52 protein-coding genes and 1 tRNA gene (1 of these 53 only partly in view) are annotated in these 55,690 nt (G+C 60.3%); 24 read left to right on the top strand and 29 right to left on the bottom strand.

The window, feature by feature from the left end:
• Positions 1–12: 12 nt before the first annotated feature.
• The gene (locus JZX88_RS21655; RefSeq protein ID WP_371741220.1) at positions 13–870 is read right to left on the bottom strand and encodes a MipA/OmpV family protein; all 858 of its coding nucleotides are present in this window, start codon (positions 868–870) and stop codon (positions 13–15) included.
• 322 nt (positions 871–1,192) lie between these two features.
• Between JZX88_RS21655 and JZX88_RS21650 the strand changes: the two genes are divergently transcribed.
• Positions 1,193–4,162 (top strand): bifunctional [glutamine synthetase] adenylyltransferase/[glutamine synthetase]-adenylyl-L-tyrosine phosphorylase, encoded by a 2,970-nt coding sequence (locus JZX88_RS21650; RefSeq protein WP_206914661.1) that lies wholly within the window; start codon positions 1,193–1,195, stop codon positions 4,160–4,162.
• Between the two features lie 224 nt (positions 4,163–4,386).
• On the opposite strand, the gene JZX88_RS21645 is transcribed toward JZX88_RS21650, so the two are convergent.
• The 3 genes from JZX88_RS21645 to pepN form a co-directional block, all read right to left on the bottom strand.
• The gene (locus JZX88_RS21645) at positions 4,387–6,723 is read right to left on the bottom strand and encodes a PAS domain-containing sensor histidine kinase (protein WP_206914660.1); all 2,337 of its coding nucleotides are present in this window, start codon (positions 6,721–6,723) and stop codon (positions 4,387–4,389) included.
• Positions 6,724–6,962: 239 nt separating this feature from the next.
• On the bottom strand, positions 6,963–7,283 hold the full coding sequence (locus JZX88_RS21640) for a carboxymuconolactone decarboxylase family protein (RefSeq protein WP_206914659.1): 321 nt from the start codon (positions 7,281–7,283) through the stop codon (positions 6,963–6,965).
• 135 nt (positions 7,284–7,418) lie between these two features.
• Positions 7,419–10,067: an aminopeptidase N gene (gene pepN / locus JZX88_RS21635; RefSeq protein WP_206914658.1), complete on the bottom strand. Its 2,649-nt coding sequence runs from the start codon at positions 10,065–10,067 to the stop codon at positions 7,419–7,421.
• 503 nt (positions 10,068–10,570) lie between these two features.
• Between pepN and JZX88_RS21630 the strand changes: the two genes are divergently transcribed.
• A complete protein-coding gene (locus JZX88_RS21630) occupies positions 10,571–11,509 on the top strand; it encodes a DMT family transporter (RefSeq protein WP_206914657.1) in 939 nt (312 codons plus the stop codon).
• 379 nt (positions 11,510–11,888) lie between these two features.
• Here JZX88_RS21630 and JZX88_RS21625 read toward each other — a convergent pair whose 3' ends face one another.
• The 3 genes from JZX88_RS21625 to JZX88_RS21615 form a co-directional block, all read right to left on the bottom strand.
• A complete protein-coding gene (locus JZX88_RS21625; RefSeq protein WP_003509784.1) occupies positions 11,889–12,080 on the bottom strand; it encodes a hypothetical protein in 192 nt (63 codons plus the stop codon).
• Positions 12,081–12,231: 151 nt separating this feature from the next.
• Positions 12,232–13,140, bottom strand: coding sequence for a uracil-DNA glycosylase family protein (locus JZX88_RS21620; RefSeq protein ID WP_174031030.1), 909 nt, complete (start codon positions 13,138–13,140; stop codon positions 12,232–12,234).
• Between the two features lie 43 nt (positions 13,141–13,183).
• On the bottom strand, positions 13,184–14,482 hold the full coding sequence (locus JZX88_RS21615; protein WP_065116168.1) for an Hsp70 family protein: 1,299 nt from the start codon (positions 14,480–14,482) through the stop codon (positions 13,184–13,186).
• A gap of 500 nt (positions 14,483–14,982) precedes the next feature.
• On the opposite strand from JZX88_RS21615, the gene JZX88_RS21610 reads away from it, so the two are divergent.
• Positions 14,983–15,888, top strand: coding sequence for a sensor domain-containing diguanylate cyclase (locus JZX88_RS21610; RefSeq protein ID WP_077767794.1), 906 nt, complete (start codon positions 14,983–14,985; stop codon positions 15,886–15,888).
• Between the two features lie 13 nt (positions 15,889–15,901).
• On the opposite strand, the gene JZX88_RS21605 is transcribed toward JZX88_RS21610, so the two are convergent.
• Positions 15,902–16,690: an SDR family oxidoreductase gene (locus JZX88_RS21605; RefSeq protein ID WP_065115228.1), complete on the bottom strand. Its 789-nt coding sequence runs from the start codon at positions 16,688–16,690 to the stop codon at positions 15,902–15,904.
• 80 nt (positions 16,691–16,770) lie between these two features.
• Here JZX88_RS21605 and JZX88_RS21600 point away from each other — a divergent pair, with 80 nt between their 5' ends.
• On the top strand, positions 16,771–17,691 hold the full coding sequence (locus JZX88_RS21600; protein WP_142855533.1) for a cation diffusion facilitator family transporter: 921 nt from the start codon (positions 16,771–16,773) through the stop codon (positions 17,689–17,691).
• A 287-nt stretch (positions 17,692–17,978) separates the two neighbouring features.
• A complete protein-coding gene (locus JZX88_RS21595) occupies positions 17,979–18,743 on the top strand; it encodes an isocitrate lyase/phosphoenolpyruvate mutase family protein (RefSeq protein WP_206914656.1) in 765 nt (254 codons plus the stop codon).
• A gap of 39 nt (positions 18,744–18,782) precedes the next feature.
• Here the strand turns inward: JZX88_RS21595 and JZX88_RS21590 are convergent, their stop codons facing one another.
• The 3 genes from JZX88_RS21590 to JZX88_RS21580 are packed head-to-tail and all read right to left on the bottom strand — an operon-like array spanning position 18,783 to position 20,519.
• Positions 18,783–19,286 (bottom strand): thioesterase family protein, encoded by a 504-nt coding sequence (locus JZX88_RS21590; protein ID WP_206914655.1) that lies wholly within the window; start codon positions 19,284–19,286, stop codon positions 18,783–18,785.
• Positions 19,283–20,029, bottom strand: a complete 747-nt coding sequence (locus JZX88_RS21585; RefSeq protein WP_246753516.1) for a class I SAM-dependent methyltransferase — start codon at positions 20,027–20,029, stop codon at positions 19,283–19,285. Before JZX88_RS21585 ends, JZX88_RS21590 begins: the two co-directional genes overlap by 4 nt.
• A gap of 10 nt (positions 20,030–20,039) precedes the next feature.
• Positions 20,040–20,519, bottom strand: coding sequence for a MarR family winged helix-turn-helix transcriptional regulator (locus JZX88_RS21580; RefSeq protein ID WP_206914653.1), 480 nt, complete (start codon positions 20,517–20,519; stop codon positions 20,040–20,042).
• Positions 20,520–20,958: 439 nt separating this feature from the next.
• Here JZX88_RS21580 and JZX88_RS21575 point away from each other — a divergent pair, with 439 nt between their 5' ends.
• The gene (locus JZX88_RS21575; RefSeq protein ID WP_206914652.1) at positions 20,959–22,623 is read left to right on the top strand and encodes an electron transfer flavoprotein-ubiquinone oxidoreductase; all 1,665 of its coding nucleotides are present in this window, start codon (positions 20,959–20,961) and stop codon (positions 22,621–22,623) included.
• Positions 22,624–23,045: 422 nt separating this feature from the next.
• Complete coding sequence (locus JZX88_RS21570) at positions 23,046–23,786, top strand: pentapeptide repeat-containing protein (RefSeq protein ID WP_065115234.1); 741 nt, start codon at positions 23,046–23,048, stop codon at positions 23,784–23,786.
• A 101-nt stretch (positions 23,787–23,887) separates the two neighbouring features.
• Here the strand turns inward: JZX88_RS21570 and JZX88_RS21565 are convergent, their stop codons facing one another.
• Complete coding sequence (locus JZX88_RS21565; RefSeq protein WP_065115235.1) at positions 23,888–24,904, bottom strand: zinc-binding alcohol dehydrogenase family protein; 1,017 nt, start codon at positions 24,902–24,904, stop codon at positions 23,888–23,890.
• 103 nt (positions 24,905–25,007) lie between these two features.
• On the opposite strand from JZX88_RS21565, the gene JZX88_RS21560 reads away from it, so the two are divergent.
• Entirely contained in the window at positions 25,008–25,397 is a 390-nt protein-coding gene (locus tag JZX88_RS21560) for a helix-turn-helix domain-containing protein (RefSeq protein WP_065115236.1), read from the top strand.
• A gap of 97 nt (positions 25,398–25,494) precedes the next feature.
• Here JZX88_RS21560 and JZX88_RS21555 read toward each other — a convergent pair whose 3' ends face one another.
• Positions 25,495–25,887, bottom strand: a complete 393-nt coding sequence (locus tag JZX88_RS21555) for a nuclear transport factor 2 family protein (protein ID WP_246753515.1) — start codon at positions 25,885–25,887, stop codon at positions 25,495–25,497.
• Positions 25,888–26,183: 296 nt separating this feature from the next.
• On the opposite strand from JZX88_RS21555, the gene JZX88_RS21550 reads away from it, so the two are divergent.
• Positions 26,184–27,020 (top strand): undecaprenyl-diphosphate phosphatase, encoded by an 837-nt coding sequence (locus JZX88_RS21550; protein WP_065115238.1) that lies wholly within the window; start codon positions 26,184–26,186, stop codon positions 27,018–27,020.
• A 227-nt stretch (positions 27,021–27,247) separates the two neighbouring features.
• Here JZX88_RS21550 and mgtE read toward each other — a convergent pair whose 3' ends face one another.
• Positions 27,248–28,621: a magnesium transporter gene (gene mgtE / locus JZX88_RS21545; RefSeq protein ID WP_142855537.1), complete on the bottom strand. Its 1,374-nt coding sequence runs from the start codon at positions 28,619–28,621 to the stop codon at positions 27,248–27,250.
• 248 nt (positions 28,622–28,869) lie between these two features.
• Positions 28,870–30,114, bottom strand: coding sequence for an MFS transporter (locus JZX88_RS21540; protein ID WP_206914651.1), 1,245 nt, complete (start codon positions 30,112–30,114; stop codon positions 28,870–28,872).
• Between the two features lie 239 nt (positions 30,115–30,353).
• On the opposite strand from JZX88_RS21540, the gene JZX88_RS21535 reads away from it, so the two are divergent.
• From JZX88_RS21535 to JZX88_RS21525, 3 genes are all read left to right on the top strand, one after another.
• A complete protein-coding gene (locus JZX88_RS21535; RefSeq protein ID WP_206914650.1) occupies positions 30,354–31,262 on the top strand; it encodes a diacylglycerol kinase family protein in 909 nt (302 codons plus the stop codon).
• A 212-nt stretch (positions 31,263–31,474) separates the two neighbouring features.
• The gene (locus tag JZX88_RS21530; RefSeq protein ID WP_206914649.1) at positions 31,475–32,848 is read left to right on the top strand and encodes an aspartate aminotransferase family protein; all 1,374 of its coding nucleotides are present in this window, start codon (positions 31,475–31,477) and stop codon (positions 32,846–32,848) included.
• 63 nt (positions 32,849–32,911) lie between these two features.
• The gene (locus JZX88_RS21525) at positions 32,912–33,382 is read left to right on the top strand and encodes an OsmC family protein (RefSeq protein ID WP_206914648.1); all 471 of its coding nucleotides are present in this window, start codon (positions 32,912–32,914) and stop codon (positions 33,380–33,382) included.
• Between the two features lie 3 nt (positions 33,383–33,385).
• On the opposite strand, the gene JZX88_RS21520 is transcribed toward JZX88_RS21525, so the two are convergent.
• The 7 genes from JZX88_RS21520 to JZX88_RS21490 form a co-directional block, all read right to left on the bottom strand.
• Positions 33,386–33,775: a PIN domain nuclease gene (locus JZX88_RS21520; protein WP_206914647.1), complete on the bottom strand. Its 390-nt coding sequence runs from the start codon at positions 33,773–33,775 to the stop codon at positions 33,386–33,388.
• On the bottom strand, positions 33,772–34,002 hold the full coding sequence (locus JZX88_RS21515) for a type II toxin-antitoxin system VapB family antitoxin (protein ID WP_142855542.1): 231 nt from the start codon (positions 34,000–34,002) through the stop codon (positions 33,772–33,774). The genes JZX88_RS21520 and JZX88_RS21515 overlap by 4 nt, the downstream gene beginning before the upstream one ends.
• Positions 34,003–34,067: 65 nt before the next feature.
• Positions 34,068–35,573 (bottom strand): AMP nucleosidase, encoded by a 1,506-nt coding sequence (gene amn / locus JZX88_RS21510; RefSeq protein WP_077767641.1) that lies wholly within the window; start codon positions 35,571–35,573, stop codon positions 34,068–34,070.
• A gap of 105 nt (positions 35,574–35,678) precedes the next feature.
• Entirely contained in the window at positions 35,679–35,852 is a 174-nt protein-coding gene (locus tag JZX88_RS21505) for a hypothetical protein (protein ID WP_003509979.1), read from the bottom strand.
• 10 nt (positions 35,853–35,862) lie between these two features.
• Positions 35,863–36,045, bottom strand: coding sequence for a hypothetical protein (locus tag JZX88_RS21500; protein WP_020809511.1), 183 nt, complete (start codon positions 36,043–36,045; stop codon positions 35,863–35,865).
• 155 nt (positions 36,046–36,200) lie between these two features.
• Positions 36,201–36,797: an AAA family ATPase gene (locus JZX88_RS21495; protein WP_174031053.1), complete on the bottom strand. Its 597-nt coding sequence runs from the start codon at positions 36,795–36,797 to the stop codon at positions 36,201–36,203.
• 167 nt (positions 36,798–36,964) lie between these two features.
• The gene (locus tag JZX88_RS21490; protein ID WP_206914646.1) at positions 36,965–37,303 is read right to left on the bottom strand and encodes a DUF2147 domain-containing protein; all 339 of its coding nucleotides are present in this window, start codon (positions 37,301–37,303) and stop codon (positions 36,965–36,967) included.
• A 590-nt stretch (positions 37,304–37,893) separates the two neighbouring features.
• On the opposite strand from JZX88_RS21490, the gene JZX88_RS21485 reads away from it, so the two are divergent.
• On the top strand, positions 37,894–38,157 hold the full coding sequence (locus tag JZX88_RS21485; RefSeq protein WP_003524109.1) for a sel1 repeat family protein: 264 nt from the start codon (positions 37,894–37,896) through the stop codon (positions 38,155–38,157).
• 307 nt (positions 38,158–38,464) lie between these two features.
• Here the strand turns inward: JZX88_RS21485 and JZX88_RS21480 are convergent, their stop codons facing one another.
• Positions 38,465–39,577 carry a pyridoxal phosphate-dependent aminotransferase gene (locus JZX88_RS21480; RefSeq protein WP_206914645.1) on the bottom strand — a complete coding sequence of 371 codons (1,113 nt, stop codon included), beginning with the start codon at positions 39,575–39,577 and terminating at the stop codon, positions 38,465–38,467.
• 171 nt (positions 39,578–39,748) lie between these two features.
• Positions 39,749–40,096 carry a hypothetical protein gene (locus tag JZX88_RS21475; RefSeq protein WP_206914644.1) on the bottom strand — a complete coding sequence of 116 codons (348 nt, stop codon included), beginning with the start codon at positions 40,094–40,096 and terminating at the stop codon, positions 39,749–39,751.
• Between the two features lie 330 nt (positions 40,097–40,426).
• Here JZX88_RS21475 and JZX88_RS21470 point away from each other — a divergent pair, with 330 nt between their 5' ends.
• Positions 40,427–41,644: an FAD-dependent oxidoreductase gene (locus JZX88_RS21470; RefSeq protein ID WP_206914699.1), complete on the top strand. Its 1,218-nt coding sequence runs from the start codon at positions 40,427–40,429 to the stop codon at positions 41,642–41,644.
• Between the two features lie 7 nt (positions 41,645–41,651).
• The gene (locus tag JZX88_RS21465) at positions 41,652–42,452 is read left to right on the top strand and encodes an aldolase/citrate lyase family protein (RefSeq protein WP_065115249.1); all 801 of its coding nucleotides are present in this window, start codon (positions 41,652–41,654) and stop codon (positions 42,450–42,452) included.
• Between the two features lie 3 nt (positions 42,453–42,455).
• Here JZX88_RS21465 and JZX88_RS21460 read toward each other — a convergent pair whose 3' ends face one another.
• Together JZX88_RS21460 and JZX88_RS21455 are read right to left on the bottom strand one after the other, a co-directional pair.
• Positions 42,456–42,632 (bottom strand): hypothetical protein, encoded by a 177-nt coding sequence (locus tag JZX88_RS21460; RefSeq protein ID WP_162854460.1) that lies wholly within the window; start codon positions 42,630–42,632, stop codon positions 42,456–42,458.
• Between the two features lie 92 nt (positions 42,633–42,724).
• Positions 42,725–43,066 (bottom strand): hypothetical protein, encoded by a 342-nt coding sequence (locus JZX88_RS21455; protein ID WP_080842190.1) that lies wholly within the window; start codon positions 43,064–43,066, stop codon positions 42,725–42,727.
• Between the two features lie 163 nt (positions 43,067–43,229).
• Here JZX88_RS21455 and JZX88_RS21450 point away from each other — a divergent pair.
• The 5 genes from JZX88_RS21450 to JZX88_RS21430 all read left to right on the top strand — a co-directional run bounded on the left by JZX88_RS21450 (position 43,230) and on the right by JZX88_RS21430 (position 47,228).
• Positions 43,230–43,320 (top strand) — tRNA-Ser (locus JZX88_RS21450).
• On the top strand, positions 43,293–43,454 hold the full coding sequence (locus JZX88_RS21445; RefSeq protein ID WP_206914643.1) for a hypothetical protein: 162 nt from the start codon (positions 43,293–43,295) through the stop codon (positions 43,452–43,454). The genes JZX88_RS21450 and JZX88_RS21445 overlap by 28 nt, the downstream gene beginning before the upstream one ends.
• A gap of 223 nt (positions 43,455–43,677) precedes the next feature.
• Complete coding sequence (locus JZX88_RS21440; protein WP_142855546.1) at positions 43,678–43,986, top strand: hypothetical protein; 309 nt, start codon at positions 43,678–43,680, stop codon at positions 43,984–43,986.
• A gap of 668 nt (positions 43,987–44,654) precedes the next feature.
• Positions 44,655–45,671 (top strand): porin, encoded by a 1,017-nt coding sequence (locus JZX88_RS21435; RefSeq protein ID WP_065115252.1) that lies wholly within the window; start codon positions 44,655–44,657, stop codon positions 45,669–45,671.
• Between the two features lie 534 nt (positions 45,672–46,205).
• Positions 46,206–47,228: a porin gene (locus JZX88_RS21430; RefSeq protein ID WP_110759397.1), complete on the top strand. Its 1,023-nt coding sequence runs from the start codon at positions 46,206–46,208 to the stop codon at positions 47,226–47,228.
• A 170-nt stretch (positions 47,229–47,398) separates the two neighbouring features.
• On the opposite strand, the gene JZX88_RS21425 is transcribed toward JZX88_RS21430, so the two are convergent.
• Positions 47,399–49,471: a lytic transglycosylase domain-containing protein gene (locus JZX88_RS21425; protein WP_206914642.1), complete on the bottom strand. Its 2,073-nt coding sequence runs from the start codon at positions 49,469–49,471 to the stop codon at positions 47,399–47,401.
• Positions 49,472–49,837: 366 nt separating this feature from the next.
• On the opposite strand from JZX88_RS21425, the gene dapA reads away from it, so the two are divergent.
• Together dapA and smpB are read left to right on the top strand one after the other, a co-directional pair.
• Positions 49,838–50,722, top strand: coding sequence for a 4-hydroxy-tetrahydrodipicolinate synthase (gene dapA, locus JZX88_RS21420; RefSeq protein WP_206914641.1), 885 nt, complete (start codon positions 49,838–49,840; stop codon positions 50,720–50,722).
• A 161-nt stretch (positions 50,723–50,883) separates the two neighbouring features.
• Entirely contained in the window at positions 50,884–51,366 is a 483-nt protein-coding gene (gene smpB, locus JZX88_RS21415; RefSeq protein ID WP_035218083.1) for an SsrA-binding protein SmpB, read from the top strand.
• A gap of 191 nt (positions 51,367–51,557) precedes the next feature.
• Here the strand turns inward: smpB and JZX88_RS21410 are convergent, their stop codons facing one another.
• Positions 51,558–53,057, bottom strand: a complete 1,500-nt coding sequence (locus tag JZX88_RS21410) for a methyl-accepting chemotaxis protein (protein WP_206914640.1) — start codon at positions 53,055–53,057, stop codon at positions 51,558–51,560.
• Positions 53,058–53,274: 217 nt separating this feature from the next.
• Complete coding sequence (locus JZX88_RS21405; RefSeq protein WP_003521125.1) at positions 53,275–53,844, bottom strand: NYN domain-containing protein; 570 nt, start codon at positions 53,842–53,844, stop codon at positions 53,275–53,277.
• Between the two features lie 392 nt (positions 53,845–54,236).
• Between JZX88_RS21405 and rpoZ the strand changes: the two genes are divergently transcribed.
• Both rpoZ and JZX88_RS21395 read left to right on the top strand, forming a co-directional pair.
• Positions 54,237–54,629 carry a DNA-directed RNA polymerase subunit omega gene (rpoZ, locus tag JZX88_RS21400; protein ID WP_035262680.1) on the top strand — a complete coding sequence of 131 codons (393 nt, stop codon included), beginning with the start codon at positions 54,237–54,239 and terminating at the stop codon, positions 54,627–54,629.
• Positions 54,630–54,761: 132 nt separating this feature from the next.
• Positions 54,762–55,690, top strand: partial view of a bifunctional (p)ppGpp synthetase/guanosine-3',5'-bis(diphosphate) 3'-pyrophosphohydrolase gene (locus JZX88_RS21395; RefSeq protein ID WP_065116173.1) — the start only. Its footprint extends 1,306 nt past the window's final position; only the first 929 of its 2,235 coding nucleotides appear in the window; it begins with the start codon at positions 54,762–54,764; the stop codon falls past the right edge of the window.

Genomic DNA, 55,690 nt, shown 5'->3' with positions numbered 1-55,690 from the left:
CCGCTTTGCGGCTCAGAACGTATAGGCCACGCCCACCATCGCAAATGGCTGTATGTCCTTCTTCACGATCGGGCTGTCCTTGGCATCGCCCAGCAGGAAGCCGACGCCGCCGGTGCCGGTCAGAACCCAGTTTTCCGTCATCAGGTAGGAGATAGAGGCGCTGGCGTCGATCCGCTTGAAACCGGCCTTCGCGTCGTAGCGGCGCAGACCGGAGCGGGCCGATTGCGCCGACGTCACGCCGAAATAGGATTTCATGTGGTTGTCATCCGCCCAGGTGGCGGAAAGGTCCGCACCGAGAATGAACTGGTCGACCTTGTGCGAGACACTGGCGCCGACGGTCGCCGTCAGGCCTTCGCTGCCACCGATGGTCTTGTCCACCTTGGCGTAGATTTCGAAAGGCTCGACGCCATAAGCGATGACGCCGCCAACCACGCCACCCGCCTTGATGTCGCCCAGACCGCGCAGGTTCTTCTTGTCGTCCTTTTCCTTGCGTCCGGCTTCCCAGCCGCCCTTGATGCCCAGCCGGAAGCCGTTCTGGTTCAGGAGATTGACGGTGGCGCCGCTGAAATCGATGCTCAGCGTATCGCCATATTGCACGGACACCAGCGGAACCGCGCCTGCTTCGAGTTTGTCCGAACCCTCATATTTGGGGGCATAGGCGGCGCCGACGCCGAGCGTGATCTTCCAGTCGCTGGAACTGCTGTAGCGGGCATTGTCGAAATTGCCCTGCGGATCGGCCACCCGGTCCGATTTGCCGATATCGGCGGCGAAAACGGGTGTGCAGACGGCTTGCGCCATGGGCAGCGTTGCCAGGCAGAGCGCCATCGCACGCAGGTTCTTTTGCCATTTCACAGTAAGAAATTCTCTCATGATCATATCCGTTGCAGCATCGGGCGTTGGAAAACCCGGGAGTCGGGTTTCGTTGAGGATGACGCTACGCGGGCACAATTGCGGAGACATTACGCACTGCCGGCACCTGCGCTTCGGCGTGAAAATCCGGGGCGGTTTTGGAAAACATCGGCGAAAACGGTTTTCCTGATCGCAAAGCGCCCCGCATTTGTTACAACGCGAAGTCTATGCACCCCAGGCTTCGGCCGGGTGCGGCGGCAGGGCGGTTTGCGGGGAGTGGCCCGTCCTGAAACCGCCGCGGCCGAAGAATGCGGGTGCGACAGCGGCAAGAGGGAGAGAGACAGTGACGAAACCTGAAAGCGCCGGAAGGCGGCTGAACGAGGTTCTGCCGGGCGTGATCCGCCCCTATACGCAGACGGAACTGAAATCCGTTCTTTCGACCCTGAAGGATATCGGCAAAAACGAGCCGGCGGTGGCCGCGTTGCTGGCAGACGAAAGCCCACTGAAGGATTTTATCGCCAGTGCTTTCACGCTGTCGCCCTATCTGCGCGACATGGCGGCGGCGGATGAGGGGCTGCTGTCGCTGGCGATTTCAAAACCGCTGGAGCCATTGCTGGCCGATCTCGTCCGTGAGGCACGCGACTGCTGGAAGCCGGGCGAGGAAGGTGGCGTGCCCACCGAAAACGAGGTGATGTCGCGGCTCCGCGTTGCCAAGCGACGGCTTTCCTTCGTTGCGGCGCTCGCCGATCTCGCCCGCATCTTCACTGCCCGCGATACGACGCGCTGGCTGAGCGAGATGGCGGATGCATCGCTTTCCGCCGCTATCGATCACCTGCTGCTTTCCGCCCATGAGAGCGGCAAGCTGAAACTGAAGAACGCCGCCGCGCCGAGCGAGGGGTCCGGCCTGATCGTGCTTGGCATGGGCAAGCTCGGCGCGCGCGAACTCAACTATTCCTCCGATATCGATGCCGTCGTGTTCTTCGAACCTTCGGCGGGCATCATGGACGATCCTTATGATGCAACGGAGAATTTCGGCCGCATGATGCGCCGTCTCGTGCGTATCATGCAGGAGCGCACGGCGGATGGTTATGTCTTCCGCACCGATCTGAGGCTACGCCCCGACCCCGGTTCGACACCGCTCGCGATTCCCGTGGAGGCGGCGCTGCTTTATTACGAGGGCAGGGGCCAGAACTGGGAGCGTGCCGCCTATATCAAGGCACGGCCGGTGGCTGGCGACATCAAGGCGGGGGAGAACTTCCTGCGTGAGCTGACGCCCTTCATCTTCCGCAAATATCTCGATTACGCGGCGATTGCCGATATTCACTCCATCAAGCGGCAGATCCATGCGCATAAGGGCCATGGTGCAATCGCGGTGAAGGGCCACAATGTCAAGCTCGGCCGCGGCGGCATTCGCGAGATCGAATTTTTCGCGCAGACGCAGCAGCTTATCGCCGGTGGCCGTATGCCGCCGCTTCGTGTGCGGGCGACGGAGGAGGCGCTGGCGGCGCTGACGGAGGCGAAGTGGATCGACGCCGAAACGCGCGACAGTCTCACCGAAGCCTACTGGTTCCTGCGCGAGGTGGAGCACCGCATCCAGATGGTGCGCGACGAGCAGACCCATGTGCTGCCCGATACCGAAGCCGAATTGAAGCGCATCGCCTTCATGCTCGGTTTCGAGGATACAAGGGCCTTTTCGGAAAAGCTGGAGGAGGTGCTGCGACTGGTGGAGCGGCGTTATTCGGCGCTGTTCGAGCAGGAGGTGAAACTGTCAGGCGAGGCCGGCAATCTGGTCTTCACCGGCCAGAAGGACGACCCCGATACGTTAAAGACGCTCTCCACCCTCGGCTTCGAGCGGCCGGAAGATATTTCCCGCGTCATCCGCACCTGGCACAATGGCCGTTACCGGGCGACACAATCGGTGGAGGCGCGCGAGCGGTTGACAGAACTGACGCCGGACCTGCTGCGGGCCTTCGGCGAAAGCAAGCGGGCGGACGAGGCGCTGCTGCGCTTCGACAATTTCCTCTCCGGCCTGCCGGCGGGCATCCAGCTCTTTTCGCTGCTTGGCAACAACCCGGCGCTTCTGTCGCTCCTGGTAACGATCATGTCATCGGCTCCGCGTCTGGCCGAAATCATCGCCGCCCGCCCGCATGTCTTTGACGGCATGCTGGACCCCGCGCTGATGAGCGACGTGCCGACACGCGATTATCTCGCCCACCGCATGGGGAACTTCCTCTCCAATGCCCGCCACTACGAGGATATTCTCGACCGGCTGCGCATTTTTGCCGCCGAGCAGCGCTTCCTGATCGGCGTCAGGCTCCTGACCGGGGCGATCCGTGGCGAGGTCGCCGCCCGCGCCTTCACCCACCTTGCCGATCTGGTGATCGAGGCGGCGCTGAATGCGGTGCTCACCGAGATGGAAGTGGCGCATGGGCCTTATCCCGGCGGGCGCGTGGCCGTCATGGGCATGGGCAAGCTTGGCTCCTTCGAGCTCACCGCCGGTTCGGATGTCGATCTCATCCTGCTTTACGATTATGACGATGATGCCCATGAATCGACCGGCGCAAAGCCGCTGGATGTCGTGCGTTATTTCACCCGCGTCACGCAAAGGCTGATCGCGGCACTTTCCGCACCGACGGCGGAAGGGGTGCTTTACGAAGTGGACATGCGGCTGCGCCCCTCCGGCAACAAGGGGCCGGTGGCGACCCGCATTTCCGCCTTCGAGAAATACCAGCGTGAGGAAGCCTGGACCTGGGAGCACATGGCGCTCTCCCGCGCCCGGCTCATCTGCGGCGAAGCCTCCTTGATGGAAGATGCACGCCGCATCATCGCCTCCATCCTTTCGCAAAAACGCGATCTGGCCAAGGTTTCCGCCGATGTGCTGGAGATGCGCAGCCTGATCGAGCAGGAGAAACCGCCGGAAAATAACTGGGATTTCAAGCTCATCAATGGCGGCCTGATCGACCTCGAATTCATCGCCCAATATCTGGCGCTGGTGGGGCCGGTGAAGGGGCTTGCCGCGCATGAGCCGGGGCGCAACACGGCCGAGGCGTTGCAGGCGCTTGCCGCGCCTGTCATGGAGCCGCAGGCCTTTGACGACTGCATGGCGGCGATGGGGCTCTATACTGAAATCTCGCAGATCGTGCGGCTGTGCATCGACGGCACCTTCAATCCGAAGGAGGCGCCGGCCGGATTGATCGATCTCGTGTGCCGGGCAGGGGATTGCCCTGACATCCCGACGCTTGAGGGAGAGGTGAAGCGGCTGGCGAAGGCGGTGCGGAAGGCGTTTGTGGGAACGGTGAAGAATGGTGGTTAGTGTTGGTGGGTGCGATACCCCCCTCTGCCCTGCCGGGCATCTCCCCCTCAAGAGGGGAGATCAGCTGGGAGCTAACGCTCGCTCATGCGCAACGTTGGAGATGGGCTGAAGAGTGCCGCGTATCGATCTCCCCCCTTGAGGGGGAGATGCCCGGCAGGGCAGAGGGGGGTACTGCGCGCTCCGCCAATACTTATTGCAGGATGGTCAGCGCGTCCGACGCCAACTCAATGCACCGTCCCGCAGTACCCCGCCGTATGCGGAATGATGATCGTCACCACCGTGCCACGGCCCTCGCAAGAGCGGATTTTCATCGTCCCGCCATGCAGCTTCACCAGCGAGCGTGAAATCGCAAGCCCAAGGCCGGAGCCGCCCTGGCTCTTGGCATATTGGCTCTGCACCTGCTCAAAGGGCTGGCCGATCTTTTCCAAAGCCTGGGTGGGAATGCCGATGCCGGTATCGGCGATGGTGAGGATCATCGCGGCCTCGTGCACATGGGTGCGCAGCGCGATGCGACCGCCATCGCCGGTGAACTTCACGGCGTTTGACAGCAGGTTGAGCATGATCTGCTTCATGGCGCGGCGGTCGCCCTGCATGGTCAGCCCGGCGCAGACCTTCTGCTGAACGGTAATGTTCTTCTGTTCGGCCTGAATGGCGGTGAGACGCAGGGTTTCCTCGATCAGCGGCGCGAGATCGATGGTCTCGCGGTTGATGCGCATATGGCCCGCCTCGATCTTCGACATGTCGAGAATATCGTTGATGACGTTCAAGAGGTGTTTGCCGCTGTCATGGATATCGCGGGCATATTCGGAATATTTCGGCGAGCCGACCGGCCCGAACATCTCGTTTTGCAGGATTTCGGAAAAGCCGAGAATGGCGTTGAGCGGCGTGCGCAGCTCATGGCTCATATTGGCGAGGAATTCGGATTTAGCCCGGTTGGCGGCCTGGGCGCGCTCTTTTTCAGCCAGGTAGTTGGCGTTGGCGTCGGAAAGCTCGGTCTTCTGCCGCTCCAGCTTGTGCTGCGAGGCGGAGAGGTCGCCGATGGTCGCCATCAGCCGGCGCTCGGAATCGCGCAGCCGTTCCTGATGGCGTTTCAGCAGGGTGATATCGGTGCCGACCGAAACGAGGCCGCCGTCATGGGTGCGGCGCTCGTTGATCTGCAGCCAGCGATCATCGGCCAGCTGCACTTCCGTAGTGCGCGACAGGCCGGACTGGTCGGGGTCCGCAACCCGCCGCTCCACCACCGGGCGCGCCGCCGCCGCATGCACGGTGCTTTTCTCGGTGCCGGCCACCAGCACGCTATCAGGCAGGCCGTAGGCCTTCTGATAGTGGGTGTTGCACATCACGAGGCGGTCGTTCTTGTCCCACAGCACGAAGGCTTCCGAGGTGGATTCGATTGCGTCGGCAAGGCGCTGGTCGGCCTCGGCGTAACGCTGGGCGAGGCGGTGCTGTTCGGTCACGTCCATGGCGATGCCGATGACGCGCGGGCCGTTATTGGTGCGGATGACCTGGGCGCGGGCGCGCAGCCAGACATAATGACCCTTGGCATGGCGCATGCGGAAAATCTGGTCGATCTGGCGCAGATTGCCGCAACCCACCGCGCGGGCCAGTTCATAGAGATTGCCGTCTTCGGAATGCATCATCCGGGCCGCGTCGGAAAACGACAGTGGTGCAGCCTTGGGCGGCATGCCCAGAATTTCGTAGAGCGAACCGGACCAGAACATGCGGCGCGAGGAAAGATCGAAATCCCACAACCCGCAACGGCCGCGCGACAGCGCCGTTTCCACCCGCAGGTTGGATTCGGCGAAAATGTCGTCAGCGTCGCGGGCGCGCTTCACCTGCATGTAATAGGCGTAGAGCACGACGAGCAGGATCGAGGAGATGCCGGCAAACAGCGTGACGTTCATGGCGATTTCGCTGCGCCAGAAGGAGCGGATCGGCTGCAGCGAACGCGCAGCGATCACCATCGCGCCATCATCGCCGAAGGGGATCATCGTCGCATAATGCTGCTGGCCGTCAATGTTGGTCTCGATGGTGCCGGGTGCGCCGGGAAAACGCTGGACGATGGCGATTTCGGGAAGCAAAGCGGGCAGCGACGTGCCGATATAGAGCATTGCTTCCTTGCCGGCGCCGGCGAAAATCCGGCCATTGCTGCCGGAGAGCAGCACCATGGTGCCATCGGCAAGGCTGCCAGAGGGTAGCGCCGAAACGAGGCTTGCCTCTGCGCGGGCGCGGTCCTGCGCGGGAAAGACGGTGCCGTTGTTGAGAAGTGCCGCCTTGGCGGTCAGCGCCGTCAGCGCCGTGGAGTGGCGGGCGGCCTCTTCCATGCGGCTGTATTCGGCAACGATGCCGAGCATGCGCGAGGCCGCGACGACGACAAGGAAAGCAAGGATGAGAATGGGTATCAGGCGCTTCAGCAGGGTCTCGACCTGCGGTGCCGGGCGGTCGGAGCCATTCATCAAACCCATCAGGTCGCTGGAGAGCCTTTCGCCCCAGGCCGCAAGATCAGAAAATTTGGCATACGGCCGCTCATCGCCCGCAGTCGCCCGCCGCACGTTCGTCATTGTCCCGCCTTTTAGATGTCCCCAGTGATTCGAAGCGCCGCCGCTCGAATATCTCCAATGAATCAAATGCGATTCGCCGTGTCCAGAGGCAAAAGTTAAAAGAATTTTAACCCCTTGAACCGACTCCGTATTTTTTCGGGACGGTTTGTTTCCGCTCTGCCAAAATCGGGAATAATGAGTGAAATCAGTGAGCCGGCAGTCCAATGCCGGCTATTGCGCGGCGCGGGTGGAAGCGTGTTTCAGGTGCCGTCAAAGGCCTCGAGGGCAGGGCCGAGCGCGCTGATGACGCCATTGCCCGCAGCCGGCAGACCGGTCAGCACCGCGCTGATGATATCCTCACGGCTTGCGCCACGCGCCCTGGCTTCCATGACATGAAAGCCGATGCCGCTTTCAAAGCGCAGGGCGGCCAGAATGCCGATATAGATCAGGCTTTGGGTCTTTCGATCGAGCGTGGACGCCATACCGAGACCCTGCACGGCCTGAAGCCATGCGGCACTGTGGGTGGGAGCGTCAGTCGTGAAGCGCGCAAATGAAGCGCTGGTCCTGGACATGTCGGTCATCTGCAATCCTTTCTGGTTCGGGGCCGCTTGCGGCCGCTCCAAACCATCATGTTGCGCAATGCGTTACGCCGCCTTGATGGATATCAAGACGGCGTTTTGGCATGTCCGGAATATTGGCGGAGCGCAATTGCGGGTTCAGCCCTTCAGGATGCGCCCGACAATGTCGCTCACATCCGTGGACAGGCCCTTCGCATAGGCAATGGTCGAAAGTGCCGCCCGGGCGTGTTCGGCGCGGCTTGCCTCCAGAGACCGCCATGAACGCATGGAGGTGAGAATGCGCGCGGCAAGCTGCGGGTTGCGTTTGTCGATGGCGATGATCTGTTCCGCCAGGAACCGATAGGCGGCGCCGTCAGCGCGGTGGAAGCCGGTGGGGTTGGCGAAGGCAAGCGTGCCCACCAGCGAGCGGACGCGGTTCGGATTGGTGGCGATGAAATGTTTCGATTTCATCAGCGCCTTGATGCGATCAAGCGCGCCGTCGCCGGGAATGGCGGCCTGCAGCGAAAACCACTTGTCGAGGACAAGCGCATTGTCGGCAAAGCGCGTTTCGAAGGCGGCGAGCGCTTCTTTCGTCTCGGCGCTGTCGGGGAAACGCTGGGTCAGTACGCCGAGCGCATGGGCGAGATCGGTCATGTTGGTGGCGTCGGCATAGGCTTTCGCCGCGCGTTCCGGTGTCTCCTCGGCAAAGGCGAGGTAGGTCAATGCGCCGTTGCGCAGCGAGCGGCGTCCGGCGCTGTCCGCATCCGGGCTATAGGCGTCGCTGTCACCCGCATCGTCCGCAAGCCGCCGCAGGGTTTCAAGCCCGGCTGTCGCCACCGCCTTGATCGTGGCGTTGCGCGCCTTGTGAATGGCGTCCGGATCGGTATTGCCGCCCAGTTCACGGGCAATATCCGTCTCGCTCGGCAGCGCCAGCGCCTGTGCGCGGAAAGCGGGCTCAAGCGCATCATTGCCGATGATTTCGATAAGCGTCGCGGTGAGGTCCGCATCCGTGCGGATCTCTTCACCGTTCTGCACCGCCTTGGTGGCGGCAATCAGCACCGGCAAGGAGAGATCGGTGAGCGCCTGGAAACGGGCGAACATGTCAGTCTCATGCCGGGCGATCTGCACCAGATCGGCCGCGCTCTGTTCGAAATGCATGTTGACCGGCGCGGAGAAGCTGCGGTTGATCGACAGAACCGGCCGTGAAGAAATACCGGAGAAGGAAAATGTCTGATTGCGCCCGGTAAGGTGCAATACACCATTGCGGTACTCACCGCCTTCGACGGCCTGCGGTTCGGCGATCTGGCCGTTGTCGAGGATCAGCGCCAGCGACAACGGGATGTGCCGCGGCTGTTTCACCGGCTGGCCGGGTGTCGGTGTGGTGGTCTGTTCCAGTGTCAGGCTGAACGTGGCCTTGCCCGTGTCGTAAGCGGCGGAGACGGAGACCAGCGGCGTGCCGGCCTCGGTGTACCACAGCGAAAACTGCGAAAGATCGCGGCCGCTGGCATCCGCAAAGCTCTTGACGAAATCCTCAACCGTCGCCGCTTCGCCGTCATGACGTTCGAAATAAAGGTCCATGCCCTTCTTGAAATCGTCAGCACCGAGGATCGTGGCGATCATGCGGGTGACTTCGGCACCCTTTTCATAAACGGTCGTCGTGTAGAAATTGTTGATTTCGCGGTAGGTGTCGGGACGCGGCGGATGCGCCAGCGGACCGGAATCTTCCGGAAACTGCTCCGATTTCAGATGGCGTACATCGGCGATGCGCTTGACGGGGCGCGAGCGCATGTCGGCGGAAAATTCCTGATCGCGATAAACCGTCAGGCCTTCCTTCAGGCACAGCTGGAACCAGTCGCGGCAGGTAATGCGGTTGCCGGTCCAGTTGTGGAAATATTCATGCGCGATGATGCGCTCGATATTGGCGTAATCCGCGTCGGAGGCGGTTTCCGGATCGGCCAGCACGAATTTGTCGTTGAAGACGTTGAGACCCTTGTTCTCCATCGCCCCCATGTTGAAATCGGATACGGCGACGATCATGAAGATATCGAGGTCGTATTCGCGGCCGAAACGCTCCTCGTCCCATTTCATCGAACGCTTCAGCGCGTCCATGGCATAGGCCGCACGCGGCTCCTTGCCGTGCTCGACATAAATCTTCAGCGCCACTTCGCGACCGGACATGGTGGTGAAGGTGTCTTCCACCACGCCGAGATCACCGGCGACGAGTGCGAAGAGATAGCTGGGTTTCGGATGCGGATCGAACCAGGCGGCGAAGTGCCGGCCTTCGTCGTAATTGCCGCCGCCGAGGAAATTGCCGTTCGACAAAAGCAGCGGATTGCCTTCCTTCGCCGCGATGATCGTTACCGTATAGGGCGCCAGAACATCGGGGCGGTCGGGGAAATAGGTGATGCGGCGGAAACCTTCGGCCTCGCATTGGGTGCAATAAACGCCATTGGTGCGATAAAGCCCCATCAGCTGCGTATTGACCTGCGGATTGATGTAATTGGTGATGCAGATTTCGAAAGGCGTCTCCGCCGGCAGGTCGCGGATCGTCAGGCTGTCGGGCGTCGCCTCATATTGGCCGGCGGGAACCTCCACCTGGTCGAGCAGCAGGCTGGAAAGCGTCAGTTCGTCGCCATCGAGAACCAGAGGCGCCTGCCGCTCAGTGCCTTCGCGCCGGTGAAAGATCAGACGGGCTTCGACCTTGGTATTCCTGGGGTCGAGTTCGAAGGTGAGATCCACCCGCTCCAGAACGAAATCGGTGGGGCGGTAATCTGCCAGGTGAACGATCTGGCCCGTGTCTGTTCGCATGACTGTTCCTGAATAACTTAGCGTGGTCTTCCCGGCATCATGTCGCCATAAGTCCCGGATGTAAAATGGGTAGAGTATTCGTCACGTTCATGTGCGCGTCGGAGGACGTTCTGTCCCGCCATGGAAGGCTTTTCCGGCCATGCAGACGATCCTCCCCGCCGCCGGACCCATGGACCTTCGCAGCAAATGTTGAACGATTGCTGAAATTATATTTTATTTTCTTCAAATTTTAGCGCGTGTCGTTTTTGGTCTGACGCAATACAAATATTCTCCTTTCGTCATTCTGGCTCAAGGCCGGAATCGCGGGAGGAGAGGCTTAGAAAACGGGGAAGCAATCCCTTGCCGTCACCAAATCAACCGAATTCATGAGTGAATAACATTTTTTGATGTAAAGGGCGGATGGAATGCTCTAGCGTTGCGCAAATCCAATTCCCCTGCGTCGTCCTCCCCGCATGAAAAATATCCTGATGGCGTGTTTGCGCAGCCGACATGAGTAACTGCCAATGAACGCCGAACCGACCAATCCCTTCCGCGGGATCAGCATGAAGCTGATTTCGGTCGGCTTGTTTCTGGTCATGCAGACCTGTATCAAGGCCGCCGGTCCCGATGTGCCGGCCGGCCAGATCACCTTCTTCCGTTCCGCCTTCGCGATTATCCCGATTGTCGTTTATCTCGCCTGGCTGCAGGCGCTGACCAGCGCGCTGCATACCAACAATCTTCTCGGCCATTTCAAGCGCGGTTTTCTTGGCATCCTGTCCATGGCCTGCGGCTTTTACGGGCTGACCATGCTGCCGCTGCCGGAATTCATCGCCATCGGTTATGCCTCACCGCTTCTCGCCGTCGTCTTCGCCGCCTTCATCCTGCATGAGAAGGTGCGCATCTATCGCTGGAGCGCGGTTTTCGTCGGCATGATGGGCGTGCTGGTGATCCTGTGGCCGAAGATGACGCTTCTGCGGGAAGGCGGTTTCGCCGCCGGCGAGGGGCTGGGGGCGATTGCCGTGCTGTGTGGCGCGGCGCTGGGCGGGCTGGCGATGATCCAGGTGCGGCAATTGGTCGATACCGAAAAAACGCCGACCATCGTGCTTTATTTTTCGCTCACCGCTACCCTGCTGTCGCTCGTCAGCGTTCCCTTCGGCTGGAGCGCGCTGAGCATGACGCAGGCCATGCTGCTGATTACCAGCGGCATCTGCGGCGGCGTTGCGCAGATTTTCCTGACGGAGAGCTACCGCCATGCCGAAGTCTCGGTCATCGCACCCTTCGAATACAGCTCCATCGTCTTCGGGATCGCAGTTTCCTACATTCTGTTCGGAGACATCCCCACGCTCACCATGCTGATCGGCACGGCGATCGTCATCCTTGCCGGCATATTCATCATCTTCCGAGAGCATCAGCTGGGTCTGGCAAGACGGGCGGCCCGCAAGGCCTCTACGCCGCAGGGGTGAAGTCGCCATTCCCCCGATATGTTCCGTTGAAGTTGATGGCGACGGGTATTTCTTCTCTCGGCGTCATCCTCGGGCTTGTCCCGAGGATCTGTCAACGTTTTGATTTTGTTGAGGTGATTAGATCCTCGGGTCAAGCCCGAGGATGACGTCGCGGGAAACATTCGTCCCTTGCGCCCTCAATTTCGATGTCATGAGCGTGCAGAAATCTGAACCGGACAACACTACGAAAAGCCCGAGGATGACGTCAGAGTATTTGGCAAGGTTCTTAACCTCGCCGTCTCTCTCAGCAAAACCCGCAAAAGCAAAAGGCGCCTTCCCGAAGAAAGACGCCAGCGCGCAATCATATCTGTGGACCAGCGCTAGACTGGCCTGAGTGCTCTCAGCGCTCGCGGAAATCCGCAAAGACAGCCGAAGGACGCGTCACGCGGACCTGCTGCATGGCAGCGCGTGCGGTCATTTGTTCGTTTGCGGCAGCGCCGAAACGATGGTAGCCCTGACTGGAGCGTGGGCCGAGGCCCGCCAGACGGAGCGTTTCAAAGCCGGAATGTACCGGACGGAAGCGAGTGGTCATTGCCTTGGTTCCTTAAACCGAATTCCTCCCAAGACATGGCCGTATATCGCAGCGCAGCATGGATTCGGCAAGCTGGCTAAATGCGCCGCTGTTATGCGCATTGTGCATGGCTTTTTTCATAATTCGTTTACATTGAGCAAGAATAAGGCAGTCAGCCTTCGGCAATCTTTGCCTGAAAAGCTAATAAATCCTGCCATGCCAATGACTTGCTGGCTGGCGCATTCAAGAGTTCCTGCGGATGCAGGCTGGCCAGAGCTGGCAAAATCAGGTGTCCGGCTGCGACATCACGCCACTGTCCGCGCAGCGTATGGATCGTGCCGGTGCCGCCGAAGAAGAAACGTGCGGTGAAGTTGCCGAGAAGCAACAGGTGTTTTGGCTCGGCAAGGGCGATCTGGCGCTCGATGAAGGGGCGGCAGATATCCATCTCCGCCTGCGTCGGCGGGCGGTTGCCCGGCGGGCGCCAGGGCACGACATTGCCGAGCATGACGGTGCTGCGCTCAAGGCCGATGGCCGCCAGCATCCGGTCGAGCAAAAGGCCGGTCCTGCCGGCAAAGGGCAGGCCTTCACGGTCGTCATCGGCGTCAGGCATGGGGCCGATGACCATGATGGCGGAAGCGGGGTCGCCATCTGCAAAGATCGTATTGCGGGCGCTGTTTTTCAGATTGCAGCCGCTGAAGCCCTCAAGGGCGGTTTTCAGCTCTGTCAGCGACCTTGCGCTTTCGGCCGCAAAACGCGCCGCCGCCACGGCCTGTTCGTCCGGCATGGCAACATTCTGCTGCACCGCCGGGGCTGCTGGCGCGCCGCGTGCCGGCGTCTGGCGTTTCGGCTGCGGCGACTGTTGAGAGTATGGGTCCGCGGCCCGTTCCGCCGTGGGCTGGCCAGGCTGGCGTGCGGCTGCGCCCGTCTCCTGGCCCGGTTGCGGCCGGGCAGGGCGGGCGGCGGCGAATTCGGCGAAACGGTCGACCGGCTGGTTTTCCAGCAGCCAGTCCACGCCCGCATCCGCATGGAAATGCAGAAGGGCGGCGAGTTCGGCCGGGGAGAGGTCGTGGGCGGCGATCATGGGCGGAAATTACCCCATGTTCCCCGCCCGGGGAACCCGTAAATCACGCTGTCCAGCGCTGAATGTCGCCGCTTTCGCCGATCATGGCGAGACCATGGGCAATCGAGAGCAGCTCGCCGCCGCTTTCGATCCGGTCGGCATCGAAACGGCGGGTGAAAAGCTCGCGCACGGCCGGCACGAAGGAGGTGCCGCCGGTGAGAAAGACCTTGTCGATTGCATCCGGAGCGACCTGTGTCTTCTCCAGAACCTCGTCCAGCGCATCCTCGATCCTGGCGAGGTCTTCGGTGATCCAGCTGTTGAAATCGCTGCGTTTCACCATTTTGCGCCCGGCCTTGCCGAGCGGCGCGAAGTTGAATTCCGCCTCTTCAGCCGAGGAAAGCGCCATCTTGGTGGCGGAGATCGCCTGATAGAGCGGATAACCCTCGTCGTGATCCACGAGATCGACGAAGAGTTCGAGCTTTTCCGGTTCCAGCGCCGAGCGCACCAGCGATTTCAGGTCGGTGAATTCCTTGGAGGTCTTGAAGATCGACAGCTGGTTCCAGCGGCCGAAATTCACGTAATAGCCCGAGGGCACATCCAGAACCTTGTCGAAGCTTTTGAACTTGCTGCCCTTGCCGATTTCCGGCGAGACCAGATTGTCGATCATGCGGAAGTCGAAATGGTCGCCCGCCACGCCGACGCCGGAATGGCCGATAGGGGTGGCGGAAAGCTTGCCGGCATGGGTCTCGAAGCGGATCAGCGAATAGTCCGTCGTGCCGCCGCCGAAATCCGCCACCAGCACATTGGCGTCCTTCTTCAGGCTCTGGGCGAAATAATAAGCGGCCGCCACCGGTTCGTAGACATAGTGGATGTCCGGGAACCCGGCCCGCGTCAGCGCCTCGTTGTAGCGGGCAAGCGCGAGCGCCTCGTCCGGATTGTTGCCGGCGAACCGCACCGGCCGGCCGGCGATGACGGTCGAGACGTCGCCCGGCCATTCATCCCCCGCATAGGTTTTCAGCTTGCGCAGGAACACGTCCATCAGATCCTCGAAGCTCTGGCGCTTGGCGAAGATCAGCGTGCCCTGAAACAGCGGCGAGGCCGCGAATGTCTTGATCGACTGCAGGAAACGGCAGTCCCCGGCATTGTCGATGAATTGCCGGATGGCGGCGTGGCCCGCTTCCACATGCAGCGCGGCGGCACCCAGGCCCGCATCCTTCATGAAGGAGAGCGCCGTGCGCATGCTGTCATCCGTGCCGGCGCTGCTGGTGAAACGCATGGAGCGGCTGTCGCCGCCACCGTTGGAAAGAGCCATGACCGTATTGGTCGTGCCGAAATCGAGGCCAAGTGCCCGCTTTTGCGTCATCGCCATATCCTTGTCGCCGATAGAGATATTCGCCCGGCCCTTGGGCGGCCCGGCGTGAGAATAAGGGATGCCCTTGGCGTCCCGATGTCAGAGGAGGGCGGTTGATTGCACAGGGCAGATGGAATGGCAAGCGCCGGCCCGCCGTTTTCCAGCCAAACGCTGCCGGACGGCTTGCCCCGTTTGCCCCTCGAGGCAGGCCGGGAAGCGGTTGCGAGGGGGACGGATGGTAAACGATTTTCCATGCGCTGGTGCAGGAACGCGATTGTTTTCTACAATATTTTTAGGGATTTTCGCTTATGATGGTGAAGGTTTGAAGTTTAGATGACGATGGAGACAGTCGGATTCATATATAACAGGCAACTTATACTAATATCACAAAATTATTATATTAAATTTCCACCTGTTATCCTCCCAACCCGGAAAAATCGATGCCCAACAAGATGGTTAGTTCCCCCTTCGAAGATGTGTCGCTGGACTGTTCCGGCTCGGTGCGGGGCGAGATGGCGGTTTTCAACCGGCAGCTTCTCAACCTCATGGAGGCATCGCAGCAGGGTTATGCGCTTTTTGACGGCAGCGACGAATTGCGTTTCGCCAATACGGCGTTTCGCAAGGCGCTCGGCATCGGACCGGATGATTTCCAGAGCTGGGTGGAGCTGATGCGTAACGGCTACCGCAGCTCCACCGGCACCGCCATCGAAACCTCCGATTTCGAACTCTGGCTGCGTTCCGCCAAAACGCGGCGCGGCAAGCTGCCCTTCCGCACCATCGAGACCGGTCTCAATGACGGGCGCTGGGTGCTGACGACCGAAACGACTTTGCCGGGCGGCTGGATGCTGTGTGTCGTCACCGATATTTCCGAACTCGGCATCGAATTGCGCGATCTCAGGCAGGAGCGCGACAGGGCGTTGAAGTCGGCGCTGAGCGACGAACTGACCGGTCTCGGCAACCGCCGCTACGCCATGGATAGCCTCAATCACATGCTCGGCCCCAACAAGGCGCAGGCGCTCGCCGTCATCATCATGGATATCGATCATTTCAAGTCGGTGAACGACCGCTTCGGACATGCCTGCGGTGATCTGGTCCTCAAGGATTTCGCCGCCCGGCTTTCCGCGAGCGTCGGCCGCGACGATCTTGTGGGCCGGATCGGCGGGGAGGAGTTTTTGCTGGTCCTCAGCGGTTCGCGGATGCATAGCGCCGAGACCGTCATGCGGGGGCTGCTGTCGTCGCTGGCGGATGCATCACCGCTCGGGGACATGCCGGATTTCCGCTACAGCTGCTCGGCCGGCATCGCCTTTGCCAATCCCGGCGAGAGCGCCAGCGATGTTCTGCGCCGCGCCGACACGGCCCTTTACGAAGCCAAGAATACCGGCCGAAACCGCTTCGTGATCTACGAAGCGGCCCGGTAGCCGCGTTGCGGCCTCAGTTCGATTTCGCGGCGCCGCCATCCACGCGCAGCATGGTGCCGGTGATGTAGCTTGCCGGTACCGAGCAGAGGAAGGCGCCGGCGGCGGCGAATTCCTCCACCGTGCCGAGGCGGCCGGCGGGAATGCTCTTGACGGAAGCCTCGCGGATTTCCTCGACGCTTTTGCCCAGTCGCTTGGCGTTGGCGCCGTCCAGCTCGTCGATACGGTCGGTGTGAATGCGGCCGGGCAGAAGCAGGTTGGAAGTGATGCCGAAACCGGCCACTTCGGTGGACAGCGTCTTGCTCCAGCCCACCAGCGCGCCACGCAGCGTGTTGGACAGCGCCAGATTGGCGATCGGCTCGAACACGCCGGAGGAGGCGACGGTCAGGATGCGGCCAAAACCCTGTTCCTTCATCTGCGGCAGCAGCGCATTGGTAAGGGTGATGACGCGCAGCACCATCGACTGGAAGAAGGTATCCAGTTTCTCGCCCGTCATCTCCTGTGCGAGACCCGGCGTCGGGCCGCCGGTATTGTTGACGAGAATATCGATGCCGCCGAGCTTGTCCTTGACGGCCTGAACCATGGCCTCGACGAAGTTGTCGTCTGCGAGATCACCCCAGACCCAGTCGGCCTTGCCCTTGCCGAGCGCGTTGATGGCCTTGCAATTCGCTTCCAGCTTTTCGCCGCTTCTGCCGACGAGGAGAACATGTGCGCCTTCCTTGGCGAGCGCCGTGGCGATGCCCAGCCCAAGGCCGCGAGAAGAGGCGAGAACGAGGGCGCGTTTGCCGGAAATGCCGAAATCCATGGGGTTTGTCCTGTCTTGTGAGTGCCGTATGTGCTGTTTATAGGAAGGTGGCGTCCGGTTTTGAAGGTCAAATACACGTCATGACAGAACAATCTCTGCTGAAATTCTCCATCGCCGTCACGGTTGTGCTGGCGCTCTTCGGCATTGGCGCGGGCCTGTTCTCCGGTTCCTTCGCGGTGGTTTTCGACGGTGTTTATGCCCTGACCGATGCTTTCATGACGGTGCTGGCGCTGCTCGTGGCACGGTTGATTGCCGCCTCCGCCGCGCCAAGGCCGGGTGGCAGGCTGGTGGAACGTTTCACCATGGGTTTCTGGCATCTGGAGCCGATGGTGCTCGGCCTCAACGGCACGCTTCTGATGGGCGCGGCGATCTATGCGCTGATCAATGCCGTCGACAGCCTGATGGATGGCGGCAGGGCGATCGAGTTCGACTACGCCATCATCGTCACCTTCGTCAGCTTCGCCGTCTCGCTCGCCATGGCATGGTTCGTCAAAAGGCAGAACCGCAGGCTGAAATCCGCCTTCGTGGCGCTGGATGCCAAAAGCTGGCTGATGAGCGCGCTGTTGAGCGTGGCGCTCTTCATCGCCTTCGCCATCGGTTACGGGCTGACGGGAACGGCGCAGGCGTGGCTCTCTCCCTATGTCGACCCGGCCGTGCTGGTGCTGGTCTGCCTCGTCATCATCCCCATGCCGCTCGGCAATGTGAAACAGGCGCTGGCCGATATTCTTCTGGTCACACCGCTGGAATTCAAGCAGCACGTGGACCGGGTGGCGGCCGAGACGGTGCAGAAATTCGGCTTCTCCTCGCATTATTCCTATGTGGCGCGCGTCGGCCGGGGCCGGCAGATCGAACTTTTCTTCATCGTCCCGAAGAACTGGCCCGCCCGGCGTCTGGAGGAATGGGATGCGATCCGTGACGAGATCGGCGACGCACTCGGCGGCGAGGGAACGGATCGGTGGCTGACCATCGTTTTCACCACCGATGAGGAGTGGGCGATCTGAATGGTGTCGGCTGGCCCGGAAGGGTCATGCCGGTGATCCTGAAGTTGGCGTCGGAGCGCTGGTTTTCGCAGTCGGTCCACACCGGTTCGCTGTCCGGCCGAGGATGGGTCGTCGTGCGATCGGTTTCGTGCGATATCTGGAAATAAAGAAATCGACGCCCGAAAATCGGCGGTCGCAACGCGCGGCCGGTGTTAGCAGTTTCCGGGTTGTTGCGGCGGCCTCAGGCGCCTGTAACGACTGATTGGACGAGCGAAAGCTCAGCAATATCGATCACAGGAGAGACCGCGATGAACAGTCAAATCGAACGTGCGGAAATATTCCGCAGCTTGCATATTCCGGGCGACCCGATCGTCCTTTACAACATCTGGGATGCGGGAAGCGCAGTCGCCGTTGCACGCGGCGGGGCGAAGGCGGTGGCGACCGGAAGCTGGTCTGTCGCAGCGGCACAGGGTTATTCGGATGGTGAGGAAATGCCGCTGGATGACGCGCTCTCGGTTGTCGCGCGCATAACGAAATGTGTGGACCTGCCTCTCACTGTGGATTTTGAAGGCGGTTACGCAAATGATCCCGCCGCCGTCAGGCAGAATGTGGGCCGTCTGCTTGCCCTCGGCGTCATCGGCTTGAACTTCGAGGACCAGGTGGTGCACGACGACGGCCTGCATGGCATCGATCATCAGTCGGATCGGCTTCGGGCTGTTCGCAGCGCGGCAAGCGATGCGGGTGTCCCGGCTTTCATCAATGCGAGAACGGATGTGTTTCTCAAGGCCGCCGAAGGTGTCGATCACGCGTCCTTGCTGGACGAAGCATTCGCCCGCGAGGCCGCTTATGCCGCAGCGGGGGCCGATGGCTTCTTCGTGCCGGGGCTGAAGGATAAAAAGCTGATAGAAAAAATATGCAGGCAGGCGAGCCTTCCGGTCAACGTCATGACGTCGGGGGACGTGGAGGAGGTTCGCGCATTGGCGAAGCTCGGCGTGGCCCGGATCAGCTTCGGACCCGCACCTTATGTCGAAGTCAGCCGCGATCTTGAAAGCCGCGCGCGCATTTTCGCCTGAGAAACGATCCGCATCGGACGTGGCCGGCAGATGCCCGCCTTATCCCCTTTGGGGAACGGGCAGGCCGAGCGTTGCCAGAACCACGGCCGCTGCCGGTCCCGGAGAAGCCGCCATCGCTGCGGATTTCTCCCCCAATTTCTTCATGAAGCGGTCGATATCGACGATGGCGCGCCGATGGGTTCCCTCGCCGATCAGTCCCGCCTCGTCGCGGCAGGTCACCCTGAAAAGAAGCGATTTTTCGTCGATTTCGGTCAGCTCGATTTCGGCGGTAACCGTCATCCCGACGGCCGTTGCCGCGACGTGGCTGACATCGACATGCGTGCCGACAGTGCGTTGCCGCGCATCAAGGAAGGGCCGCAGGCCCCGCACACATGTCTCTTCGATGAAGGCAATCATGATTGCGGTGGCCAGAACCGGCGGCATGTCGCGAAAGCCCGGCCAGGAATCGTCGATCTCCGGTACGGTGTGAAGCGGCGCGACCAGCAGGCGCTCGACATGGCGCAGTCCGACAGCGAGCGGCGGCGGCGTGGCAGGCTGGTTCATATCGTCCCCAATCGCATGTTGATCGGCCATGAAACCGGCAGCTTGCGCGCCGGGTCGCCCCAGAGGGCCGAGATATCGTGCACGAAACTTTCCAGAATGTCGTCGCGGCCTGCCTCATTGACACGCCGGACAGCCGACCAGGTCGACAGATAGCCCAGAAACTCCCCCAGCTCCCAGACACGATCGATCGTCATGTCGGGGTAGGGCATCTCCTCGAACGGAAACTCGATCTCGGCATATCCGGAATCGACAAGCTTGCGTTCCGGCGGCCAGTAGGGGCCGATTTCGTCGCGGTAGAATCTGTCGAATCGATCCTGCAGCTCTGAAGGCGCAAGTTGCATGACGCCGTAGCTGACCAGCGCGATGAGTGCGCCGTCTTCGGCGATGCGCTGCACCTCGGCGTAAAACCGCGGCAGGTCGAACCAGTGGGCCGCCTGTGCCGCCGTGATCAGGCTCGCGCTTTTCTCCGGCAGCGGCAGCTGTTCCGCGGGGGCGCAGAGATAGTCGATATTGCCATGCCGGCGCGCATTCGCGATCTGGTCCGCGCTGGGATCGATGCCGATCACACTGTTGAAATGGTCCGCGAGCTGCCGCGTCAGCTGCCCGTTTCCGCACCCGACATCGACGGCCAAGCCGCGTCCATCCACCGCCCGCGCCAGAAACCGCGCAAGCCCCGCCGGATATTCCGGTCTGAACAATGCATAGGCGCTGCCGCCCGTGTCGAACCAGTTTTGCGCTGTCATGTCGGCTTTCCTAGTCATCGTGCTTTCCCGCTTTTTCCGCCTCCGCCAGTCGATCCGCGAAGCCCTGCCTTTCGAGGGCCGTTGCCAGGCCTCCAAGAATTTTCAGAACCGGAAAGCCGATCTCCGCCTCAAGGTCGCGAATTGCGCGGAAGGTCGTTTCCCAGTGCGGCTCCAGCTTTTGCAGAAGTTGGAGACCGCGCTCGGTCAGCTTGAGGCCGCTTTTCCTTCCATCATCCAGTGCATGACGAACGACCAGCCCGTCTTTCAGCATCAGGCTGACCGTCTGGCTGATCGCGCCCTGGGTGAGGCTGCTGGCGGTGGTGATATCCGTCACCGTCACGGCGCCGGCGCTCAATGCGCGCAGCACCGGCGTGTAGCGGGGGCGATAGTCGATATCGAGCGCGCGATAACGCTCGGCGGCGCCTTGATCGACAAGTTCGCCGACATAACGGAGGAGTTCGCCCAGACCGGGCCTGTGGTTGATCGTCATGAGAGGTGATTTACATTAGCGCTAATGTAATTTCAAGTGGGACCTGTAGTGGCAGCTGATCGGGTGGATGTCGCCTTGATGGAACCCGCGTGAAGTGGAGGCTTGGCGCAGGATCGGTCCGCGATCAAGCGAAGGCGGGAAGGGTGGTTCTCCTGATCGGCAGGTGCGGACAACGCTTGACGCCCGTGCCCGTCACTTCTATTCTAATCTTACGTGAACGTAAAAGTAATATATCAATCGTCAGGTTGTCTGACAATTGACTGGCGTGCGACATGTTTTGCCGCTATAGAAGCTCGACAAAGGCGTCGTGCTTTGCGAAGACAGGGGAGGCGAACTCCTTGTTGCGCACGGGCTTTTGCCTCGCACCGGCAATGCCCTGCGAATGGCGGAAAGCGGATATAACAACAGCCGGACGGGACCGGCGACCTGAGAGGATGAGATGACGGAAGCGATGGAACTGCCCGAACGCGAAGCGATGGAATTCGACGTTGTGATCGTTGGCGCGGGTCCTGCGGGTCTTGCCGCCGCGATCCGGCTGAAGCAGGTGGAGCCGGAGCTTTCGGTTGTCGTTCTCGAAAAGGGTGCGGAAGTCGGCGCCCATATCCTCTCCGGCGCGGTTGTCGATCCAATCGGTATCGACCGTCTGCTGCCCGGCTGGCGCGAAGAGGAGGGGCATCCCTTCAAGACCGAGGTCAAGGACGACCAGTTCCTGTTTTTAGGCCCTGCCGGTTCCATCCGCCTGCCGAATTTCATGATGCCGCCGCTCATGAACAATCACGGCAATTACATCGTCTCGCTCGGGCTGGTCTGTCGCTGGCTGGCGGAAAAGGCGGAAGGGCTCGGTGTCGAGATCTATCCGGGCTTTGCCGCCACGGAAGTGCTTTATAACGAAGAAGGCGCCGTCATCGGCGTCGCCACCGGCGATATGGGCATCGAGAAAAACGGCGAGCCGGGCCCGAACTTCACCCGCGGCATGGAGCTGCACGGCAAATATGTGCTGATCGGCGAAGGCGTGCGTGGGTCGCTCGCCAAGCAGCTGATTTCCAAATTCGACCTCTCCAGGGATCGCGAGCCGCAGAAATTCGGTATCGGCATCAAGGAACTCTGGCAGGTCAAGCCGGAGAAGCACAAGCAGGGCCTTGTGCAGCATTCCTTCGGCTGGCCGCTCGGTTTCAAGACCGGCGGCGGCTCCTTCCTTTATCACCTGGAAGACAATCTCGTCGCCGTCGGCTTCGTGGTGCACCTCAACTACAAGAACCCCTATCTTTATCCCTTCGAGGAATTCCAGCGCTTCAAGACGCATCCGGCGATCCGCGATACGTTCGAGGGCGGCAAGCGCATCTCCTATGGCGCGCGCGCCATCACCGAGGGCGGTTACCAGTCGGTGCCGAAGCTCACTTTCCCCGGCGGCGCGCTGATCGGCTGTTCGGCCGGTCTCGTCAACGTGCCGCGTATCAAGGGCAGTCACAACGCGGTTCTGTCGGGCATGCTGGCGGCGGACAAGATCGCCGCGGCGATTGCGGCCGGCCGCGCCCATGACGAGGTGGCGGAGATCGAGGCCGAATGGCGCGAAGGCGATATCGGCAAGGATCTGAAGCGGGTGCGCAACGTCAAGCCGCTATGGTCGAAATTCGGCACGCTGGTCGGCATCGGCCTTGGCGGTCTCGACATGTGGACGAACCAGCTGTTCGGCTTCTCGTTCTTCGGCACGCTGAAGCACGGCAAGACGGATGCGCAGAGCCTCGAACCGGCTGCAAGGCACAAGCCGATCGCCTATCCGAAACCGGATGGCGTTTTGACCTTCGACCGCCTGTCTTCGGTATTCCTGTCCTCCACCAACCATGAGGAGGACCAGCCGGTGCATCTTCAGGTAAAGGACATGGAGTTGCAGAAGCGCTCCGAACATGACGTCTATGCCGGTCCTTCGACCCGTTATTGTCCGGCTGGCGTCTATGAGTGGGTGGAAAAGGATGGCAGGCAAGTCTACGTCATCAACGCCCAGAATTGCGTGCACTGCAAGACCTGCGACATCAAGGACCCCAACCAGAACATCAACTGGGTGCCGCCGCAGGGTGGCGAGGGGCCGGTTTACGCCAATATGTAAGAGCGGCGGGACTCGATCCCTCTCCTTCGTCATGCTCGGGACTGTCCCGAGCATCTGCAACCGGTTGATTTTACGACACGTGGACGCATCCTCGGGACTGGCCGCAGGATGACGTCGAGCGTGGCTCGCGGAGCGGGAAAGCCTCTCATCGGGCAAGATAATCTCCCATGGCGCAGACGCGCGATGGCTGGACGCGAGTGCAAGAGGGCATGAGGCAAAAGTAGCGCTCAGGCCTCTTTCCCGTCAGTATTTGTGGATTGCTCTTCGATTTCTTACATATAGGATGTTGGGGTGTTGTAGCATCACGTTGCCCGTGGATTGCGGGGCGGGAATGCGGTAACGCCTTGAATGTGCATGTGGTCCTTGGTTCGGCTCGAGAGCTGTTGCGGTTGCGCCGTCGACCGGCGACAGGGAGTGTGAGAATGTCCGGCTTTCAAAGGCTGAATATCGTGCGGAAGACGAGATTTGGCGCCGCTGTGGCGGCGGCGGTGGTTGCGGTGGTTTCGCTGAGCGGCGGCCCGCTGGTGGCTGCCAGCTGCCGCACCGATGCCATGGCCGGCATCGACTGGCGCCAATGCAACAAGCGTCTTCTGATGCTGGGTGGCAGCAATCTCGATTCGGCGATGCTCTACGGCACGGACTTCACCTATACCGACCTGCGCGGCTCATCGATGAAGGGCGCCAACCTCGAAAAGGCGAAACTCATCCGCACGGCGCTGGGGGAGGCGAACCTGCAGGGCGCCAATCTGACCAAGGTGGAAGCCTATCGCAGCGACTTCAGCGCCGCCGACGCCACCAACGCGAAATTTATCAACGCCGAGATGCAGCGGACCAAGTTCGAAAAAACCAAGCTCGACGGCACGGATTTCACCAAGGCCGAACTGGGGCGCGCCGATTTCGAGGGTGCGACGCTGAACGGCTCGAAATTTTCCCTGACCAACCTGTCGCGTGCCCGCTTCGGTGGCGCAAAGCTCGGTGGGCCGGTGGATTTCACCAACGCTTTCCTGCTCCTGACCCGTATTGAAGGGCTTGATCTTTCCACGGCAACCGGCCTTGAGCAGAAACAGGTCGATATTGCCTGCGGCGATGCCAAGACCAAATTGCCGGGCGGCCTGACCACGCCCGCGTCATGGCCGTGCCCGGAAGATCCTGACGACGACTGACAAGATAAAAGCCATGCGGGATTTTTCGCGCATGGGGGACGCATTTCAGTCAAGGCGGAACAAGACGGCGCGCCCGCCATGCGAATGCGCCGTCGTGTCGATCAGAAGCCCGAAAGCACGATCTTGCCCTTGGCTGTGTTGCTTTCGATCAGCGCATGCGCCTTGATGAGATTTGCGGCATTGATGGTGCCGAAGACTTCCGTCAGCGTCGTTTTGATCTTGCCGGCATCGACCAGTTGCGCAACGTGGTTCAGCAGCCTGTGCTGTTCGATCATGTCAGGCGTCTCGAACACCGCGCGGGCGAACATCATTTCCCAATGGATCGACACGCATTTGCGCTTGAAGGCCATGATGTCGAAACCGCCGGCCGGATCGTCGATCAGCGCGAAACGACCCTGCGGCGCAATGGCCGCCACGCTGTCGGCGGCGTGGATATCGCTATGGGTGGTTGAAAAGACGAAGCCTGGCGCGCCAAGACCAAGCGCCTCCACCTGCGGGGCAATCGGCTTGCTGTGATCGACGACATGATGCGCGCCGAGGTCTTTCGCCCAGGCCATCGTTTCCGGCCGCGAGGCGGTGGCGATGACGGTAAGGTCCGTCAACGCCCGCAGAAGCTGGATGGCGATCGAGCCGACGCCGCCGGCACCACCGATGACCAGAACGGCGTTGGCAGCGCCCGGAACCGGGTCCTTCACCCGCAGCCGGTCGAACAGCGTTTCGTAAGCGGTGATCGCCGTCAGCGGCAGGGCCGCGGCTTCCTCGAAATTCAGCGATTTCGGTTTTGCGCCGACAATGCGTTCATCGACCAGGTGGAATTCGCTGTTGGAGCCGGGACGGTTGATGACACCGGCGTAAAACACCTCGTCGCCGGGCTTGAACAGCGAGACCTTGTCACCGACGGCCTTCACCACGCCCGAAGCATCGAAGCCGAGCACACGGGTAGCGCCATTTTCCGGCGACTGGTTGCGGCGCACCTTGGTGTCAACGGGGTTGACCGAAACGGCCTTCACCTCCACCAGAATGTCGTGCCCCTTCGCCTCCGGCTGCGGCAGGTCGATATCGACAAGGGCATCCTTTGCGGTGATGGGCTGGCTTGTCCTGTAACCGATGGCGCGCATGAACAGTCTCCTTTGCTTGTTTGCGTGCCTCTTACTTGATACATATGAACATCAATCGCAAGAATGCACATTTTGTGATGATACATACAAAAAGGATACTGTGATGTCGCGACCGCGCGCCAAGCTTACCGGCAATTTCCCCGGTTGCCCGGTGGAATCGACCTTGAGTTTTCTCGACGGAAAATGGAAAGGCGTGATCCTTTATCACCTCATCAACGAGGGCACGCTGCGCTTCAACGAGCTGCGCCGCCATATTCCAAGCGTCACCCAGCGCATGCTGACCAAGCAGCTGCGCGAACTGGAGGAGGCGGGCCTGATTTCGCGCACCGTCTTCCCGGTGGTACCGCCACGTGTGGACTACGCGCTGACGCCGCTTGGCGATACCATGAAGCCGGTAATTTCGGCGCTGAAAAGCTGGGGCGACGCCCATGTCGTCTGCAAGAACGGCGCGAAATACACACAGCTTCCGCAGGCTGCGGAGAAGGCCGCCTGAATATCGCCGCGACAGAACGGATCGTGACGGGAATTGCTGGCGCTGGAGCGGATGGTGCAGGTACAAATCCCGCCCATCCGGCCGGCGTCGGCGGTGCCTACCGGCTGAAGGCGGCCGATGTGCCCGCTGATGATGAATCCGTCAGGGCATTCTCAATCTGCGCCGTATCGAAATAGAACGGCGTTCCCTCTATGAGCAGCCCGTCATGAAACCGCAGTATCTGCGCGAATGGCTGCCTGATCTCCCCCCCTGTCGCGCGGCTTGTCATGTGCAGGAAACAGGAAACATGAAGCCTTTCGGCGGAGCCGGCGCAGGTCAGGTCTTCAATCGCCATTTTGCTGAATGTTTGGTTCATCGCCTGCATCAATCCCGCGATGCCCGGCAGACCTTTCCAATCACCGGAATAGGGTAGCGACGTCGGTTCGTGAATGACGACATCAGGGTGAAAGGCTTTCGTCAGTATCGCGATATCGCGCGATTCCGATTCCATGAAAGACATTTCCACTTCAAACATTCTTTCAAGCATCTGCAGGGGTGGGAGTGTTTCAGGCCGGGGCGTCATGGTGTCCTCGATGTTGCGGGTGATGACGCGACCTTATTTGACCGGTCCGGAGGCCGGCCACCCGTTTCCTGCCACGCGGCTCAACAGGGCGGGTGGCGGGCTGAAAAATCATCGATTAAAACACACCGGCCTTCACCCTTGTTCGATGGTGCGATGCAACATGCATTTGCCCCGATTAATGCATAATGCTGCCATTGTGATTCGCAGCAGGGACATCAAAGCACATGAGCATGGGTTGGATGGAGGCCGGATTTCTCGGCCTTTTGCAAGGACTTACTGAGTTTCTTCCGATTTCTTCAAGCGCGCATCTGAGGATAGCCGGGGAGTTCCTGCCCTCCGGCGCCGATCCCGGGGCCGCCTTCACCGCGATTACGCAAATCGGCACGGAAATGGCCGTGCTGGTCTATTTCTGGTCCGACATCATGCGGATCGCCGCCGCCTGGCTGCGGCAGAACCTGCGCCTCGGCCCCTATGACAAGGCCGATGCCCGGCTTGGCTGGCTGATCATCGTCGGTTCCGTGCCGATCGTGTTTCTCGGCCTGTTCTTCAAGGATGCCATCGAACATTCGCTGCGCAACCTCTATATCACCGCCGTGATGCTGATCGTCTTCGGCATCGTTCTTGGCATTGCCGACAGGATCGGTGAGAAGCGCTACAAGCTGAACCAGCTGATCTGGCGCGACGGTATCCTCTTCGGTTTCGCGCAGGCCATGGCGCTCATCCCCGGTGTCTCGCGCTCGGGCGGCACCATCAGCGCCGGCCTGCTGCTCGGCTACACCCGCGAGGCGGCCGCCCGTTATTCCTTCCTGCTCGCCGTTCCCGCCGTCTTCGGCTCCGGTTTCTACCAGCTCTTCAAGAGCATCGGTGAGGACAACCCGGTCGGCTGGGGGCAGACGGGACTTGCCACCCTGATCGCCTTCATTGTCGGCTACGCGGTGATTGTCGTCTTCCTCAAGCTGGTCTCCACCAAGAGCTACATGCCCTTCGTCTGGTATCGCGTGGTCATCGGCTTCATCCTGCTTGGGCTGTTGGGAACGGGCGTCATCAGCGCCGGCGGCTGAGGGGCTTTCCAGGAACCATGCTTTTGGCAAAGTTGCATCATCCGCACGCCGTCACCCCGGACCAGATCCGGGGTCCAGCGCGATCAAGTCATTGAGCGCAAAAGACTCTTCTCACGGCGCAGACGCGTCGTGGCTGGATGCCGGATCAAGTCCGGCATGACGGAGGAGAGGTTATGACGTGCCGCGAAATGTAGAAGGCCCGCTCTTTCGAGCGGGCCTTTTGTCTTTCAGAGCAATGTGCCGCTCAAGATCACCAGCGCCACCGAGAAGTAGATGACGAGGCCGCTGACATCCACCAGCGTGGCGACGAAGGGGGCAGACGCGCTGGCGGGGTCGAGCCGCAGGCGCTGCAGCACGAAGGGCAGCATGGAGCCGGCGAGCGAGCCGAAGGTGACGATGCCGACCAGCGCTGCAAAGACGGTTGCGCCCACCAGCAGCCAGTGGTCGCCGTAATCATAAAAGCCGGCCTGCTGCCAGACCGTGAGCCGCAGGAAACCGATGGCGCCCAGAATGCAGCCGAGCGTCAGGCCCGTCGGGATTTCCCGAAGCAGCACCCGCCACCAGTCGGAAAGCTTCAGTTCACCGAGCGCCAGCGCCCGGATGATGAGCGAGGTGGCCTGCGAACCGGAATTGCCGCCCGAAGACATGATGAGTGGAATGAACAGCGTCAGGACCACGGCCTTTTCCAGCTCGCCTTCGAAATGCTGCATGGCGCTGGCCGTCAGCATTTCGCCGAGGAACAGTGCTGCGAGCCAGCCGGCGCGCTTGCGGATCATGTCCGGAAAGCCGATCGTCATATAGGGCTTGCCGAGCGCCTCCATACCACCGAACTTGTGGGCGTCTTCCGTTGTGTCGGCGATCATGGTGTCGATCACGTCGTCAACGGTGACGATGCCGAGAATATGCGAGCGGTCATCGACGACGGGCAGTGCCAGAAGGTCGTGCTTGCGGATCAGCCGGGCGACATCCTCCTGCGACATCAGCGGGCTGGCGCAGACGATGCCTTCCTTCGATGCGACGGAGAGGATGGAAGCACCGGCTTCGCCGGTCAGCAGGCGACGCAGCGTCACGACGGTTGTCAGCGTTCCGTCCTGCGCCAGCACATAGATGGCATAGACCGTTTCACGCGACCGCTCGACGACGCGGATGTGCGAAAGGGTCTGTTCCACCGTCCAGTCATCCGGCACGCTGACGAATTCCGTGGTCATGATCGAGCCGGCCGTGCGCGGCGGATACCCCATCAGGTGTTTGATGGAGAGCGCCGTCGTGCGGTCCAGCCGGGAAAACAGCTTGGCGCGCGGCTCTTCGGCCATTTCCGCCATGACGTCGGCAACGCGGTCGTCAGACATCAGATTGACGAGGCGGGCGGCCTGTTCAACCGGAATATCGGCGATGATGGCGGCGGCGCCATGCAGTTCCGGCCGGTCGAGAATGGCGACGGCCTTTGCCTGCGGCATGGCGAGCAGGGCGGTTGCGGCATCGCCGACCTCAAGCGCGTTGAGGTGCTCGACGCGTTCGGCAATGGTGGTGGAGCCGGCGTTTCCGCTACGAAGAAGACGTGCGGCCTTGCTGGCCCTCTGGGAGAGGTTGTGGAAGTTCATGATTGCTCACCTTTCCGTCGATTCGCCGATAACGGCGAACGCGGTGGTGAGCCGACAGCGGTCGGATCAGTTCACGTTCGCCGGTCTCGGCAAAGGCAATCGACTGCTACTGTCGCTAGACATCCAATGATGCTCCGTTGAAATCCGCGCCGTGCTGATTGGCATGCGCGTAAGGTCGTGTTGCGCCTGAAACCGAAAAGAGTCAAGCGCCCGATTGTGAAATTTCCGTAAGCTGCGATAGGGCCGGCTCAGGCCGCCTTTTCGCGCCGCTCGACGGTGACGGAAACAAGGAAAACGCCAAGCCCGAGAAGCGACAGAACCGCACCGACATAACCTGTCGAGGCATAGCCATAACCCATGGCGATGACCAGCCCGCCGAGCCAGGCGCCAAGCGCATTGGCGATGTTGAAGGCGGAGTGGTTGGAGGCGGCGGCCAGCGTCTGGGCATCCTGCGCCACATCCATCAGCCGCGTCTGCACGGCCGGACAGGCGGCAAAACCGCAACCGATCAGGAAGACGCAGAGGCACAGCATGAATGGATCCTGCGCGGTCATGCCGAACACCGCCATGACCACCACGTTGAAGGCGAGCATGCCGCCAATGGTGCCGTTGAGCGAGATGTCCGCCAGCCGGGAGCCGACCACATTGCCGACATTCATGCCGATGCCGAACAGCGCCAGCACCATGGAGACTGTGGAAACCGGCATCATCGCCACATCAGTGGTGGTCTTGGCGATATAGCTGAACACCGAGAACATGCCGCCGAAACCGACAGACGCGATGGCAAGCGTCAGCCACACCTGCACACGGCGGAAAGCGCCGAGTTCGCGCCAGACGCTTGCACCTTCCTCCACCCGGTCACGCGGCTGGAACAGCCAGAGCAGGGCGACGGTCAGAAGCGCTATGCCACCGACCAGCATGAAGGCGGCGCGCCAGGACAGCAGCTGGCCGAAGAAGGTGGCAAGCGGTGTGCCGAGCAGCGTGGCGATGGTGAGGCCGAGCATGACGCGGCCGACGGCGCGGGCGCGTTTATGGATCGGCGCCATAGAGGCCGCCACCAGCGCCGCGACGCCGAAATAGGCGCCATGCGGCAGGCCGGTGATGAAGCGCAGCACGGTAAAGCTCAGGAAGTCAGGTGCGACGGCGCTCAAGATATTGCCGGCCGCAAAAAGCCCCATCAGGCCGAGGAGCAAAGCGCGCCGCGTCATGCGGGCCGCAAGAACCGCGATGATCGGCGCGCCGATGACAACGCCGAGCGCATAGGCCGTGATCACGTAACCCGCCTGCGGCACCGTCACGCCATAGGTCGTGGCGACGTCGGGCAACAGGCCCATGATGGCGAATTCGCCGGTGCCGATGCCGAAGCCGCCGGCGGCCAGCGCCAGCTCGATCAGCGCGATGGCAAGCGGCGAGAGCGCCACGGCCGGAGTGTCCGTGTAAACGGTTTCATTCTCCGCTGCGGGGCGAATTTCGGAAATATTCGACTGGCTCATGGTGACCTGAGAAGGGGGGGAGGACCCCACAGAAAAAAGGGCAAGACCGTATGGGAGCGGTCTGCCCTGACTGGAGATGCGCGGTCATGAAAATGACCTTAAGTGATCCCTAACATGAAATGATGCGTTGCGGTAGAGCGATTCTCGGCAAAAGACGATCTTCACGCGATGGTGTTCGGAACTCTATATGAAGCCAGGCATTTACGCGCGGCTGTGAACGTTACGGAACCGGGTTGGACATGAAGCTCATTGCAATTTTCAATCGTGATGGCGGCACCTTTCGCACCACTGATATGGATGCCTATTGCGACCACGCCCGCGCGATCTTTTCCCGGGCCGGGCACGAGATCGATTGCCGTCTGGTTTCCGGAAAGGACATTGTCGATGAATTGGAGCGCGCTGCCGATGAGCCTGATATTGAAGGCATCATTGCCGGTGGTGGCGATGGCACCATTTCGGCTGCTGCCGGCATCGCCTGGAAACAGGGCATTGCGCTCGGCATTGTACCGGCCGGCACCATGAACCTGTTTGCCCGCTCGCTGAAACTGCCGCTCGACATTCGCCTGGCGCTGGAAACGCTGGCGACTGGCGAGATCGCCAGCGTGGATATAGCCAGCGCCAACGGCCGGCTTTTCGTTCACCAGTTTTCCGCCGGTCTGCATTCGCGCATGGTGCGCTATCGCAACAACCTTGCTTTCGCCTCCCGCCTCGGCAAGATCAAGGCGAGCATCCGCGCCGCCGTCAGCGTCATCCTCAATCCGCCGGTCTTTGAGGTGGAATATACCGTCAATGGCGAAACCCAGCACCGCAAGGTCTCGGCCATTTCCGTCTCCAACAATGAATTTGGCCAGAACTCGCTGCTGGTGGCGGATAGTGTATCCGGCGGCCATCTCGGTTTTTACCTCACCGATCCGCTGCGCCCCTCCGGTGTCGCAAGGCTTGCCTTCGACATTCTGCGCGGCAGACTGAAGGAAAACGCCGCCGTGACAGCCATGACGGTGACGGATGTGGAGTTGCATTTCCCGAAGAAGCGCCATGATGTGCGCTGCGTCATCGATGGCGAATTGCTGCCGATGGAGCGGGATGTAGCGCTGGAGGTGCATGCCGGCGAGTTGAAAGTGCTGGTGGGCCGGGCGTTTTTCGCATAACGCGAACGGAGTTCGTTTGGATTGGGAGCGCGCCGCTTGTTTCCTCTCCCCGGGGGAGGAGTCCGCGGCAGCGGGATGAGGGGGCCAGCTCTCCGTCTCTCGCTGGCGTTGCCCCCTGAAAATCACCAGCCTTGCCAAATCAAAGCCGCCCGGCCATGTTCGGCATGCGCGGTGGCGTGAGCGCCGTCGCCTTTATGGGAGTGCGATCTGTCATGAATGAAGTCTCCAAGCCGATATCCAACCTTGCCGCCATCGATGCCGCCCATCACCTCCATCCCTTTTCCGATATGGGCAAACTGAATGCCGCCGGCACCCGCATCATCGAGCGGGCCGAAGGGGTGTTCATCTATGACAGCACCGGCAAGAAATATCTCGATGCCTTTGCCGGCCTCTGGTGCGTGAATATTGGCTATGGACGCCGCGAAATCGCTGATGTCGTTCAGAGGCAGATGAACGAGTTGCCTTATTACAACGCGTTTTTCGGCACCACGACACCGCCGGCGACGCTTCTGGCGCAGAAGATCGCCTCGCGCGCCGGGCCTGACATGAACCATGTGTTCTTCACCAATTCCGGTTCGGAAGCGACCGACACCTGGTTCCGCATGGCGCGGGTCTACTGGAAGGCGCTCGGCCATCCGACGAAGACGCAGGTCATTGCCCGCCGTAACGGCTATCACGGCTCGACGGTGGCCGGCGCCTCGCTCGGCGGCATGAAATGGATGCACGAGCAGGGCAACCTGCCGATCGAGGGCGTTGCCCATATCGGCCAGCCCTATTGGTATGCCGAAGGCGGCGATCTTTCGCCCGCTGAGTTCGGCCTGAAAGTGGCGCGCGAACTGGATGCGAAAATCGATGAACTCGGCGAGGAAAACGTTGCCGCTTTCGTCGCCGAACCCATTCAGGGGGCAGGCGGCGTCATCGTGCCGCCGGAGACCTACTGGCCGGAAATCGCCCGCATCTGCAAGGCGCGCAATATCCTGCTCGTATCGGATGAGGTGATCTGCGGTTTCGGCCGTCTCGGCTCCTGGTTCGGTTACCAGCATTTCGGCGTGGAGCCGGATTTCGCCCCCGTCGCCAAGGGCCTTTCATCCGGTTATCTGCCGATCGGCGGCGTCATCGTTTCCGACCGCGTGGCGGAAGTGATGTTGTCGGAAGTCGGTGACTTCAACCACGGCTTTACCTATTCCGGCCACCCCGTCTGCGCCGCCGCCGCGCTGGAAAACCTCCGTATCATCGAGAATGAGGGTCTGGTGGAGCGGGTGCGCGATGATATCGGCCCCTATTTCTCCGAAGGCTGGAAAAGCTTGACCGACCACGAACTGGTGGGCGAGGCCGTGAATGTCGGCCTGATGGGCGGTCTGCAGATAACGGCCGACAAGGCAACCCGCCGGCGTTTCGCCAAGCCCGATGACATCGGTACCGCCGTGCGCAACCATTGCCTTGCAAACGGCCTTGTCATGCGCGCCACCGGCGACCGCATGCTGGCCTCGCCGGCGCTGACCATCAGTCGTTCGGAAGTGGATGAGATCATCGAGACGCTGCGCAAGGGGCTCGATCACCTGCGCGATACGCGAGAGCATTTCTAGGAAAAGTGGACACCGGTTTTCCGTTAGAAAATGCGAAAAAGATTCCAAGGGAGGAATAATCAGATGGCAGGACAGGAACATCGTTACGCCGTGCAGGTGAAATGGACCGGTAATCGCGGCAAAGGCACATCCGGCTACCGCGATTATGAACGCGACTACACGATTTCCACCGCAGGGAAAGCCGATATCGCCGGCTCCTCAGACCCCGCCTTCCGCGGCGATCCCTCCCGCTGGAATCCCGAAGACCTGCTGGTCGCCTCGCTCTCGGCCTGCCACAAGCTCTGGTACCTGCATTTCTGCTCGGTCAACGGCATCATCGTTGAAGACTATGTCGACAATGCCGAGGGCACGCTTGTCATGGAAAAGGACGGCGCGGGGCAATTCAGCGAAGTGGTGCTGAAACCGGTCATCACCATCTCGAAGGGCGACCCAGCCCGCGCGGACGAACTGCACCATGATGCGCATGATAAGTGCTTCATCGCCCGGTCGGTGAATTTTCCGGTGCGGGTGGAGGGGACGGTGAAGACTGTTTGATAGTCAGGCGGATTGCAGACCGAGATGATCGGCCATCGGCTGAAAGTCTCGGTCGTTGTGCAGCAGCTTGTGCCCGTACTCGATACAGTAAGTGCCGATGATGAGGTCGTTGCTTTTCCGGATCGTATAGCCGCGCGCTCGCAGGAAGCGGTAGTTGGCCGCAGCCTTGATGGCGAGTTGAGGAGACATCATTGCAACACAGGGAAATTCGCTGAGCGTCTGCTCAAGATGGCGCGCATGATGACCATCGCGAGCGCCTCTAAGCAGCTCAAGGAGAATGATGTCGCCGATCAGAATTTGGCCCTGCGCCATCAGGGCGCGAAACTTGGCGGAGAGGGCAGGCGTGTCTTTTCGAATGAAAGAAATCCAGGCAGAAGTATCTGCAACGATCATTTGGCTTTCTTTACGTCCCAATCGGTTTCAGCGTCCCAATCTGTCCGCATCTCATCCAGATCACCTTCCCAGCCCATACCCTCCAATGCGTTCATCGCCCGCATCTGACGATGAATACGCACAAGATCGCGTAATGCTTTTTCTACCGTCGCCTTTTTTGTCGAAAGACCGGTGATTTCCATCGCCTCGGCGATCAAGGCGTCATCGAGTTCAATGTTGGTACGCATGGAAAAATCCTTGGTGTATCGATTTTCGAAACAATACACCAAGGGCGTGTCGCGCGATACCGGTTTTACTGGAACGCCGTCTCGTAAAAGCTGCGAAGCTTGCGCGAGTGCAGCGTTTCCGTCGGCATGGCGGCGAGTTTCTGCACGGCGCGGATGCCGATTTGCAGATGCTGGGCGACCTGCGTGCGGTAAAACTCCGTCGCCATGCCCGGCAGTTTCAGTTCGCCATGCAGCGGCTTGTCGGAGACGCAGAGCAGGGTGCCGTAGGGCACGCGGAAGCGGAAGCCGTTGGCCGCGATGGTGGCCGATTCCATATCGAGTGCTATGGCGCGCGACTGCGACAGGCGCTTGACGGGGCCGGCCTGATCGCGAAGCTCCCAGTTGCGGTTGTCGATGGTGGCGACGGTGCCGGTGCGCATGATGCGCTTCAGCTCGAAGCCCTCGTAACCGGTGACTTCCGCCACAGCGCCTTCCAGCGCCAGCTGCACTTCGGCGAGAGCCGGGATCGGCACCCAGACCGGCAGGTCGTCATCAAGCACGTGATCCTCACGCACATAGGCATGCGCCAGAACATAGTCGCCCAGCCGCTGGCTGTTACGCAGGCCGGCGCAATGGCCAACCATCAGCCAGGCATGCGGGCGCAGTACGGCGATATGGTCGGTGATCGTCTTGGCGTTGGAAGGGCCGACGCCGATATTGACGAGCGTGATGCCGGCATGGCCCTTTTTCTTCAGGTGATAGGCAGGCATCTGCGGCAGCCGGGCAAGCACGGCGTCCGTTTCTGGCCTGTCGGAACCGGCAGGGGTGATGATATTGCCGGGCTCCACGAAGGCCGTGTAACCTTCGCCGCCATTCTTCATCATCTGCCGCGCCCATGCGGCGAATTCGTCGATATAGAACTGGTAGTTGGTGAACAGTACGAAGTTCTGGAAATGGCTGGCGCTGGTCGCCGTATAATGGCTGAGGCGCGCAAGCGAATAATCGATGCGCTGCGCGGTAAAGGGCGCCAGCGGTGCGGGTTCGCCCGGCACCTGATCATATTCGCCATTGGCGATGAGATCGTCGGTATTGTTGAGATCGGGCGTATCGAAGAGATCGCGCAGCGGCACATCGGAGAGCGACGATGCAGCCGCCGCCTCGACATAGGCGCCTTCGCCGAAGGCGAAATGCAGCGGAATGGGCGTCGCCGATTCCGAGACGGTGACCGGAACGCCGTGGTTCTTCATCAGAAGTCCCAGCTGTTCCTTCAGGTAATGGCGGAACAGCTCCGGCCGGGTGATCGTCGTCGTGTAGACGCCGGGCGCGGTGACATGGCCGTAGGAAAGGCGGGAATCGACATGACCGAAAGTTGCCGTCTCCAGGCTCACCTGCGGGTAGCAGGCGCGGTAACGGCCGGCAATCGGCGCACCCTTGGCAAGGTCGGTGAAGGAATTGATCAGGAACGCCGTATTGCGTTCGTAAAGCGCGGTCAAAGCCTCGACGGCTTCTTTCGGGTCCGTGAATGTCTGCGGCGCGAAAGGTTCGGGGCTGATGAAGGTGAGGGGCGGAATCGTTCGTTTTGCTATTGTCATGGCCCATTATAAGAGGCCAATTTCGACAGGCAAGCGACAGAAATACGAAGAAACTGAAAAGAAACGGAAAATGCGGCTCAAGGAGGAGTGGCGGCGGCGAAGATATCAGCCGAGTGCGCCACGCTGCAGGCTCATCAGCAATACGAAACCGGCGCCTTTCGAGGCGGGGCGAGGGTCGGCCTTGTAGACCGCAAGTCCCGCCACCGGGCCGAGAAAGATCGAGGCCATCAGCACCAGCCGCAGAGCGGAAAACAGGCCGTTGGAAAAGCTTGTGGTCATCGGTCAGTCCTCAAAGTACGACGGGGCAATTGGCGGCGGGTGACGGGCTGTGCTGGCAGGCGATTGCCGCGCCCGCATTCACCCGCTGGAAACTGCGGTTCGGATTGACGACGAGCGAAGCGAAGGACATGGCGAAGATCGCCATGAGAAACGCGAAGATTGCCAGCCGGCTTATCAGCTTTGCCATGTCCATTCCCCTTATTGGAGTTGATGGACAGAGTTTTGCCATACTCGGACTGAACGGACCCTGAGGCCCCGGTTCATATGGTGTTCAGGGATGTTAACGGGTGGTGACTTGGCAAATTGATGCCACAATGGCGCAGGGCACCGCGCCGACCGCGTGTTTTTTCAGGTTGGAGGGACTGCCATACGGGCGGCAAGATCGGCCACGAGGGTCTCGAATGCCTGAGGCTCGGCCACATCGACGAGCGGCACGTGGTGCTCCTGCGCCGATGCCAGCATTTCGGTGTTTTCCCGCAGCGAACGCTCGATGAAGGCATCCATGATCCGCCGCTGGTGGGCAGCGGCATCTTCATATCGGGCGTGAGAGCGCATCCGCTCAAGAAGAAAGTCATTCCCGGCATGAAGGAACACGCCGGCAACCGTGCTGCCAAGCAGGGGCGCCATGAATTCCGGGCGCAGGGCAGCACCCTCGAAGATAGCGAGGCTGCCGCCATGGGAGCTGCTGTCGATCATCGGGCGGATCAATGGCCAGATATTGTGGTGATGCACCTTGAGAAACCAGTGGATCGTTTCCGCTGACAGCTGCGTGTAATATTCCTCCACCGGTGCCGGTATGCCCGGCCACGGCCTGCCGGGGTGGCGGGCGAGACTGTCGGTCGATATCGCCTCACAGCGGAGCCTTTTACTCAAAATACCGGCAAGGGTGCTTTTGCCCACATGCGAGGTGCCGGCAATCAGGATCGTCGTAAGGCTGGGGGGCATGCATCACTCTCGTTGCTGTTCAGGCCGGCGCAACGATACATCAGCGGGGATATGTATTCCACGCGGCATCGCTCATGATGGACATGAAAGCCTGTGGATGCCTTGGCCAGCCGGACGGCGGGGAGCCTCAGGCCCGCCCGCCGCCCTTGTTACCGGCTTATCAGGCGTTACAGCCGCGTCCAGGTCTGCGATTTGCAGAGAACCTTCAGAACGCAGCCCTTCATGTTCAGCGAATTGCCGGAAACGGTGCCGGAGCCGCTATAGGTCTTGTCATTGGCGGGGTCGGTGATTTCACCCGAATAGCTGTTTCCCTTGCCGGAAAGCTTGCCGATCTGTTTTCCGGCATGTTTGCCGGTCTTCAGCGTCACGCAGAAGGCGCTGCCGCAAGGGCCGATCACCGCGGTTTCGCCGCTGGCCGTTTTCCAGTTGCCCTCGATGGCCTCTGCGGCAAAGGCAAGGTTGCTGCCCATCAACAGGGCCGCGGCAATCATCATCACACGCTTCATAAAAACTCCTCCCGAAATTTGCGCAGACCCTTCTGAACCGCACCGGTCATGAAGAAATGGAAGCGCATTAAACCCTGTTCAGCATCACCGGGGTGCACGGCCTCCTGCGAAGCGTTCACCTTTCAGGCCATGCTATCCCTTGCCTGTTTCATCCTCATCACAGGCAGGTGAATAGTATTTTACGTTAACGTAAAAGGAAACAGAAATTTGCTGTCGCGGGGCGGCGTCACGCCGTCTGCGGGACATGGGGGAAGGGCAGATTCGAAAAATGCTGTTTTGATCGTGGTGAATAAAGGGTTGAAATCCAATTCTGAAATTTTCGTAAAAATCGTCTGGAAGTCCTTAATTTCCGCACCTCCTGATATTTAACAAAAACTCAATTTTACCAATCATTTGCAGTTTGTTTGCAGCACATTAATCATGCCTTTTAAGCGCCCGTTGAAAGCCTGCTGGCATAGTGAACCCATCAAAAGCGCAGGAAAAACCTGCCGGCCGAAAGGACAAAAAAGCCGCAAAAGACGGCGGGTCCGGAAGGCAGCCTCGACAAGAAGGCGAATGATGAAACAGGCAGAAAGACAGGGATAAAAACGATGGCACGCTTTGAAATTCGCGATATCGAAATGGCTGCCGGTGGCGAAACCCGCGCCGACACCCTTTGCAATCTCGGCCTGGTCTATGCGACCGGCCGGGGCTGCAAGGTGGACCTGATCGCGGCCCACAAATGGCTCAACATCGCCGCGATCCGCGGATCGGAAAGAGCCGCTTCGCTGCGCGCCGATCTCGCCCGCAACATGACGAAGTCGGAACTGGCCGAAGCGCTGCGCGCCGCCCGCGACTGGATGACGATGCACTGATTGACCCAAGACATCATTGAGATTTCCGGTCCGGTTCCCTCCAGTCCCGATGACCGGCGCAAAGGAAAGTAAACCCGAAGGGGAACGCGGCGAGGGCTTCGGAAAGAAGCTTTTGCGCTGACACATCAAACCGCGACCGGCAGGAACAAGGCCGGCGCGGTTTTCTTATGTTTGGCGATGTCCCGTTGCCGGAAAATGATTCGCGGGCAGGGGTTTGCGGCGGGACGTTGAATCGATGCGTGTAATGCCCGGCACTTTCCAACCCTCATTCCTGCGCCTGTCACGGGAATGAGGGTGGGCTGGGAACTTACCCGAGTGCCTTGAGAACCTTTGGCAGCGCCTGCTCGAAAAGATCGAGCTTGTCCTCGGTGCCGGCGCTGACACGAATGCAGCGGTTGAGCGGGGCCACGCCCGGCATGCGGATGAAGACACCATGCTCCATCAGTCCATCGACGATGGCGCGGGCATAAGTCCCGTCGCGATGGCAGTCGATGGTCACGAAATTGGTGGCGGAGGGCAGCGGTGCAAGGCCGTTGTCGCGGGCGATTGCGGAAATCCGGTCGCGGGCATCGGAAATCCTGCCGACCACCTCATGCAGATAGGCCTGATCCTTGAGCGCTGCGAGGGCGCCGGCGACCGAAATGCGGGCCATGCCGAAATGGTTGCGGATCTTGTCGAAGGCTTCGACATTGCCAAGCGTGCCGATGGCGTAACCCACGCGCGCGCCGGCGAGCCCATAGGCTTTCGAAAAGGTGCGCATGCGCAGGATGTTCGGCTGGCCGATCAGCGCGTCGATGGCCGGCACGGCGTTGGCGGGCGCGGTCTCGCAATAGGCCTCGTCCAGAATGAGCAGGCAGGTCTCCGGCAGGGCGCGGGCAAAGGCAACGACCTCGCTCGCTTCCCACCAGCTTCCCATCGGATTATCGGGATTGGCGAAATAGACGAGCGGCGCGTTTTCCCGGATGACGAGATCGAGAAGCCCGTCGAGGTCTTCGTGATCGTCGACATAGGGCGTGGTGACGAGTCTGCCGCCAAAACCGTTCACATGGTAATTGAAGGTGGGATAACCGCCAAACGAGGTCACGACCGGGGTGCCGGGCTCGATAATCAGCCGGGCGATCTCACCCAGCAGTCCATCAACGCCGCTGCCAATGGCGATATTGCCGCGCGAGACACCGTGATGGATGGCGAGCGCTTCCTTCAGTTCGAAATTTTCCGGATCGCTATACATCCAGGTCTCCGCCGCCGCATCGCGCATGGCCAGCAGCACGGAAGGGGCGGGGCCGAAGCCGCTTTCATTGGCGCCGATTCGCGCCTCCACCTTCAAGCCGCGGTTCCGCTCGATGGCTTCCGGGCCAACGAAAGGAACGGTTGAAGGAAGCGAGACGGCAAGCGGCGTGAGGCGTGAAAAAGCGGACATTGGCTGAAAGTTCCGGTACCTGTGTTTGAAAACCCGGCTCACAATAGGTGCAAAAACACCGGAAGCAAGCCGCGCCCCATGGCCGGATGGCTGTTTTGGAACAGATTTTTCCGCAGCCGCGTCAAGCGAGGAAAACCTGCCGGATCGATGGGCGGCGCGGGCACAACAGACTCAGGCGCTGGTCTCGAAACTCAGCCGGCGCACATGGTGCAGGAATTCCGCATCGATCAGCATGTTGAAACCGATGGTGACTTTTTCTTCCTCCCGGCGGATCAGCGTGCAGCCGATCTCATCGCGAATACCCAGAATTTCCAGATAGAAATTGGCCGGCATTTCCAGGTCGGGGCTGACATCCAGCTCCGCGCCGTAGAGGGAAATGGTGCGCACCAGGCAGCGCATGGTGTCCCTGGCGCTGAGATGATGCCCGATGAAGGTGATCTTGCCGGGCCGGTCGATCTGAAATTTCTCGTACATCTCGTCCTGTGGGACGCTCTGACGGGGATCCATATGCAAAGCCATGACAACCTCCCGGATTGCCTCTTCCTGATGCTGATTTTAACGCGGTTTCCTTGCCAGCACATGAAGGAAATGCGCGCAATTGTTCGTTTTCCGTCTCGACATGGGCCATTGTCACCCTTGCAAGCCGATGTTTCCCTTGAGGGAAATGCATTGGGCTTCGTCCGGTTGCAGGCGTGCCGCAGCCAGTGCTGATAATGTGTCATGCTTGCACCGGGCTGGCGTCGCTGTGCTGTTGACGCGGGCCGTACTTGGCGTTACGCCTGATCCGGTAATATGGCTTCGCAGGGTGCGGCTGGATGGCCCCTTGTGATTCGTATCTGGGAGTGGACTGTGACGGGAAGGCTGGTAATCGTCGGGGCGGGGCAAGCCGCTTTCGCGCTGGCGGCAAAGCTCCGGGCGCTGAAGGACGACCGTCCGATCACCATCATCGGCTCCGAGGATGCCTATCCCTACCAGCGGCCGCCGCTTTCCAAGAAATACCTGCTCGGCGAGATGAGCTTCGACCGGCTGATGTTCCGCCCGGAGGAATGGTATGCGGAAAATAATGTCGATATCCGGCTCTCCACCTGGGTGGAGGAAATAGACCGCCGTGCCAAAACGGTTCGTATGCAGGATGGCAGCACGCTTGCCTATGACAAGCTGGTGCTGGCGACCGGGGCCGCGCCCCGCCCGCTGCCCGCCAGCATCGGTGGCGACCTGGAAGGGGTCTTGACCGTTCGCGACAAGCGCGACGCCGACCGTCTCATGGAAGAGATGAAACCGGGCCGCAGGCTGCTGGTGATCGGCGGCGGTTATATCGGCCTTGAAGCGGCCGCCGTTGCCCGCAAGCTCGGCCTTGAAGTGACGCTGATCGAAATGGCCGACCGCATTCTGCAGCGTGTTGCGGCGAAGGAAACCGCCGATATCATGCGTGGCATCCATCAGGCCCATGGCGTTTCCATCCGCGAAAAGACCGGCCTCGTGCGCCTTGTCGGCATGGATGGCCGGGTGGCCGCCGCCGAACTCTCCGACGGTTCGACGCTTGATGTGGATTTTGTGATTGTCGGCATCGGCGTGACGCCGAATGACCGCCTTGCCCGCGAATCGGGCCTTGATGTCGGCAATGGCATCGTGGTGGACGGTTATACCCGCAGTTCGGACAGGGACATTCATGCGGTGGGCGACTGCGCGTTATTGCCATGGCGCGGCCAGCATGTGCGTCTCGAATCGGTACAGAATGCCGTCGATCAGGCCGAGGCCGCCGCTGCCGTGCTGGCAGGCACCGAAACCGCCTATGACGCGAAACCCTGGTTCTGGTCGGATCAATATGAGGTAAAGCTGCAGATCGCCGGCTTCAATCTCGGTTACGACGAGACGGTGCTGAGACCCGGCGCCCGTGAGGGCAGCTGGTCCGTCTGGTATTTCCGCGACGGGCATTTCGTGGCGGTCGATGCCGTCAATGATGCCAAGGCCTATGTCGCTGGCAAGAAACTGCTCGATACCGGCGCGGAGCCGGATCGCGCCATCCTGGCGGATACCTCCGCCGATCTGAAATTGCTGCTCTCCTGAGGACATCATGCCCGCTCCCGAAAACCGTTTCAAAACCGCCATCCACGCCGGCAAGCCGCAGATCGGCCTCTGGCTAGACATGGGCGAGGCCATTGCCGCGGAAATCGCCGGCACGGCGGGCTTCGACTGGCTGGTGATCGATGGTGAGCACGGGCCGAACGATCTGCGCAGCATCATCGACCAGCTGCGTGCGCTTGCCACGTCACCGGCCGAGCCGGTGGTGCGCGTGCCGGTCGGCGAAAGCTGGATGATCAAGCAGCTGCTGGATGCAGGTGCACGCACGCTTCTTGTCCCGATGGTCGATTCGGCTGATCAGGCCAGAGATCTGGTCAGCGCCATGCATTATCCGCCGCGCGGCATTCGCGGCATGGGGGCCGCCGTGGCCCGTGCCTCTGCCTTCAACACGATCACCGATTATGCCGACAGCGCTTCGGACAGCGTTTGCCTGCTGGTACAGGCCGAAACGCGGGCGGCGATCAACGATCTCGACAATATTCTTGCGGTGGAAGGTGTGGACGGCGTCTTCATCGGCCCGGCGGATCTCGCCGCCGATATGGGCTATCTCGGCAGGATCGACGAGCCGGAGGTGCAGGCGGTGATCGAGGCGGCCATCGTCAAGATCGTCGCGGCGGGCAAGGCCGCCGGCATTCTGACCTTCAACGAAACCTATAATCGCCGTTACCTCGAACTCGGGGCTTCCTTCGTCGCCGTCGGCGCCGATGTCACGGAATTTGCCAACGCCCTGCGCAACCTGTCCGGCCGCTACAAGGGCGGGGCAGCGCCGGCGCCATCCAGATCGGGTTATTAAGTCTCAGTCGTCGTTGCTGGCATTCAGCTTTTCCGGCGGGATGCCCTCTTCGCCGGAGGCAAGGTAGCCGCTGTTGATGAGGGCGGCGCGGACGATACGCTGAACGGCCTCATCCCGGTCTACGCCGTGGTCTCTCGCAAAATCCGACAATGCCTCTTCAAGGTCGTCGCTGAATAGCATTTCTGGCCCCCCATTCCTGTTGTCATGAAATCAATGCAAAAAAGGCAAGGCGGAAACGTCCCGCCTTGCCCCGACTTTAATACATGCGGCGATCAGCGCCAGCGATAAAGGCCGCTGTTCGACGAGCTCTGCTGGGTGCCGGCGCCAACCGCATAACCGATCGCAAAACCGAGTGCGCCGACGATCGTCAGCAGCGACGTGGCAGTGCCGGGATTTTCCTTGACCGCTTCCACCACATTCTGGCCCTGGGCGCGCACATTATGCGCCGCCTTGCGAACCCGGCCGCGCGCCTCATCCAGAAATTCGGACGCATCCTCGCTCACGCCTTCCGCGCGGGCGGAAACGGATTTGGAGAGGGATGCGATTTGCGAGCGCAACTCGGCAATCTGATTTTCGATCGTGTCTTCGACAACATTCAGTTTGGTCTGAGCCATTAGAACACCTCTTTTGTTACCGAAGCGGAGAACGTGCCGGCTTTGAAGAAGTTCCCGCACACCCCGCAAAGTTTCACGGACTGGCGCCCGGCCAACAGGTTTTTCGGCTTCTTGGCGAAAAAGCCTTGCATTCATTTTTTTTACGCAATAATCAGGCCGCACCGGAGAGGTGGCCGAGTGGTCGAAGGCGCTCCCCTGCTAAGGGAGTATACGTCAAAAGCGTATCGTGGGTTCGAATCCCATCCTCTCCGCCATCAAACTCAGCCAGGACTTTGATATTATCGGGCAAATCGGGCTGCTGGTTTGTTTTTCCGTTTTCATCCCCATCTCGCGGCCTGAATGGCTGCAAACCCTGCCGGCAGGCGTGAACTGCATGCGGCGGTGGTGATTGGGAAGAAATCGCGTCCCCGGGGCCGTCGCTTACATCATCGAATCGCGCACGCTTCATTGCAGCCTCGCTGGCACTGTACTATCGGCGAGGGCAGGCCGCCCATGCGATCACGCTTATTTCAGAAATTCGATCGGCTCTTTTGCGCGCATGATCCTGGATACATCTCGTTCTTTGACAAAGAGCACCTATCTAAGTTTCTCACGCACACGAAGGAGATTTGATGATCGACGAATACGGCCCGCACGTGCAGATGGGCACGCTTGCAGAGCAGATGGCCGCCCGCTACCAGATGGACGCGAATCTTGAATTGGGGCCGCACCTGTCGCACTACATGGAGGAGGTCGAGGTCAACATCTCCGCTGACAGCTTTGACCATGTGGGGTTCATGAGCAGGATTTGCGGGCGACTGACGATGACGCTGGCAACAGCTGCCGCGCCCCGGCGCCGCGAGTTCCTGCAGGCCGTCGTGGTCGCGCTTCAAGAGCGCATCGATCGACATTCACTCGATGTGGCTGTGGACGGCATTTAAGGCACTGCCATCCAAGCAATAATGAGCGCCGGAAGGCCGGCCGGTCATTTGCGCCGGTTCATCCGGATCGCGGCGGCGTAACGCCTCGTGGCGGATGCGACAGGGCGACCGTGAGGCAAGGGCGTTTGTACGGCTGTCATGTCCACGGCATCCAGCATTCGCCGAAGGCAAATCAGTTTGCCAGATCGCCGGTATACCCGGCCCGTCGAATCGTTGTCCGGTGAATCAGTCCAGACCGAAACGGTTTTTCCGCCGTTTCCCGACATGCGCATCCGTGGAGTGCCGCGACACGGCATAGGTCGAAGCAAAAATTTCCCACATCTCCGCCCGACAGGGCAACGCGACGCCAAAAAGGCCGATAGTTTAGAAACACCTTGTTAACCGATCTAACTAACGGATTTTCAAGGAAATTCTTAACGCATCGTAAAAGCTTCGATTGGCTGGCATGGCGCTGTGTGTTGTTTCCGCAACAAACCGAAATGAAGCATATACGTAAATGCTATTTATCGGATGTTGGCGATTGCAAGCGGCGAAACCTTTTGTATTTTCACGACCAGAAGCGAGGCGGTGGATCGTTTGGCTTCTAAGAACACGGGAATGGGGCAGGGAATGCTGTCCTTCAGCGAAAGAACCCAGACCCTTTTAAAAACTTTGACTGGAGGTCAACCATGAACATCAAGAGCCTTCTGATCGGCTCCGCTGCGGCTCTCGCAGCAGTATCCGGCGCACAGGCCGCTGACGCTATCGTCGCTGCTGAGCCCGAGCCCCTGGAATACGTTCGCGTTTGCGACGCTTTCGGCACCGGCTTCTTCTACATCCCCGGCACCGAAACCTGCCTGAAGTTCCAGGGCTACGTTCGTTTCCAGACCGACTTCGGTCGCGACAAGTCCGGCACGTCTGACTGGAACTCCTTCACGCGCGCCCAGTTCGAAGTTGACACCCGCACCGACACCGAACTCGGTGCTCTGCGTGGCTTCATCGGCTTCCGCGGCAACGCTGACAACGGTTCGTCCTCTTCTTCGAGCGTTTTCGTTGACCAGGCCTTCATCGAACTCGGCGGCCTGAAGGTCGGTAAGTTCTACAGCTGGTGGGACGATGGTCTCTCTGGTGAAACGGACGAGCTGTCTTCCAACGCTCTGTTCAACTCCATTCGTTACACCTACGACGCTGGTTCCTTCTGGGCAGGCGTTTCGGTTGACGAACTCCAGGGCATCAACGTTCAGGGCTTCAACGAGTCTGACAACAACGTTGGCGTTGCACTCGGCGTTGGCGCCAAGCTCGGCGCAGCTTCGCTGCAGCTCATCGGCGGCTACGACACCGACCGCGAAAACGGCTCTGTACGCCTGATCGCAACGGCTGACGTTGGTCCGGGCACGCTCGGTCTGGCCGGTGTTTGGGCTTCTGGCGCAAACGCTTACTACAACGTCTCCGAGTGGGCTGTTGCTGCTGAATACGCAATCAAGGCAACCGACAAGCTGACGATCACCCCCGGCTTCCAGTACTACGGCAACTACGGCCTGGTTTCCTGGGACGACTTCTCGAACGACGACGGCTGGACAGCTGGTCTGACGCTCGACTACAAAATCACCCAGGGCCTCTCCACGAAGATCGCTGTTAACTACGTTGACATCGACAACCGTGACGACCAGGTTAAGGGTTTCGTTCGCCTTCAGCGTTCGTTCTAATCTGATCTGACATTGTCAGTGATGGAAAGCCCGGCTCTCGAGCCGGGCTTTTTCGTTTTGAGCGCGCGGAGGAACGGGGCGAAGAATCAGGTCGCCCCATGGAGGGCTGCTGGTTGGCCTGTACTGTTTGCCTGGCTAAAGGATAGTGGCGCGGGGTGAGGGCGCGATCTGGTTCATTAAAAGGCCTGATTCTGCGGTGTCGCCGACCAAATCTGGGCAATTCGCCAAGCTTCCGATATGCCGTGTATCTTGATGAATGGCTGCTTTGTCTCTCGGCTGGCTTGAGCGGCGCCACGTAAGTGTATGAAACAAATACGAATTTAACGAATTGTTAATGAATGGGGCGTCGTCCATTAGAATTGTAGCTATTTCGCAACAATGAAAAACTAAGGATACCTTACTGTCTTCCTTTCGTCATGATTACGATTGCCCACCCGCCCGGTTTTGGCTCTAATCAGCTTCATAAGCGGCACGCATTGATTTGTGTTTCCCACCCGCTGCTTAGAAGATTAAGCGTTTGACTGGAGGTCAACCATGAACATCAAGAGCCTTCTGATCGGCTCCGCTGCAGCTCTCGCAGCAGTCTCCGGCGCACAGGCCGCTGACGCTATCGTCGCTGCCGAGCCCGAGCCCCTGGAATATGTTCGCGTCTGCGACGCTTTCGGCACCGGCTTCTTCTACATCCCCGGCACCGAAACCTGCCTGAAGTTCGGCGGTTACATCCGTTTCCAGACCGACTTCGGCCGCGACGCCAAGGGTACGTCTGACTGGAACTCGTTCACGCGCGCCCAGTTCGAAGTTGACACCCGCACCGACACCGAACTCGGTGCTCTGCGTGGCTTCATCGGCTTCCGCGGCAATGCCGACAACGGCACTGCTTCTGGTTCGAGCGTCTTCGTTGACCAGGCCTTCATCGAACTCGGCGGCCTGAAGGTCGGTAAGTTCTACAGCTGGTGGGATGACGATCTGAATGGCGAAACCGACATTCTGTCGACCAACACCCTGTTCAACTCGATCAAGTACACCTACGACGCCGGTTCTTTCCAGGCTGCGATTTCGGTTGACGAACTCGAAGGCCAGTACGGTCAGTTCCAGTACGGTCCGGACAACAACGTCGGCCTCGGCGGCATGATCGGCGCCAAGTTCGGTGCTGTTACGGCTAACCTGATCGCCAGCTACGACTTCGACGCAGAAAATGTTGCGATCCGCGGCATGCTGTTTGCAGATATCGGTCCGGGCACCTTCGGTCTTGCTGGTATCTGGGCTTCTGGCGACAACGCTTACTACGCGAAGTCTGAATGGGCCGTTGCCGTTGAATACGCGATCAAGGCTACCGACCGCCTGACGCTTACCCCCGGCTTCGAATACCTCGGCAAGCTCGACGTTAACCCTGCTGACGGCGACTTCGTTGGCGACCGTGACGCCTGGACTGCTGGTCTGACGGTTGATTACAAGATCACCGACGGCCTGAGCACCAAGATCACCGCGAACTACTACGACGAAGATGGTGCTGATGACGAAGTCACCGGTTTCGTCCGCCTTCAGCGCACGTTCTAATCTGATCTGACATTGTCAGTGATGGAAAGCCCGGCTCTCGAGCCGGGCTTTTTCGTTTGAGGGTGACGCGTGTGGATATGCGCATCGTCGAATATCCGGAACACAAAAAGCACCGGGCCAGCCGATGCTTCACTGTTTGATAGGGTGATATCTGCCGATAGGTCCGGTCTTTATCCCGCGCGCCCGTGGCGCAGGTCATCGACAATATCGGCCTGTTGCCCCAGCCTGGTCTTGTAGACCTGATAATTCTCCATCACCCGCTGCACATAGTTGCGCGTTTCGGGGAAGGGGATGCGCTCGATCCAGTCGACCACTTCGTCGATAGGCTTGCCGCGCGGGTCGCCATAACGGGAAATCCATTCCGGCACGCGCTTGGGCCCGGCATTATAGGCGATGAAGGTGAGGATATAGGAGCCGCCGAAACTGTCGATCTGCTCGCCGAGATAATGGGCGCCGAGCGTGGCGTTGTAGCCCGCATCGCTGGTCAGCATCGCCTGCGTGTAGGGCAGGCCATGGCGGCCGGCCACGCCCTTGGCGGTTCCCGGCAGAAGCTGCAGCAGGCCGCGGGCATTGGCGGAGGAAACGGCGGCCGGGTTGAAGGCGCTTTCCTGCCGCGCGATGGCGTAGGCAAGTGCCTTGCCGGAACCGGCAATATTGGCGCTGGCGGGAATGACGCCGAGCGGATAGGCAAGCGCTGCCGCATCGATGCCGCGGCTGAAGGCCGTCTTGCCGATCTGCAGGGAAACCTGATGGTTGCCGTTGCCTTCCGCCCGCGCTGCCAAAATGGCAAGTTCGCCGGGGCTGTCGAGCTGGTCCGCCAGCGAGCGGTAAAGACTGTCGGCGCGCCAGCCGTAACCCGCCGCCTCCAGCCGGTCTATGGCGCGCACGGCTTCGCGGCCGGCGAAGCGTTCACGGTCGCCGGTGCTGGGGCTCGGATAGGTGACGTTCAGGGTCTTCGTGCCGATTCGCGCGGCGGCCAGCTGGCCATAAAATGTGCCGGGATGGGCAGCGGCCCTGGTGAAGAAATCACGGGCATTGCCCGGCCCGCCCGCTTCCGCCGCCCGCCCAAGCCAGTAATAGGCGCGAGAGGCCGAAAGCGGCCGGTTCGACGTCTGCAACAAGGTGTTGAAGTGGCGCGAGGCTGCCGCCGGGTCCCGCAGCGCTCTCAGCGCATACCAGCCGGCATGGAACTCCGCATCGGCAATATCGACGGCTGACGTCGCCGAATGATTGGCGACGATGCGATAGGCTTCGGCAAAATCGCCGAGATCGGCAAGACCGCGGGCGACGATACGGCGTTCGTTCCACCATTCGCCGGGATTGACGAGCTTGGCCGTTTCCTTCGGTGCCTGCCGCAGAAGCACGGCGGCTTCCGGATATTTCTGCTGGTTGCGCAGGTTCTCGATGCGCGCGAAGAGATAGGTCGGGTCATTGCGCCAGGAGGCATCGACCTTGCCCAGCAATGCGCCGGCATTGGCGGACCGCTGCAGCACCGCCGCCCAGGCATTATAAAGCGACTGCGCCTTGCCGAGATCGCCAAAACGTTTCGCCTGGCTGATGCGGCTGCGATACATCAGATAATCCATGCGCGCCTTGTGATCGGCGGGCGTCAGATAGCCTGGAAACTCGGCAAGCACACGGTCTTCCATGTCCTTGTCCATGCCTTCGCTGACCCAGAGCTGGCGAATGAGGCGCTGGGAATCCGCGCCCTTGCCGGAGGAGGCGAACGCCTTGGCGAGCACGACGGTGCCTTCAGCGGTTTCCGGCCGGCTGCTGCCGAAGGCGGCTAGCACCTGCGACGCCGGCGGATCTTCGCGGTAGAGCGCTTTTTCGGAATTGGCGCGTAGCGTCGCCGCACCCGGCCAGCCGGCCAGCTCGCGTTGGGCGGTGGCGATTTCGGCGGAAGCGACATCCTTCTGGCCGGAAACCGCGATGGCCCAGGTGAGAATATGGCGGTCGAGGCTGCCGTTCGGCATGGTGTTGCGCAGCGCGATCGCCCGCGTCGCATCGCGGCCGGAAAGCGCGTCGAGGCCCGCCTTCAGCTGGCTGGTATCGTCGGGACGGTTGAGGCGCGGAATGGCGCCGGTGATTTCGGGCGAGGCCGGCATGAAGGCAGGCACGGTCGGTGCATTCGGTTTGACATAGGGAAGGGGTGCCGCACCTTCCGGCAGCGGCCCGGCCAGCGCGTTCCACACGGTTGCGGCAAGACCCGCCGCCATCAATCCCCAGACTGTCTTTTTCATGCCGTTCTTCATCGTGTAACGGAGTTGCCGACTTTCTTGCTTGTAATATTGCTACATTGCAGCGGGATTGCCGAAAACGGTCTGATGTCCCGCCCGCAAATCTTGGGATTTCAGGCTTAATGAAATCTTAATTGCCGCCCTGCAATTCAATCAACTTTTATTCACCGGCCTGCGAGCGGCGTCTCTTTTCGGTGCGGGCCTTTTGTGCCTGCCGATCACTACCCTGCGACTGTCACACTTCCGACAATTTCGGACAAAATACGCTGCCTTTGCGCTTGTCGGCGCCAAGGGCTGGCACTAATGTGTGCCGGTTTTAACCATCGAATGCGGCCGAAGCATGAACCGGCTCGGCGCCAGGAGCTTTGCATGTTCAAGGGATCAATTCCCGCCCTCATTACCCCGTTCACGGACAATGGCGCCGTGGACGAACAGGCCTTTGCCGCCCATGTGGAATGGCAGATCGCCGAAGGCAGCAACGGCCTCGTGCCCGTGGGCACGACGGGGGAATCCCCGACGCTCTCCCACGACGAGCACAAACGGGTCGTTGAACTGTGCATCGAGGTTGCGGCGAAACGGGTTCCGGTCATTGCGGGCGCAGGCTCCAACAATACCGATGAGGCGATCGAGCTTGCTCTGCACGCGCAGGAAGCCGGTGCGGATGCGCTGCTGGTCGTCACCCCCTATTACAACAAGCCGACGCAGAAGGGCCTGTTTGCCCATTTCTCCGCTGTTGCCGAAGCGGTGAAACTGCCGATCGTCATCTACAACATCCCGCCGCGCTCGGTGGTGGATATGTCGCCTGAGACCATGGGTGCGCTGGTCAAGGCGCACAAGAACATCGTCGGCGTCAAGGATGCCACCGGCAAGCTCGACCGCGTCTCCGAACAGCGCATTTCCTGTGGCAAGGATTTCGTCCAGCTCTCGGGTGAGGATGGCACGGCACTCGGCTTCAACGCCCATGGCGGCGTCGGCTGCATCTCGGTCACCGCCAATGTCGCGCCGCGCCTCTGTTCGGAATTCCAGGCAGCGATGCTTGCCGGCGATTACGCCAAGGCGCTGGACTATCAGGATCGCCTGATGCCGCTGCACAAGGCGATCTTCATGGAGCCCGGCGTCTGCGGCACGAAATACGCGCTGTCGAAGACACGCGGCGGCAACCGCCGGGTCCGCTCGCCCTTGATGAGCACGCTGGAACCGGCAACGGAAGCAGCCATCGATGCGGCGCTGAAGCACGCCGGCCTGATGAACTGAGAGACGCCTGAAAGCCTTAAAGGCGCGCAATGGGCCCGCTTCGCGACAGAAGCGGTTCCGCGCGCCTTTTCTTTTTGCGACGACGATACTAAATAGAGGCTCGAAAACCGCTCCGGCCGGCAGGCTGCGGCGCAATAAGAAAAACAAGGGATTGAAATATCATGGCCCCCAAAGGCAGCCAGCGCGTGGTGAACAAGATCGTTGCGGAAAACCGCAAAGCTCGCTTCAACTACGAAATCATCGACACCTATGAGGCGGGCCTCGTGCTGACCGGCACCGAGGTCAAGTCGCTGCGCGAAGGCAAGGCGAATATCGCCGAATCCTATGCCTCGGACGAGGGCGATGAAATCTGGCTGATCAATTCCCACCTGCCGGAATATCTGCAGGCCAACCGGTTCAACCACGAGCCGCGCCGCCGCCGCAAGCTGCTTTTGAGCAAGCGCGAAATCAGCCGCCTGCGGGCCGGTATCAACCGCGATGGCATGACGCTGGTGCCGCTGAAGGTCTATTTCAACGAAAAGGGCCGCGCGAAGCTGGAACTGGCGCTCGCCAAGGGCAAGAAGCTGCACGACAAGCGCGAGACCGAGAAGGAACGCGACTGGAACCGGCAGAAGTCGCGGCTGCTGAAGGGCGGCAACGCCTGAGCGGCAGGAAATTTCGCGGCCTAGAGGGTAGCGGCCTTTCGCCACTTGTTCTTCCGTCATGCCGGACTTGATCCGGCACCCAGCCACAGCGCGTCCGCGCTGTGGAACGAGCCCTTTCAGCCCAAGGACTTGGGCTGGCTGGATCCCGGCTCAAGGCCGGGATGACGGGGTGAGTGTAGTCTTGTCGTAGTTCAAGCGGCCCGATACGTCCGCTCCACATGCGCCTTCGTCGTCGAAACGCTGAACCGGCTGACAAGTGCGGCCAGATTGGCGCTGACATCGCTCAGACTATGCGTTGCCGCATTGGTTTCTTCCACCATCGCCGCATTCTTCTGGGTCAGGTTGTCCATGCTGTTAATCGCGGCGCTGATTTCCTGAATGCCGACCGATTGCTCCTGCGCCGCCTTGGTCAGTGAGGCGATATGTTCCTGGATGTGATCCACCTTGTTGCCGATCGTGTTCAGGGATTCGCCGGTCTTGTTGACCAGCGAGACACCCTGCATCACATCCTCGGAAGATTTGGCGATCAACGTCTTGATTTCCTTGGCGGCGGTGGCGGAGCGCTGCGCGAGTTCCCGCACTTCCTGGGCGACGACGGCGAAACCCTTGCCGGCCTCGCCGGCGCGGGCGGCCTCCACGCCGGCATTCAGCGCCAGAAGATTGGTCTGGAACGAAATCTCGTCGATGACGGAAATGATCTGGGTAATCTTCTGCGATGAGTCCTCGATGGCGCCCATGGCCTTGACAGCGTCCGTCACCACATCGCGTGAGCGTGCGGCTTCGACGGCGGAGCTTTCGACGATGGCCTTGGCCTCCTCGGAGCGCTGCGCCGAGAGTTTGGAAATGGTGGTGATCTCCTCGACGGCGGCGGCGGTTTCCTCAAGGGCGGCGGCCTGCTGTTCGGTGCGGCGCGCCATGTCATCGGTTGCCGAGGTCAGTTCGCGCGTATTGCCGGAAATCTTGTTCGCCTCTTCGACGATCTGAGAAAACGCGCCGGAGAGATTGCCGACAGCGGCGTTGAAATTGGCGACGAGCCCTTCGAATTGCGGTGCGGTCTTTTCGCCGATGCTGGAGGTGAGGTCACCATTCGCCAGCCTGTCGAGGGCGCTGTTGAGCAGGGCGAGGACATGCTCCTGCTCCTTCTTCATCTGTGCCTGTTCGGCCTCCACCTTTTGCCGCTCGGCGGCCAGCACGTCGAGATAGACGGAAATCGAATAATCCATGTCGAGGAGGGCGGCCTTGATGGTGGCGGACAGGGCGTCCTTCACCTTTCTGGCCTTCTTTTCCATGAAAAGGCCCTTCAATTCGGACTCGATCAGGGCCTTGACGATACCGTCGAGCATCAGGGCGTAACCGCCAATATACCATCGCGGCTCCAGCCCCAGCCTTGCATGGGTGCGGCCGATGGTGGTCACGGCGTCGGTATAATCCTCGGTAAACGTCCCGGAGGCGATCCTTGCCCAGTGTTTGAGCTGCATGCTTTTGGCGTGCTGGACATGCGCATCGTTGGCGAAGAACTTCGCCGTCTCCGGCACCGAACGAACCTTCGCATAAAAACGGTCGAGAGACGCATCCAGCGAGCCGGTAATGACACCCTTCATGTCTGAGAGATTTTGCCGCTGCTCGTGGCCAAGCCCCAGAAAATTCAGTCTTTCGTCAAGTTGTTGATTGGTTTTCGCTTGGCCGTGCATGTCTGGTCATCCTGATTTGACACCCAATTCAGTTTCCGGTGTCGTTGCGTGATTTAGACACGTCTAAAATTAACCAAGATATAATTTCGAATGGCCGGATTTGATGTTTGTTAATTTAAACGGCAATTTTCCGGCGACGACGTGGCATGAGCCCAAACAAAAACGCGCCCGCCTTTGCGACGGACGCGTTCCTGTAATGTCGGCGTACAAGCCCGGATCAGATCGTCTCGGGGCTTTCGGCGTGGCGGGCAGGGCGCTCGTTCGGGTCGCGCCCGATCTCAGCCTTCAGCGTCATCAGATCGATGAAGTGATCGGCCTGCCGGCGCAGATCGTCGGCGATCATGGCGGGCTGGGTGGCCATGGTGGAGACCACGGAAACCTTGCGGCCCTTGCGCTGCAGCGCGTCCACCAGCGTGGTGAAGTCGCCGTCGCCGGAGAACAGCACCAGATGATCGACCGTCTCGGACTGTTCCATGGCATCGACCGCGAGTTCGATATCCATGTTGCCCTTGATCTTGCGGCGGCCGAGCGCGTCGGTGAATTCCTTCGCCGGCTTCGTCACGACCTTGTAGCCGTTATAATCCAGCCAGTCGATCAGCGGGCGGATCGAGGAATATTCCTGATCCTCGATCAATGCGGTGTAATAATAGGCGCGCAGCAGGTATCCACGCTTTTGAAACGCCTTCAGGAGCTTGCGGTAGTCGATATCGAATCCCAGGCTTTTCGATGCTGCATAAAGATTGGCTCCGTCTATGAAGAGCGCAATTTTCTCCCGTGGATCGAACATTCCATCCCATTCCTTTTTTTGGAAAGGCCATTATCTGGCTTTTATATCCGGTCGAGAACGCAAAAAATCATGTGGTATCAACGAGCTTTGCATACCGCCGTTGCGTTTTAAGTAAGCTACCTTCCCCCGTATTCCAAGACAATTCTTCTAGACATTTTGTTCATCAGACGCCAAACATCGGCAATAAGGTGCCAAAAGACGCCAAAGACAGGAAAAACTTGAATTCCGCGGCCAATGGCTGTATCGGAAGCTGGAAAGCTTCGTCGCGAAAAATCACAAGCGTTTTTTGCAAGGCACGAAGCGCAGATTCAATAGGTTAGAGCAACCCTTGTGCATCCCGAAGAAAGCACGGCGCTCTGATCCACGACATTACGACCCGCAAAGGACAGGCAATGGCCCGCGTCACAGTTGAAGATTGCATTGATAAAGTAGACAACCGTTTCGAGCTGGTTCTTCTCGCCAGCCATCGTGCGCGCCAGATTTCTCAAGGGTCCTCGATCACGGTTGACCGCGACAACGACAAGAACCCGGTCGTGGCGCTGCGCGAAATCGCCGACGAGACGCTGTCTCCCGACGATCTGAAGGAAGACCTCATCCATTCGCTGCAGAAGCACGTGGAAGTGGACGAGCCCGAGCCCGATCCGGTCACGCTTGCCGCCTCCGCCATTGCCGATGGCGAAGAGGACGACCAGCCGGAAACCGTTACTTTCGACCAGATGTCGGAAGAAGAACTGCTGGCCGGTATCGAAGGCCTTGTGCCGCCGGAAAAAAATGACGATTATTGATAGGATTTTATGATGCCTTTGGCAGGCGGCGGTTACCGTCTGTCAATAGTTGCCGTCATAATCTGATCCCTATTGATGCAGCATTGTGCGCCGACCCTCAGGTTGGCGCGCTTTCTTTTTGTGGAATATCGCATGATGCGGCAATACGAACTCGTCGAGCGGGTTCAAAAATATAAACCGGATGCGAATGAGGCCCTGCTGAACAAGGCCTATGTTTACGCGATGCAGAAACATGGCCAGCAGAAGCGGGCCAATGGCGACCCCTATATTTCGCATCCGCTGGAAGTTGCCGCGATCCTCACCGAAATGCATCTCGACGAATCGACCATCGCGGTGGCGCTGCTGCACGATACGATCGAGGACACCACCGCCACCCGTGCCGAAATCGACGAACTCTTCGGCGAGGATATCGGCCGGCTGGTGGAGGGGCTGACCAAGCTCAAGAAGCTCGATCTCGTTACCCGCAAGGCCAAGCAGGCGGAAAACCTGCGCAAGCTGCTGCTCGCCATTTCCGACGACGTGCGCGTTCTTCTGGTGAAGCTCGCCGACCGCCTGCACAATATGCGTACCATGGAATATATGCCGGCCGACAAGCGCAGCCGCATTTCCGAGGAGACGATGGAAATCTATGCGCCGCTCGCCGGCCGCATGGGCATGCAGGACATGCGCGACGAACTGGAGGACCTGTCCTTCCGTTATCTCAACCCGGAAGCCTATGAGACGGTGACCAACCGCCTGCAGGAACTGGAAACGCGCAATGAGGGCCTCATCAAGAAGATTGAGGACGAGCTGCGCGAACTGCTGGTGGCCAACGGCCTCATCGGCGCGGGCGTCAAGGGGCGCCAGAAGAAGCCCTATTCGGTGTTCCGCAAGATGCAGTCGAAGTCGCTCTCTTTTGAGCAGCTTTCGGATGTCTACGGTTTCCGTATTCTGGTGGACGACATTCCCTCCTGCTATCGGGCGCTTGGCATCGTGCATACCCGCTGGCGTGTCGTGCCCGGCCGTTTCAAGGACTATATCTCCACCCCGAAGCAGAACGATTATCGTTCCATCCACACCAC

It is taken from the genome of Agrobacterium sp. OT33 (genome assembly GCF_017313365.1).
Taxonomy (GTDB): domain Bacteria; phylum Pseudomonadota; class Alphaproteobacteria; order Rhizobiales; family Rhizobiaceae; genus Agrobacterium; species Agrobacterium rhizogenes_A.
This window is presented reverse-complemented; position numbering and strand designations above follow the sequence as displayed.

Excerpts from the sequence above, each read along its gene's own strand:
- JZX88_RS21655 (WP_371741220.1), bottom strand. The coding sequence starts at position 870 with ATGAGAGAATTTCTTACTGTGAAATGGCAAAAGAACCTGCGTGCGATG.
- JZX88_RS21645 (WP_206914660.1), bottom strand. The coding sequence starts at position 6,723 with ATGACGAACGTGCGGCGGGCGACTGCGGGCGATGAGCGGCCGTATGCC.
- JZX88_RS21640 (WP_206914659.1), bottom strand. The coding sequence starts at position 7,283 with ATGACCGACATGTCCAGGACCAGCGCTTCATTTGCGCGCTTCACGACT.
- pepN (WP_206914658.1), bottom strand. The coding sequence starts at position 10,067 with ATGCGAACAGACACGGGCCAGATCGTTCACCTGGCAGATTACCGCCCC.
- JZX88_RS21630 (WP_206914657.1), top strand. The coding sequence starts at position 10,571 with ATGAACGCCGAACCGACCAATCCCTTCCGCGGGATCAGCATGAAGCTG.
- JZX88_RS21625 (WP_003509784.1), bottom strand. The coding sequence starts at position 12,080 with ATGACCACTCGCTTCCGTCCGGTACATTCCGGCTTTGAAACGCTCCGT.
- JZX88_RS21620 (WP_174031030.1), bottom strand. The coding sequence starts at position 13,140 with ATGATCGCCGCCCACGACCTCTCCCCGGCCGAACTCGCCGCCCTTCTG.
- JZX88_RS21615 (WP_065116168.1), bottom strand. The coding sequence starts at position 14,482 with ATGACGCAAAAGCGGGCACTTGGCCTCGATTTCGGCACGACCAATACG.
- JZX88_RS21610 (WP_077767794.1), top strand. The coding sequence starts at position 14,983 with ATGGCGGTTTTCAACCGGCAGCTTCTCAACCTCATGGAGGCATCGCAG.
- JZX88_RS21605 (WP_065115228.1), bottom strand. The coding sequence starts at position 16,690 with ATGGATTTCGGCATTTCCGGCAAACGCGCCCTCGTTCTCGCCTCTTCT.
- JZX88_RS21600 (WP_142855533.1), top strand. The coding sequence starts at position 16,771 with ATGACAGAACAATCTCTGCTGAAATTCTCCATCGCCGTCACGGTTGTG.
- JZX88_RS21595 (WP_206914656.1), top strand. The coding sequence starts at position 17,979 with ATGAACAGTCAAATCGAACGTGCGGAAATATTCCGCAGCTTGCATATT.
- JZX88_RS21590 (WP_206914655.1), bottom strand. The coding sequence starts at position 19,286 with ATGAACCAGCCTGCCACGCCGCCGCCGCTCGCTGTCGGACTGCGCCAT.
- JZX88_RS21585 (WP_246753516.1), bottom strand. The coding sequence starts at position 20,029 with ATGACAGCGCAAAACTGGTTCGACACGGGCGGCAGCGCCTATGCATTG.
- JZX88_RS21580 (WP_206914653.1), bottom strand. The coding sequence starts at position 20,519 with ATGACGATCAACCACAGGCCCGGTCTGGGCGAACTCCTCCGTTATGTC.
- JZX88_RS21575 (WP_206914652.1), top strand. The coding sequence starts at position 20,959 with ATGACGGAAGCGATGGAACTGCCCGAACGCGAAGCGATGGAATTCGAC.
- JZX88_RS21570 (WP_065115234.1), top strand. The coding sequence starts at position 23,046 with ATGTCCGGCTTTCAAAGGCTGAATATCGTGCGGAAGACGAGATTTGGC.
- JZX88_RS21565 (WP_065115235.1), bottom strand. The coding sequence starts at position 24,904 with ATGCGCGCCATCGGTTACAGGACAAGCCAGCCCATCACCGCAAAGGAT.
- JZX88_RS21560 (WP_065115236.1), top strand. The coding sequence starts at position 25,008 with ATGTCGCGACCGCGCGCCAAGCTTACCGGCAATTTCCCCGGTTGCCCG.
- JZX88_RS21555 (WP_246753515.1), bottom strand. The coding sequence starts at position 25,887 with ATGGAATCGGAATCGCGCGATATCGCGATACTGACGAAAGCCTTTCAC.
- JZX88_RS21550 (WP_065115238.1), top strand. The coding sequence starts at position 26,184 with ATGAGCATGGGTTGGATGGAGGCCGGATTTCTCGGCCTTTTGCAAGGA.
- mgtE (WP_142855537.1), bottom strand. The coding sequence starts at position 28,621 with ATGAACTTCCACAACCTCTCCCAGAGGGCCAGCAAGGCCGCACGTCTT.
- JZX88_RS21540 (WP_206914651.1), bottom strand. The coding sequence starts at position 30,114 with ATGAGCCAGTCGAATATTTCCGAAATTCGCCCCGCAGCGGAGAATGAA.
- JZX88_RS21535 (WP_206914650.1), top strand. The coding sequence starts at position 30,354 with ATGAAGCTCATTGCAATTTTCAATCGTGATGGCGGCACCTTTCGCACC.
- JZX88_RS21530 (WP_206914649.1), top strand. The coding sequence starts at position 31,475 with ATGAATGAAGTCTCCAAGCCGATATCCAACCTTGCCGCCATCGATGCC.
- JZX88_RS21525 (WP_206914648.1), top strand. The coding sequence starts at position 32,912 with ATGGCAGGACAGGAACATCGTTACGCCGTGCAGGTGAAATGGACCGGT.
- JZX88_RS21520 (WP_206914647.1), bottom strand. The coding sequence starts at position 33,775 with ATGATCGTTGCAGATACTTCTGCCTGGATTTCTTTCATTCGAAAAGAC.
- JZX88_RS21515 (WP_142855542.1), bottom strand. The coding sequence starts at position 34,002 with ATGCGTACCAACATTGAACTCGATGACGCCTTGATCGCCGAGGCGATG.
- amn (WP_077767641.1), bottom strand. The coding sequence starts at position 35,573 with ATGACAATAGCAAAACGAACGATTCCGCCCCTCACCTTCATCAGCCCC.
- JZX88_RS21505 (WP_003509979.1), bottom strand. The coding sequence starts at position 35,852 with ATGACCACAAGCTTTTCCAACGGCCTGTTTTCCGCTCTGCGGCTGGTG.
- JZX88_RS21500 (WP_020809511.1), bottom strand. The coding sequence starts at position 36,045 with ATGGACATGGCAAAGCTGATAAGCCGGCTGGCAATCTTCGCGTTTCTC.
- JZX88_RS21495 (WP_174031053.1), bottom strand. The coding sequence starts at position 36,797 with ATGCCCCCCAGCCTTACGACGATCCTGATTGCCGGCACCTCGCATGTG.
- JZX88_RS21490 (WP_206914646.1), bottom strand. The coding sequence starts at position 37,303 with ATGAAGCGTGTGATGATGATTGCCGCGGCCCTGTTGATGGGCAGCAAC.
- JZX88_RS21485 (WP_003524109.1), top strand. The coding sequence starts at position 37,894 with ATGGCACGCTTTGAAATTCGCGATATCGAAATGGCTGCCGGTGGCGAA.
- JZX88_RS21480 (WP_206914645.1), bottom strand. The coding sequence starts at position 39,577 with ATGTCCGCTTTTTCACGCCTCACGCCGCTTGCCGTCTCGCTTCCTTCA.
- JZX88_RS21475 (WP_206914644.1), bottom strand. The coding sequence starts at position 40,096 with ATGGCTTTGCATATGGATCCCCGTCAGAGCGTCCCACAGGACGAGATG.
- JZX88_RS21465 (WP_065115249.1), top strand. The coding sequence starts at position 41,652 with ATGCCCGCTCCCGAAAACCGTTTCAAAACCGCCATCCACGCCGGCAAG.
- JZX88_RS21460 (WP_162854460.1), bottom strand. The coding sequence starts at position 42,632 with ATGCTATTCAGCGACGACCTTGAAGAGGCATTGTCGGATTTTGCGAGA.
- JZX88_RS21455 (WP_080842190.1), bottom strand. The coding sequence starts at position 43,066 with ATGGCTCAGACCAAACTGAATGTTGTCGAAGACACGATCGAAAATCAG.
- JZX88_RS21440 (WP_142855546.1), top strand. The coding sequence starts at position 43,678 with ATGATCGACGAATACGGCCCGCACGTGCAGATGGGCACGCTTGCAGAG.
- JZX88_RS21435 (WP_065115252.1), top strand. The coding sequence starts at position 44,655 with ATGAACATCAAGAGCCTTCTGATCGGCTCCGCTGCGGCTCTCGCAGCA.
- JZX88_RS21430 (WP_110759397.1), top strand. The coding sequence starts at position 46,206 with ATGAACATCAAGAGCCTTCTGATCGGCTCCGCTGCAGCTCTCGCAGCA.
- JZX88_RS21425 (WP_206914642.1), bottom strand. The coding sequence starts at position 49,471 with ATGAAAAAGACAGTCTGGGGATTGATGGCGGCGGGTCTTGCCGCAACC.
- dapA (WP_206914641.1), top strand. The coding sequence starts at position 49,838 with ATGTTCAAGGGATCAATTCCCGCCCTCATTACCCCGTTCACGGACAAT.
- smpB (WP_035218083.1), top strand. The coding sequence starts at position 50,884 with ATGGCCCCCAAAGGCAGCCAGCGCGTGGTGAACAAGATCGTTGCGGAA.
- JZX88_RS21410 (WP_206914640.1), bottom strand. The coding sequence starts at position 53,057 with ATGCACGGCCAAGCGAAAACCAATCAACAACTTGACGAAAGACTGAAT.
- JZX88_RS21405 (WP_003521125.1), bottom strand. The coding sequence starts at position 53,844 with ATGTTCGATCCACGGGAGAAAATTGCGCTCTTCATAGACGGAGCCAAT.
- rpoZ (WP_035262680.1), top strand. The coding sequence starts at position 54,237 with ATGGCCCGCGTCACAGTTGAAGATTGCATTGATAAAGTAGACAACCGT.